The sequence below is a fragment of the Micromonospora musae genome (assembly GCF_003626635.1).
Taxonomy (GTDB): Bacteria; Actinomycetota; Actinomycetes; order Mycobacteriales; family Micromonosporaceae; genus Micromonospora; species Micromonospora musae.
On record NZ_RAZT01000006.1, the window covers coordinates 1 to 57671 of the forward strand.

General features: G+C 70.7%; 40 protein-coding genes (1 of these 40 running past the window's edge). 9 read left to right on the forward strand and 31 right to left on the reverse strand.

The genetic code is table 11. The annotated features are described in order from the left end of the window. The first annotated feature begins 470 nt into the window (after positions 1-470). Both D7044_RS12715 and D7044_RS12720 read left to right on the forward strand, forming a co-directional pair. Positions 471-4895 (forward strand): S8 family serine peptidase, encoded by a 4425-nt coding sequence (locus D7044_RS12715; protein ID WP_411710981.1) that lies wholly within the window; start codon positions 471-473, stop codon positions 4893-4895. Between the two features lie 339 nt (positions 4896-5234). Next, positions 5235-8420, forward strand: coding sequence for an RNA 2'-phosphotransferase (locus D7044_RS12720; RefSeq protein WP_158609982.1), 3186 nt, complete (start codon positions 5235-5237; stop codon positions 8418-8420). 181 nt (positions 8421-8601) lie between these two features. Here D7044_RS12720 and rox read toward each other — a convergent pair whose 3' ends face one another. The 8 genes from rox to D7044_RS12760 all read right to left on the reverse strand — a co-directional run bounded on the left by rox (position 8602) and on the right by D7044_RS12760 (position 22716). Further along, on the reverse strand, positions 8602-10032 hold the full coding sequence (gene rox / locus D7044_RS12725) for a rifampin monooxygenase (protein ID WP_120688953.1): 1431 nt from the start codon (positions 10030-10032) through the stop codon (positions 8602-8604). A gap of 471 nt (positions 10033-10503) precedes the next feature. Continuing rightward, the gene (locus tag D7044_RS12730; protein WP_120688954.1) at positions 10504-15921 is read right to left on the reverse strand and encodes a ThuA domain-containing protein; all 5418 of its coding nucleotides are present in this window, start codon (positions 15919-15921) and stop codon (positions 10504-10506) included. 93 nt (positions 15922-16014) lie between these two features. Continuing rightward, the gene (locus D7044_RS12735) at positions 16015-16866 is read right to left on the reverse strand and encodes a sugar phosphate isomerase/epimerase family protein (RefSeq protein WP_120688955.1); all 852 of its coding nucleotides are present in this window, start codon (positions 16864-16866) and stop codon (positions 16015-16017) included. Then, positions 16863-18038: a substrate-binding domain-containing protein gene (locus tag D7044_RS12740; RefSeq protein WP_120688956.1), complete on the reverse strand. Its 1176-nt coding sequence runs from the start codon at positions 18036-18038 to the stop codon at positions 16863-16865. Before D7044_RS12740 ends, D7044_RS12735 begins: the two co-directional genes overlap by 4 nt. A 31-nt stretch (positions 18039-18069) precedes the next feature. Continuing rightward, a complete protein-coding gene (locus tag D7044_RS12745; protein ID WP_120688957.1) occupies positions 18070-19074 on the reverse strand; it encodes an ABC transporter permease in 1005 nt (334 codons plus the stop codon). Continuing rightward, positions 19071-20096: an ABC transporter permease gene (locus D7044_RS12750; protein ID WP_120688958.1), complete on the reverse strand. Its 1026-nt coding sequence runs from the start codon at positions 20094-20096 to the stop codon at positions 19071-19073. The genes D7044_RS12745 and D7044_RS12750 overlap by 4 nt, the downstream gene beginning before the upstream one ends. Further along, entirely contained in the window at positions 20093-21595 is a 1503-nt protein-coding gene (locus tag D7044_RS12755; protein ID WP_120688959.1) for a sugar ABC transporter ATP-binding protein, read from the reverse strand. Before D7044_RS12755 ends, D7044_RS12750 begins: the two co-directional genes overlap by 4 nt. Then, positions 21592-22716 carry a Gfo/Idh/MocA family protein gene (locus D7044_RS12760; RefSeq protein ID WP_199716601.1) on the reverse strand — a complete coding sequence of 375 codons (1125 nt, stop codon included), beginning with the start codon at positions 22714-22716 and terminating at the stop codon, positions 21592-21594. The genes D7044_RS12755 and D7044_RS12760 overlap by 4 nt, the downstream gene beginning before the upstream one ends. A gap of 302 nt (positions 22717-23018) precedes the next feature. On the opposite strand from D7044_RS12760, the gene D7044_RS12765 reads away from it, so the two are divergent. The 3 genes from D7044_RS12765 to D7044_RS12775 all read left to right on the forward strand — a co-directional run bounded on the left by D7044_RS12765 (position 23019) and on the right by D7044_RS12775 (position 26983). After that, positions 23019-25631, forward strand: coding sequence for a tetratricopeptide repeat protein (locus D7044_RS12765; RefSeq protein WP_120688961.1), 2613 nt, complete (start codon positions 23019-23021; stop codon positions 25629-25631). Between the two features lie 81 nt (positions 25632-25712). After that, positions 25713-26510: a thymidylate synthase gene (locus D7044_RS12770; RefSeq protein ID WP_120688962.1), complete on the forward strand. Its 798-nt coding sequence runs from the start codon at positions 25713-25715 to the stop codon at positions 26508-26510. Further along, positions 26507-26983 carry a dihydrofolate reductase gene (locus tag D7044_RS12775; RefSeq protein ID WP_120688963.1) on the forward strand — a complete coding sequence of 159 codons (477 nt, stop codon included), beginning with the start codon at positions 26507-26509 and terminating at the stop codon, positions 26981-26983. The genes D7044_RS12770 and D7044_RS12775 overlap by 4 nt, the downstream gene beginning before the upstream one ends. A gap of 294 nt (positions 26984-27277) precedes the next feature. Here D7044_RS12775 and D7044_RS12780 read toward each other — a convergent pair whose 3' ends face one another. The 3 genes from D7044_RS12780 to D7044_RS12790 all read right to left on the reverse strand — a co-directional run bounded on the left by D7044_RS12780 (position 27278) and on the right by D7044_RS12790 (position 30037). Next, complete coding sequence (locus D7044_RS12780; protein WP_120688964.1) at positions 27278-28102, reverse strand: class F sortase; 825 nt, start codon at positions 28100-28102, stop codon at positions 27278-27280. Then, positions 28086-28757, reverse strand: coding sequence for a hypothetical protein (locus D7044_RS12785; protein ID WP_147434644.1), 672 nt, complete (start codon positions 28755-28757; stop codon positions 28086-28088). The genes D7044_RS12780 and D7044_RS12785 overlap by 17 nt, the downstream gene beginning before the upstream one ends. Before the next feature lie 431 nt (positions 28758-29188). Then, positions 29189-30037 (reverse strand): helix-turn-helix transcriptional regulator, encoded by an 849-nt coding sequence (locus D7044_RS12790; RefSeq protein ID WP_120688965.1) that lies wholly within the window; start codon positions 30035-30037, stop codon positions 29189-29191. 116 nt (positions 30038-30153) lie between these two features. Here D7044_RS12790 and D7044_RS12795 point away from each other — a divergent pair, with 116 nt between their 5' ends. Then, a complete protein-coding gene (locus tag D7044_RS12795) occupies positions 30154-30978 on the forward strand; it encodes an SDR family NAD(P)-dependent oxidoreductase (RefSeq protein ID WP_120688966.1) in 825 nt (274 codons plus the stop codon). A gap of 91 nt (positions 30979-31069) precedes the next feature. Here D7044_RS12795 and D7044_RS12800 read toward each other — a convergent pair whose 3' ends face one another. The 13 genes from D7044_RS12800 to eno form a co-directional block, all read right to left on the reverse strand. Then, complete coding sequence (locus D7044_RS12800; RefSeq protein ID WP_120675834.1) at positions 31070-31504, reverse strand: nucleoside deaminase; 435 nt, start codon at positions 31502-31504, stop codon at positions 31070-31072. A gap of 217 nt (positions 31505-31721) precedes the next feature. Continuing rightward, positions 31722-32669, reverse strand: a complete 948-nt coding sequence (locus D7044_RS12805; RefSeq protein WP_120675832.1) for a DUF389 domain-containing protein — start codon at positions 32667-32669, stop codon at positions 31722-31724. A 190-nt stretch (positions 32670-32859) separates the two neighbouring features. After that, complete coding sequence (locus D7044_RS12810) at positions 32860-34323, reverse strand: aminotransferase class V-fold PLP-dependent enzyme (protein WP_120688967.1); 1464 nt, start codon at positions 34321-34323, stop codon at positions 32860-32862. Continuing rightward, positions 34320-35750: an amino acid adenylation domain-containing protein gene (locus D7044_RS12815; protein ID WP_120688968.1), complete on the reverse strand. Its 1431-nt coding sequence runs from the start codon at positions 35748-35750 to the stop codon at positions 34320-34322. The genes D7044_RS12810 and D7044_RS12815 overlap by 4 nt, the downstream gene beginning before the upstream one ends. Further along, entirely contained in the window at positions 35747-36955 is a 1209-nt protein-coding gene (locus D7044_RS12820; protein WP_120688969.1) for a cytochrome P450, read from the reverse strand. Before D7044_RS12820 ends, D7044_RS12815 begins: the two co-directional genes overlap by 4 nt. Further along, positions 36952-37182 (reverse strand): phosphopantetheine-binding protein, encoded by a 231-nt coding sequence (locus D7044_RS12825; protein WP_120675824.1) that lies wholly within the window; start codon positions 37180-37182, stop codon positions 36952-36954. Before D7044_RS12825 ends, D7044_RS12820 begins: the two co-directional genes overlap by 4 nt. Beyond that, a complete protein-coding gene (locus D7044_RS12830; RefSeq protein WP_120675822.1) occupies positions 37160-38251 on the reverse strand; it encodes a condensation domain-containing protein in 1092 nt (363 codons plus the stop codon). The genes D7044_RS12825 and D7044_RS12830 overlap by 23 nt, the downstream gene beginning before the upstream one ends. After that, complete coding sequence (locus tag D7044_RS12835; RefSeq protein ID WP_120675820.1) at positions 38244-39575, reverse strand: MFS transporter; 1332 nt, start codon at positions 39573-39575, stop codon at positions 38244-38246. Before D7044_RS12835 ends, D7044_RS12830 begins: the two co-directional genes overlap by 8 nt. Next, the gene (locus tag D7044_RS12840; protein WP_120688970.1) at positions 39572-40783 is read right to left on the reverse strand and encodes a condensation domain-containing protein; all 1212 of its coding nucleotides are present in this window, start codon (positions 40781-40783) and stop codon (positions 39572-39574) included. Before D7044_RS12840 ends, D7044_RS12835 begins: the two co-directional genes overlap by 4 nt. A gap of 237 nt (positions 40784-41020) precedes the next feature. Then, positions 41021-42310, reverse strand: coding sequence for an MFS transporter (locus tag D7044_RS12845; RefSeq protein ID WP_158609983.1), 1290 nt, complete (start codon positions 42308-42310; stop codon positions 41021-41023). Between the two features lie 232 nt (positions 42311-42542). Then, positions 42543-45842 carry a ThuA domain-containing protein gene (locus D7044_RS12850; protein WP_147434645.1) on the reverse strand — a complete coding sequence of 1100 codons (3300 nt, stop codon included), beginning with the start codon at positions 45840-45842 and terminating at the stop codon, positions 42543-42545. A 77-nt stretch (positions 45843-45919) separates the two neighbouring features. After that, a complete protein-coding gene (locus D7044_RS12855; protein ID WP_120688973.1) occupies positions 45920-47029 on the reverse strand; it encodes a sugar phosphate isomerase/epimerase family protein in 1110 nt (369 codons plus the stop codon). A gap of 396 nt (positions 47030-47425) precedes the next feature. Continuing rightward, a complete protein-coding gene (gene eno / locus D7044_RS12860; RefSeq protein ID WP_120688974.1) occupies positions 47426-48724 on the reverse strand; it encodes a phosphopyruvate hydratase in 1299 nt (432 codons plus the stop codon). 165 nt (positions 48725-48889) lie between these two features. Between eno and D7044_RS12865 the strand changes: the two genes are divergently transcribed. Further along, positions 48890-49312, forward strand: coding sequence for a MarR family winged helix-turn-helix transcriptional regulator (locus D7044_RS12865; RefSeq protein ID WP_120675808.1), 423 nt, complete (start codon positions 48890-48892; stop codon positions 49310-49312). An 88-nt stretch (positions 49313-49400) separates the two neighbouring features. Here D7044_RS12865 and D7044_RS12870 read toward each other — a convergent pair whose 3' ends face one another. Further along, positions 49401-50387, reverse strand: a complete 987-nt coding sequence (locus D7044_RS12870) for an NAD-dependent epimerase/dehydratase family protein (protein ID WP_120688975.1) — start codon at positions 50385-50387, stop codon at positions 49401-49403. 253 nt (positions 50388-50640) lie between these two features. Between D7044_RS12870 and D7044_RS12875 the strand changes: the two genes are divergently transcribed. Next, complete coding sequence (locus tag D7044_RS12875) at positions 50641-51612, forward strand: zinc-binding dehydrogenase (RefSeq protein WP_120676699.1); 972 nt, start codon at positions 50641-50643, stop codon at positions 51610-51612. A gap of 74 nt (positions 51613-51686) precedes the next feature. Here the strand turns inward: D7044_RS12875 and D7044_RS12880 are convergent, their stop codons facing one another. From D7044_RS12880 to D7044_RS12905, 5 genes are all read right to left on the reverse strand, one after another. Further along, on the reverse strand, positions 51687-52478 hold the full coding sequence (locus D7044_RS12880) for an ABC transporter permease (protein WP_120688976.1): 792 nt from the start codon (positions 52476-52478) through the stop codon (positions 51687-51689). Further along, positions 52475-53455 (reverse strand): ATP-binding cassette domain-containing protein, encoded by a 981-nt coding sequence (locus D7044_RS12885; protein ID WP_120688977.1) that lies wholly within the window; start codon positions 53453-53455, stop codon positions 52475-52477. Before D7044_RS12885 ends, D7044_RS12880 begins: the two co-directional genes overlap by 4 nt. A 144-nt stretch (positions 53456-53599) precedes the next feature. Then, positions 53600-54445 carry a DUF4097 family beta strand repeat-containing protein gene (locus D7044_RS12890; protein ID WP_120688978.1) on the reverse strand — a complete coding sequence of 282 codons (846 nt, stop codon included), beginning with the start codon at positions 54443-54445 and terminating at the stop codon, positions 53600-53602. Between the two features lie 37 nt (positions 54446-54482). Beyond that, positions 54483-55022, reverse strand: a complete 540-nt coding sequence (locus tag D7044_RS12895) for a toxin-antitoxin system HicB family antitoxin (RefSeq protein WP_120675797.1) — start codon at positions 55020-55022, stop codon at positions 54483-54485. Positions 55023-55863: 841 nt separating this feature from the next. Next, positions 55864-56718: an SDR family oxidoreductase gene (locus D7044_RS12905; RefSeq protein WP_120688980.1), complete on the reverse strand. Its 855-nt coding sequence runs from the start codon at positions 56716-56718 to the stop codon at positions 55864-55866. A gap of 119 nt (positions 56719-56837) precedes the next feature. On the opposite strand from D7044_RS12905, the gene D7044_RS12910 reads away from it, so the two are divergent. Continuing rightward, the gene (locus tag D7044_RS12910; RefSeq protein WP_120688981.1) at positions 56838-57473 is read left to right on the forward strand and encodes a TetR/AcrR family transcriptional regulator; all 636 of its coding nucleotides are present in this window, start codon (positions 56838-56840) and stop codon (positions 57471-57473) included. Here the strand turns inward: D7044_RS12910 and D7044_RS12915 are convergent. Beyond that, on the reverse strand, positions 57460-57671 hold the 3' portion of the coding sequence (locus D7044_RS12915; RefSeq protein WP_233564967.1) for a ketopantoate reductase family protein. The gene runs 778 nt beyond the window's last position; only the last 212 of its 990 coding nucleotides appear in the window; the start codon falls outside the window, past its right edge — the gene reads right to left on this strand; it ends in the stop codon at positions 57460-57462. The genes D7044_RS12910 and D7044_RS12915 overlap by 14 nt on opposite strands.

Below are 57671 nucleotides of genomic sequence, written 5' to 3' on the forward strand. Positions count from 1 at the left end.
TTTTTTTTTTTCAACACAACGCGGCCAGCCGAGGTGGGTGTCTCGGGCTGGGGTCCAGGCGGTTCCCCTCCCCTCCCCCCCCCCGGGCGGGGCCGGCCGCCCCCCCCCCCCCCCGGGCCCGCCGGGGGGGGGGGGGGGGGGGGGAGTCCAAGACGCGCATCGTGGGCCGAGCGCCACTGTTCGTGGATGACCGCCGGGCCCGCCCGTGGAGCTCCTGCGGCGCGACCCGCGACCCCCCGGGCGTCGCGGCCACAGACCGCCCGTCTTGCCCACGAATTGCGTACCGACTGCTCAGGTCCTGCCCAAGTCCGTTTGTTGATCATGCTCTGTCCTCACCGGACAATGATCAAATTCGTGTCGAGGCGCCGTCAGGTGCGGCGCGTTCCGCACGGGTCGGGCGAGCTCGGGAGGACCCACGAGTCCGCTCGCCGGCACCGGAAACCGATCGGTGCCGCTGAAGTGGAGGAACGTTGTCAGAAAGACGCACACGCCGGGGCAGGATCGGGCTCACGATCCGTCCGGTGATCGCCGCAGCGGCGGCTGTCATCCTCGGCCTGACCGCACAACCGACGGTCGCCGAGGCGGCACCCGCACAGGCCGCCGTGGACGGCCAGGTGCTCAAGGAGCTGTCGGCGAAGGGCAGCACGAGCTTCCTGGTCTACCTGAAGGACCAGGCGAAGCTGGACGCGACGGCGAGGCTGCGCGGCGACGCCCGCGCCACGGAGGTGCACCAGCAGCTCACCAGCACCGCCGACCGCACCCAGGCCGGGCTGCGCGGCGTCCTCACGCAGCGCAAGGCGCGGTACACCTCGTACTGGATCGCCAACGCGCTTCAGGTCGACGGCGACAAGGCCCTGCTGGACCTGATCGCCGCCCGACCCGAGGTCGCCCGGATCGACCCGGTGCGGTCGTACCCCCTGGTCGAGCCCGAGCAGGCGAAGGTCGGCACGAAGGCCGCCGCGGCGACCGAGTGGGGCGTGGCCAGCATCGAGGCGCCGCAGGTCTGGGACGAGTTCAGCGACCGCGGCGAGGGCATCGTGGTCGCCAACATCGACGGCGGTGTCCAGTACGACCACCCGGCGCTGGTCGGGAAGTACCGGGGCAACAACGGCGACGGCACCTTCTCCCACGACTACAACTGGTACGACCCGACCAACGTCTGCCAGCAGTTCGAGCCGTGCGACACCGGCGGCCACGGCACCCACACCATGGGGACCATGGTCGGTGACGGCGGCGCCGGCAACCAGATCGGTGTCGCCCCCGGAGCCACCTGGATCGCCGCGAAGGGCTGCGAGCGCGAGTGGTGCTCGGACGCCTCGCTGCTCCTCGCCGGCCAGTGGATTCTCGCGCCGACCGACCGTAACGGGCAGAACCCCCGCCCGGACCTGCGGCCGGACATCGTCAACAACTCGTGGGGCGGCGGCCAGGGCAACCTCTGGTACAAGCAGACCGTCGACGCGTGGCGCGCCGCGGGCATCTTCCCCGTCTTCTCCGCGGGCAACTCCGGTCCGGCCTGCGACACCGCGAACACCCCGGGCGACTACCCGCAGTCGTACGCGGTCGGCGGCTACAACTCGGCCAACCAGGTCTACCAGTACTCCAGTCGGGGCAGCTCGGGGGTGGACGGCGGCATCAAGCCGAACATCTCCGCGCCCGGCGAGGACGTACGGTCGAGCTGGCCCGGCGGCGGGTACGCGACGCTCAGCGGAACGTCGATGGCCGCGCCGCACGTCTCCGGGACGGTGGCGCTGCTCTGGTCCGCCGCGCCGAACCTGCACCGTGACCTCGCCGCCACCGAGAAGCTGCTCGACGAGACCGCCGTCGACGTCGACGCGACCGAGTGCGGTGGCACCGCCGCCGACAACAACGTCTTCGGCGAGGGGCGGCTCAACGCCTACCAGGCGGTGACGAAGGCGCCGCGCGGAGCCGTCGGACGGGTGACCGGCCGGGTCACCGACTCGGCCTCGGACGAGCCGCTGAGCGGCGTCCAGATCAGCTCCGGCGACACGCGGGCGGTCACCGGCGCCGGCGGCGACTACACGCTGGTGCTGCCGGTCGGCGAGCAGACGGTGACGGCCGGCGCGTACGGCTACGGAAGCCGGAGTGTCACGGTGACCGTGCCCGCGACGGGCGCCGTCACGGCGAACTTCACGCTGGACCCGCCGTCGATGGTGACCGTCTCGGGTCGGGTGACCGACGGGTCCGGTCACGGCTGGCCGCTCTACGCAAACATCACGGTGGCCGGTCGTCCCGGCGGCCCGATCTTCACCGACCCGATCACCGGCAGGTACTCCTTCACGGTGCCAGCCGACAGCACCTACACCGTGGAGACCACCGCGCGCTACCCCGGGTACCGGAAGGACACCCGCAGCGTGCAGGTGGCCGACGCGGCGAAGACCGTCAACATCAAGGTCCCGGTCGACCACGGCTGCACCGCCGGCGGCTACTCCGACGCCTTCTCCGGCCCGCTGTTCGGGACGGAGACGTTCGACGGCGACGCCGTGCCGCAGGGCTGGTCGGTGGTCAACCGGACGCAGTTCCCGGGGTGGACCTTCAACGACCCGGGACGCCGGGGCAACCAGACCGGCGGCAGCGGCAACTTCGCGATCGTCGACAGCATCTCCCAGGGGCTCGACGCGCGGCAGGACACCGACCTGATCTCCCCCGCCTTCGACCTGCGAACCGCCCGGGCGCCGTACCTGCGCTTCAACAGTGACCTCTACGCGACGGCGGGCGATGACGTCGGCGACATCGACGTCACCACCGACGGCGGCAAGACCTGGACCAACGTCTGGCACGGGGACGACTGGCGACGCGGCCCGACCCAGGAGCTGGTCCCGCTCGAACCGGCCGCCGGCAAGGCCAACGTTCAGGTGCGGTTCCGCTACCGCGCGAACTTCGGCTGGTGGTGGGCGGTCGACAACGTCGAGCTGATCGACCGGTCCTGCACCCCGACCCCCGCCGCCCTCGTCGCCGGTTTCGTCACCGACAAGAACACCGGGGAGGGCCTCGACGGCGTCACCGTCGTCAGCCCGGACGCACCGGCGGAGCAGACGCAGACCGAGGCGACGCCGGAGGACCCGAACATCTCCGACGGGTTCTACTGGTTCCTCTCCACGCTGACCGGCACCCACCCGTTGCGGGCGAGTCAGCGGCCGTACCAGCCGCTGGCCAAGGACGTCGAGGTCACCGCGGACCGGCTGAACAAGGCGAACTTCGCCCTCACGGCGGGTCGGCTCACCGTGAGCCAGACGAACATCGAGCTGAACCAGCCATACGGTGCCACCCGCAGCACCACGGTGACGCTCAAGAACACCGGCAGCGCCCCGGTGACGGTCGAGACGCTGGCCCGAGCGGGCCAGTTCGAGGTGCTCGGCCGCAAGGGGGCGCCGCTGGCGCAACGGCAGGTCCCCACCGCCAGCAAGGCCATGAACGGGATCGCGGCCGGCCACGACGCCAAGGCCGCGGCCACCGCGTCCGCGACAGCGGCGGGTGATCTGGCCTGGAGTCGAATCGCCAGCGCTCCGGCCCAGGTCTACGACAACGCCGCCGTCACCATCGGCGGCAAGGTCTACTCCGTCGGTGGTGGTGCCGGCACCGGCACCGAGCGTTCGACCTGGGTCTACGACCCGGCGACGAACCTCTGGACCGGCCTGCCGCTGATGCCCCGGGGCCGCAGCGCGCCCTCGGCCGTGGCGGTGGACGGCAAGATCTACGTCCTCGGCGGATGGAACGCCAGCGGCGCGCCGGTGCCCACGGTGGACGTGTTCGATCCGGCGACGAACAACTGGAGCACCCTCGTCGGGGTCTCCAACCCGGCGCCCCGCGCGGCGGCCGGCACCGCACTCGTCGACGGCCGGATCGTCGTCGTGGGCGGTTGCGCGGACGGCAACTGCGCGGGCACCAGGAACGTCGTCGTCTTCGACCCACACACCCGTACGTTCACCACCGGGGCCGACTACCCGCTGCCGGTGGCGTACCTGCCGTGCGGTGGTGTCGGCGGCGGCATCTACTGCGCCGGTGGGATCGACACGATGCCGTACCGCGACACCTACGGCTACGACCTGGCGGCCGACGCGTGGACCCGCCTGCCCGACCTGCCGATCGGCCTGTGGGGTTCACCGAACACCGTCGCCGGTGGCCTGCTGATCCTCGCGGGCGGGATGTCCGAGAACTCCACGGTCACCAACCGCACGGTGGCGTACGACCCGACCACCAGAGCGTGGCGGGACCTGCCGAACACCCAGGTCGCCGTCTACCGCGGCGCGATGGCGTGCGGGGTCTACAAGATCGGAGGCGGTAGTGACCTGGTGACCGCCGAGTCCGAGCGGTTGAGCGGTCTCGGCGACTGTGGCGCGAGCGGTGTGCCGTGGCTCGACGTCACGCCCGGTGATCTCACCCTGGCTCCGGGCGCCTCGAAGAAGGTCACCGTCACGGTGACCGCGACCCCCGGCACGGGTATCGGGCAGCCCGGCACCTACCGGGCGGAGTTCGGGTTCACCACCGACACCCCGTACCCGGTGCCGGCGGTCGAGGTCGAGGCCGGGGTCGCCGCCCCCGCCGACTGGGGCAAGATCCAGGGCAGGGTGAGCGGTCGCAGCTGCGACGGAAGCGTGTCCGGCGTCGGGGCGACGGTACGCCTCGATCTCGTGGGCAGCGGCGGCAGGACGGGCTACACCGTCGTCGCCGACGCCGACGGCCGGTACGTCTACTGGCTGCCGGCCGGGAAGTACCAGGTCACCGTCGCCAAGGACGGGTGGACGCCGAAGGTGAAGCGGCAGACGGTGAGCGAAGGGGTGACGTCGACGTACGACGTCGTCCTCGATGCGGTCTCGGCCTGCCGGACGGGGTCGACGCCGGCGGGACGCCTGCACGGCGTGTTCCGGCGGATATGAGACAGCGGTGGCCGCCGGACCTCGATCCGGTCCGGCGGCCACCGGCTGTTGGCAGCGCCAGATCGCCGTTCGTACTGGCGATTCTCGGTCCACGCGGCACGGTCAACCGCCAACGGTGAGCTGCGCATCGACCGCAATCGTCTCATTACCGCGAATACCGTGACGAAACCCCGGCCGACGGACGCCCTTGATTGCGCGAGCTGAGGCTAAGAGCTGGCCAACATCACCCGGTACGAAGCGTCTGCGGCTACTTGACCACGCACCGCCCACAGTAGTCCGAGGATGAACTCCGACTTCGGGAGCCCACACAACCCAAAGTCCATCTTGTACGGTGTCGACATGGATAGTCGCGCGCAGGTCCCCTCTCCAGGCGATATCGCTAGAAGAATCCGCCAGCGTACCGCCAACTCGCCGGGCAGCTCTGCAACGACTTTCCATCATCTGCAGGACGTAGTGCGGCGCCCGGCAATCATGAATCCCGTGGAAACGGCCACGTCACTCGCCGACGAAGCTAAGGACCTGGAGTGGATCATAGATCAACTCGGGCTGAAATCGTTGTCCGAGGCCCTCATCGACTGTTTCAGGCGAGATGAGGCGAGTCCGCTGGCGGCCCTGCTCAGCGCCGACGCCTCTGCGTCCGAAGTGGTTGGCCTCTGGGAACAGCATCTGAACAGCGGCCGCATGAGCGTGCTGGAGATGCTGGCGTTCGAACGCTGGTTCTCGTTGCACCCCAGCGCGATCGCAATGGATCTGCCGGGCGGCATGCAGTTCGAGAAGACGCTCCACGTCTGCCGCCAGCACGTAGGGCTCGCTCTGTATGAACATGCTCGGGATGTGAATTGGCGGCGCCCGTTCGTATTTACGAGAACGCTCGCTCTGGCGCGAGAGTACCTTCAACGAGTGGTCGCAGAGGCTCATCTCACCAACGAGCGCACACGCAACCAGTTCCTCGGCAAGACCGCCGTGGCAACGGTTCTCATTTCACGCTTCGAAGACTGTCAAGAGGAGACGCTCCGCGAAGCGATCGAACTCCTCAAAATTTCGATAAGTTCGGGAAATCCTCCACAGGATGCGACGCCGTACCTCCTGGAGGGAGTGATTCGCCTCTACGATCTCACTGGTGATGTCAACCTACTCCTTGACGTGAAGGACACAAGCCAGGTAGATCCGGCCTACCAACCGCGCGTCGCCCACTTCCTAAATATGGCCGAGATTTGGCTGCGCCTTGCAGAAAGAGCAAGATCACATGGCGTAATACAGGTCTGCCTCGAACGAGCCGACCTAAACCTAGAGCAAGCCGGCGAGTCACATCCGACGGAATCCACGGACCGAGTCCGTCAGGCAATTCTGTCGACTTTCCTCGAAGCACTAAGGGATTCCGGTTGGCAGCGGCATCCCAGCGTGACGATTCGCTATCTGCGAACGCCGTTCGGGCTTGCCGAGCACGCTCGTGACCACCTTCTCCTCGAGGGAAACGACGCCGGGTTACACATGGTCGATCGACTGATTGCAGAGCTGACCACCCTGATGGATTCAATCCGAGGCGAGCCCATTTGCAGACGAGTGCTCGCCGATCTGCTGAGTGCCGTGTCCGTATCCTCCGCCGTTCCGTCCGACCGAAGAATATCGGCATTGCGGGAGGCGATCAGAATCAGGTACGGGAACAACTCGCCATTGACCGATGAGGCAAGCCGGATACGCCAGGGCGACGATCTGATTCGCCTGGGCGCGCTGACCGGCGACCAGAAAGTGAGAAGAGACGGCGTCCTGCAGTTGTTGAGGGAGGTATCTGCCGACACCAGTTCGTGCAATCCGCTCGTGATCCTCGGGAGGGACATCGAAACCAACGGCCCCATTCTCGAGTCCGAACTGAAAGATATCGAACGCCACCTCGAGGGGCAGCCGGGCTACCGGTTGTCGCTCCGGGCGATCGCAAGCGGCGACAGCACGTCCCTCTACCGATCGGCTGCGGCGCGCGCGATCAGAAGTCCCGATGTACGCCATCGCCATCTCGGGGGCCGCAGCAATGCTCTGACAGTCGAAGACCACCTCGGCCTGTCGACCGACACGTTTGTTTTTAAGCGGACAAGGTTTCGAAGCTGCCAACTCGAGCTACGCCGAGCAGAACTAATCGAAGAGACATTAAGGCGCGACGCCCTTGGAGATCGTTATGGCTTGGTGGACCACATTGCGGTCTTGGAAGAGGAGCTTCCCGCCCTGGAGAACGATCTGCGGTCCGTCATGACCGTACGGCGATTTGCTCGCGGCTCCTCACTCGCCAACATTGGGTCGGAGGAACCCTCACTTGCAATAGCACGGCTCACGTCTACTGCTCGATACCTCGCACATATTCATGCGATCGAGCGCAAGGTGGACGATACTCCGAGCGGCATGCGAAAGGAGCTGAAGACAAAAGAGGTGGGACGATGGCTCAAAGTCATCGTCGACAAGCCAGGCGATCGTTCGCAATTTGACCGCTGGTGGGACCTGGTCCGGGCGCTGCCGTCGTTTCCCCGACGCGACGCCCACGCGTTCAACTGGATCGTGACGGACGAAGAGCAGATTCTCGCGGTAGATTTGGAGGCGGTCGGATGGCGGCCCGTCGGATACGAATTGGCGCAACTTACCGACGACGTCCCAATTCTGCCGTGCACACGCACTGGCTGGACACAACGACTCGCGATCTTGGCCGCCTACGGCGAAACGCTCACCCAGCGCCAGATGAATGTCGGTGACGCCGACCTGCTTCAGGGCTACATCGCAGGACTTACAGCACGTGCCATCCGAGCCCTGTCGGATCCCTCCGGCAGCCACGGACTTCGACTCCACGGCCATAATCTGCTGCGGTTGATCGAGATGACGGCCGATCTGGAACCCGCACGTGACCTCGCCAGGGACATCAATCTTCTGTGGGCCCGACGACTGGGCGCACCAGCAGGGCTGACCATTCCCGATCTGGCTGATGCCCGACGAAAGCATATTAGCCGGGCCCTCGCCTTCCACCTCCGCCACAACCCTACGATCCCGAGGGACCGGGCGGGTTGGGCTCCGGTCGAGACGCTGACCAGTCAATTGCGGTCCGACGGCCTGCGGGTGTCCACCATCGACGTTTTGGCGGTTGCCGGAGCCATCGACGAGACCCGTTTTGAAAGCTCGGAGACGCATGTTCGTGCAATGTATGGCCATTCGGTGCACGTCGACATTTCTTATACGTCATCGGCGGAGAGGCCACAATTGTTCCACGCGACATCCATGCGGGCTCTCAACCAGATCTTTCAGGGCCAAGGCGGGCTGCGTCCGATGTCCAGACAGTGGGTCCACCTCTCCACCGAGTGGCGGAAGGCATTGCAAGCCGGAGGACGCAAAGGAAGCCCGATCCTCTTGGGCCTAGCCTCGGCCGAGCAGAGTGCCGCCACCTTCCACCATGCCGGGGGCTCCACATGGCTCGCGGAAGAGATCTCAGCGCCGCTGCTCACGATAATTCCGATCTTCGGAGTCTTCGAGTGGAGACTGACCAACAGATGATTTTCGTCCCCATCCGTGATTAAGCTCGACACCGCAGTCGACCTGTTGCGGACTCGCCAGTCGCTCCCTCGGCTGATGTGCGAATGGCGACTGACTCCCTCATATGTTCAAGTTTCAGGCACAGGGCCGGTGCGCGGCACGCACCGGCCCGCCCACGCCTGGTCAAACCGCAACTGTGAACTCAGTCGGCGGCCGCGCCGAACCACTTCGGCAGTTGGGTGAGCAGCTCCTGCTGGTCGTCGCCGGCCCAGGCCACATGCCCGTCCGGGCGCAGCAGCACGGCCGGCACGTCCAGCTCCTCGCTGACGTCGACGACATGGTCGACCCGGTCGGCCCAGCCCGCGACCGAGAGCCCGCCGGTCTGGTCGAGCAGCAGGCCACGGCCGCCGTGGGTCAGCTCGTAGAGCCGCCCCCGCTTCAGTCCCACGTCCCGCATCCGTCGGCCGAGCAGCTCATGCCCCTCGCCGAAGTCGTAGCGGACCGCCATCGCGGTGATCTTCTCGATGAGATAGCGGTTGACCTCCTCGAACTCCATCAGCTCCGACAGCAGCCGGCGTACCGCCTGGGGGCCGGGTTCGGTGGAGAGCAGCTGCATCTGCGCGCGGGTGTTGTCCAGCACGTCGGCGGCGACCGGGTGCCGCTCGGTGTGGTAGCTGTCCAGCAGCCCCGCCGGCGCCCAGCCGTGGACCTCGGCGGCCAGCTTCCAGCCGAGGTTGAAGGCGTCCTGGATGCCGAGGTTGAGGCCCTGACCGCCGGTCGGCGGGTGGATGTGCGCCGCGTCGCCGGCCAGCAGCACCCGGCCGCCCCGGTAGCGCTCGGCCAGCCGGGTGGCGTCGCCGAAGCGCGACAGCCAGCGCGGCGAGTGCACACCGAAGTCGGTGCCGGCCACCGCCTGCAGCTGCTGCTTGAACTCGTCGAGCGTCGGCGGGACCGCGCGCTCCCCGGTCACCCCGGCGGCGGGAACGATGACGCGGTACACCCCGTCTGCGCCGAGCGGCCCGAGACCGAACCGTTTCTGCGTCTCGCGGACCTCGGCGACCACGGCGGCCACCGTCTCCGGCGGTACGGCCACCTCCATCTCACCCAGCAGCGTCTCGACCCGGGTGGGCTCGCCGGGGAAGCCGACGCCGAGCAGCTTGCGCACCGTGCTGCGGCCGCCGTCGCAGCCGACGAGGTACCGGGCGCTCAGCTGGGTGCCGTCGGCCAGCTCGGCGGTCACCCCGTCGTCGTCCTGGCGGAGGCCGACCAGCTCGCAGCCGCGCCGGATCTCGGTACCGAGCTCGGCGGCGTGCTCCTCCAGCAGGCGATCGATGATGGTCTGCGGGATGCCGAGGACATACGGGTGTGCGGTGTCCAGCCGGCCGGGCCAGGGCTTGACGATGCCGGCGAAGAAGCCCCCCACCGCGTACTGCTTGCCGTGCGCGAGGAACCGCTGCAGCAGACCGCGCTGGTCCATCACCTCGATGCTGCGTACGTGCAGACCGAGCGCGCGGACGAACGGCGTCGGCTCCTCGTCCTTCTCCAGCACGAGCACGTGCACGCCGTGCAGCCGCAGCTCGGCGGCGAGCATCAAGCCGGTCGGTCCGCCGCCGGCGATGATCACGTCAATCACGAATGCCCCCATACTCGTCGGCCCGCCGCCGCGCGCGGTTCGCGCGAAAGCGCACCTACTCCGCGAGTACCTGATTTCCGCAGGTACCCGGCTACGGCCGACGATTCTGCGCCACCACCCGGGTCTTGCCGCAAGACCCCCTATGTGGTATATGTTTATCTTGGCAGGGAGTAGCAGACTCCTTGCCATTGTTTTTGTCTCGCTCCGGGCGGCAGATCTCCCCGTAGAGCACTCACCGGTCAGGGGTCTCCCCCACAGCGACGCGCTATCGGGCGCTCCCCATCAACGCGTCGTTCGTCCGCGAACGCACCGGGACACCTCGGCACCCGGCAGGACGTGCGCTGCCTCGGGGTGATCAGCGTGTTGGCCGGCAGATCAAGGGTCGCCCGGTGGAGGACCGGGTGCCGGAGCACGCGTGGCGTGCTCCGGCACCGGTCGGGAGCCGGCCGGCACCGGCTCGCCGTCATCACCTCACAGGTGGGCCCTCAGATAGGCGCCGGCCGCGACGAGCTGGGCCCGCGCCTGCGCGTCCGGAACGGTGTCGGCGAAGGCCGTGAACCGGTCGAGCGCGGCCCGGGCCTGGGCCTTCAGCCCGGCCTTGGCCATCGCCTCGGCGACCTTGAGCTGCGTCGTCAGGAGGATCGCGCGAGCCGGCGGGACCGACCCCTCCTTCCGGTAGCGCTCCAGCAGCGTCCGGGTGTTGGTGAACGTCGCCACCACCTCGAACGACGCCGTCGACTCGACCACGTTGCCGGCCTTGTCGGTGGCGACCGCGGTCACCCGGTGGGTGCCCGCCGTCGGCGCGACCGCCCCGCTGACCGGCTTGCCGTCCAGCGTCACGACCACCGACGCGACGCCCGACGCCGGGTCCACCGCCGACGCCGTGATCGGCAACGCCTTGCCCAGCTGGTAGGAGCCGCCATCCTTGATCCCGCCGAACTTCACGGTCGGGTCCGTGGCGTCGACCCGCAGCGACACGGCCGCCTCCGTCGAGACGTTGCCGGCCTCGTCGACGGACCGGAAGCGCAGTTCGCGGCTGCCGTCTCCGGTCACCGCCACCGGCTCGCGGTAGTCGGTCCACTCGCCGTCGCCGACCCGGTAGGAGATCCGCACCGGGCCACCGCTGTCGTCGGCCCCGGTGGCGGTCACCGTGATCGGCGAGACATACCAGCCGTTGTCGCCGTTCGGCGCCGCCGGGTCGACCGTCACCGACACGGTCGGCGGGGTCAGGTCGACCACCCGGAAGTAGTCGAACGCCACCGTCACCGGCGACACCTGCTCCGGGCCGAGCGCCATCAGACCGAACGACGTCATCGCGGCGTCGTTGGTCACCGGCTCCCCGAGCGAGGTCCAGTTGACCCCACCGTCGCTGATCTCGGCCGAGTAGGTGTTCCCGGTCCGCTTCAGCCGCAGGTCGTACCAGCCGCTCTCGGTCGTCTCCGCGACGTCGACGGACCGGTTGCCGCCGTTGCCGAACTGACCGTTGCGCTCCGACACCAGCTCGGCGCGCAGGTCGGTCGGTGAGCCGTTGGGGTTCGTGGCCACCACGTCGAACTTCACGTAGTTGTTGTCGTCGGCGTACACCAGGAACCCGGCCAGCTGCCAGCGGTGCAGCATCGTCGGTGTCAGCCGGGTCTGGATCGTCCAGTCCCCGTCCGGCAGGTCCTGGAGGATGAAGTTGCGCGGGGACGCGGGGTTGTCGCCGTTGATGTCGCCCGGTTGCGTCTCGATGCGCAGCTGCCCGCCGTTCATCGCGACCTTCGACGAGTCGTAGCGCACCACCGAGTCCCACCGGCAGCCGTCGAGCGTGTCGCCGGTGAACTCGTCGCTCGGCGCGCGCTCACCGCCGTCGGTCGGGTCGCAGCCCGGTCCCGGATCGGGATCGGGGTCCGGCCCGGGGTGGATGGCCTCGTTCACCAGGTTGAACCCGGAGAACTCCACCTCGCTCGTGGCCGACGTGCTGTGCGCGGTCACCGCGAGGCCGATGTCCTGCGGGGTCGCCGCGCCGGTGAGCGTCACCGGATCGCCGACCCGGGTGAAGGTCACGCCGTCCTTGCTCCAGTACCCGTAGTACTGGTTGCCGTCGCGCACGACCCGCACCCACGACGGGTAGCTGGTCGTGCTGGCGCCGGTGCTGGCGTCGAGCTGCCCGTTGCCGTCGGTGTCGCGCAGCCACTCGAATCCGAGGCCGGCCCGCAGCGTCATCGCCGCGTACCCGGCCGACACGCCGGGTTGGGTGATGTCGTTGCGGACGATGATTCCGGCCTTGGCGGACGAGTTGGAGTTGCCCTGCCGCTCGATCTTCACCGTGGCGGTCCACTCGTTGCCGGCGGCGGCCGGAAGGTACACCGAGCCGTACTGGTCGGTGCCCTGCCACATGTTCGCGCCGCCGGAGTTGATCACCCAGGTGTCGGTGTCCGGCCGGTCGAACGTGGCGTTGGTGTTGGTGAAGCTCTGCCAGTCGCCGTAGAGGTCACCGACCTCCACCTCGACGATGCGGGAGGTGGTGCTGGTGCCCTTGTCGTTGGTGGCGACGGCGGTCAGCTGGTAGCGCTGCTGGGTCGTGGCGTTCCACGTCACCGCGTACGGGGCCGTGGTGTCGGTGCCGATCGAGGTGTCGCCGGCGAAGAACTCCACCTTGGTGATCGTGTTCTCCGCGTCGCTCGCATCGGCGGTGACCTGGATCGGGCCCGGCTGCAGGTCGTCGTCCGGGGTCGGGGCGGTCACCGCGACCTTCGGCTTGCTCGTCGGTGAGACGCCCTTGCCGTCGGCCTCGATGAAGTTCAGCCGCCGCTCCCCGGCGCCGGGGAAGACCGCGTACAGGGTGAAGGTCTCCCCCGGGTCGGTGACGTCGACCGGTACGTCCACGTACCGGCCGGCCGGCGTCGCCGGGACCTGAGCGGTGCCCAGCAGAGCGCCGTCCGGGGCACCGCGGCGCAGCTCGACGGTGCCCGCGCTGGCGGCGCCGACCCGCAGGATCAGCCTGTCCACACCGCGCAGGTGCACCGGGTCGTACGACGCCCATCCGCCGTTCTGCCCGGTGATGGCGTTGGCGTGCCCCTCCACGTCCCGCGCCGGCACCACAGTGACGCCGTGCGAGGCGTCGAAGAACTCCGCCTCCCGCTGCTTCGGGAAGAGCAGGGTGGTGTCCGAGCCGGTGAGCGCGGGAATGCCGCCCGCGCCGCCGGAGTCGGTGTAGCGGCCGTCCAGGGCGTAGAAGACGTTCATGTCGTCGCTGTGCCCGCCGCCCAGCGACGTGGCCACCGTGCCGGTCCGCCCGTGCAGCGGGTCGGCCGGGTGGGCGTGCTCGTCGTGGCCGAGCGCCGGTTGGATCACCACGTCGGCGTCGTCGATCTGGGTGTCCTCGGCGTCGGTGACCGACAGGTTCCAGCTGATCTCGTCACCGAAGTCGAAGAACCCGCCGTTGGGTGGCAGCTCGAAGCGCACCTCGGGCCGCTTGTTGCCGACCGTGATCGGCACGGTGGTGGTGCCGGTCTTACCGTGCGGGTCGGTCACCGTGAGCCGGGCGTCGTAGACGCCGTTGTCGGTGTACGTGTGGGTCGGCGCCCGGTCGGTCGAGTCGACACTGCCGTTGCCGTCGAAGTCCCACGCGTAGCTGAGCTGCTCGCCCTCCGGGTCGGACGACGGCGCGCCGTCGAACCGCACCTCGAGGGGCGCGTGCCCGGAGTCGGGTGCGGCGGTGGCCTTCGCCTCCGGCGAGCGCGAGCCGGAGATGTAGTCGACGCGGTACAAGCCCGAGTTCGGGTTGTCCCGGCCGAAGCCGCCGCCCCAGTCGAGCACGTAGAGAGAGCCCTCCGCGCCGAACTTCGAGTCGATCGGGGCGAGGAACTGCTCCTGCGGCAGGAACGGGTTGACCTTCTCCACGTTCCCGTCGCCGTCGGGGATGATCGAGTACATCTTGTTGCGGGACCACTCGTAGAAGAACGGCTTGCCGTCGTAGTAGGCCGGGAACTTGGTGTCCGACTCCAGGTCCGCGTCGTACTGGTAGAACGGTCCGCCCATCGGCGCGAGGCCGCCGCCCTGCGGAATGACCTCCGGCACCGAGGAGCGCTTGTAGCCGTACCACATCTTCGCCGGCTTGGCCGCCGGCAGCTGGGTGAGGCCGGTGTTGCGGATCGAGTCGTTCACCGGGTTGGCGCAGTCGAAGTAGGCGCCGACGGTCACCGGGCTGGTCCGGTAGTCGACGTCCCGGAACGGTTCGTTGTCGCCCATGCAGAGCGGCCAGCCGTAGAAGCCGGGCTCGCTGATCAGATTCCACTCGGCGATGCCGGCCGGGCCGCGGTCGGGGTTGTCGTTGCCGTTGTCCGGCGAGTAGTCGGCCATGCCCAGCGCGCCGGTCTTCGGGTCGATGGAGAACCGGAACGGGTTGCGGAAGCCCATCGCGTAGATCTCCGGGCGGGTCTTGGCGGTGCCCGGCGGGAAGAGGTTCCCCTCCGGGACGGTGTACGTGCCGTCCGACTCCGGGTGGATCCGCAGGATCTTGCCGCGTAGGTCGTTCGTGTTGGCCGAGGTGGCCCGCGCGTCGTGGAAGGTGTTGTCGCGTTCCGACAGTGGTGCGTAGCCGCCGGACGGCTCGGAGTGCGGGTTCACGTCGTCGCCCACCCCGAGGTACAGGTCTCCGTTCAGGCCAAAGGCCAGCCCACCACCGGTGTGTCCCGGCTCGTCGGGCAGCCGCCGGGCGGGCACTTCCAGCAGCACCTTCTCGCTGGCCCGGTCGATCTGCGAGCCCTCGCCGACGGTCAGCCGGGAGAGCCGGTTGACGAAGTTGTCGGGGTTCGTGTCGTCACCGCTGGCCGGGGAGTAGTAGATGTAGAGGTGGCCGTTGGTGGCGAAGGCCGGGTCGAGGGCGATGCCCAGGAGGCCGTCCTCACCGCCGGAGTAGACCGGGATGCTGATCGCGGTCGACGTGGTCTGGGTGCGCGGGTCGTACACCCGGATCTCGCCGCGGACCAGCTCGGTGTAGAAGACCCGGCCGTCGGGGGCGACGTCCATCGCGTACGGCGCGCTGGTGTTCTGGTCCAGCGGCACGCGCTCGAACTTGTCCCACGTGGTCCCGCCGCAGTCACCCTGGGCCAGGCCGGCCGCCCACTTGACGCCGCCGACCATGTGCTGCACGAGCTGCGGCTCACCGGTGTAGTGGGCGCCGAAGTGGCCCATGCCGGTCATCCAGGCGCGGCCGCCGTCGTACGGCTTGCACCAGGAGATCGGGTGGTCGTAGCCCATGGCGTTGCCGCCCGGGTCGTACGTCGTCTCGTCCATGGTGGCGAGCACGTGCGCGTCGCCGCGGACGTTGAGCGCGTAGTTGTACCACTCGTCGGCCCGGTTCCACCGCTGCGGCAGGTGGCTGGTCGACGGGTGGGCGTGGTCCTCGACGCGGACGGTGCCCGGCAGGCCGGGGCTGCTGCCCGTCGCGGCGTGGCCGGGCATCAGCGAGCCGATCATGTTGTCCCACCACGCGTAGTTCCCGCGCATGTCGGTCGCGTTGTGGATGGCGACGATGCCGTGGCCGGCCTGCATGTAGCGCTCCATGGCGGCCTTCTCGTCGGCGGTCCACGGATCGCCGGAGGCCTGGAACATCACCAGGGCGTCGAAGTGGGCGAGGTCCTCGTCGTTGAAGATCGACGAGTCCTCGGTGTGTTCCGAGGTGATCCCGGCGTCGGCGAAGGCGGCCTGCAGCACGGGTACGCCCTGCTCGATCGCCTCGGCGTGCCGGTACTGGGTGGTCTTGGTGAAGATCAGCACGTGGGCGTCGCCGTGTGCGCCCGGGTGTGCGGCTGCTGGCGCCGTGCTGAGCATGGAGATCGCGAGCGCGGCGGCGACCGGCATCGCGAGCAATCGTCCCCACCGGGGACGCCAGTTCACGTTCATGGGGTGGTTCCTCCCTGGGACGTGAGGTTCTGTTGTGGTCGAGACCGTGCGGCGTGCCGGCGCCGCCGGGCTGCTGTGGAGCCGGTGGTGGGGCTAGGGCATCACCGTCCTCAGGAACGTGAGGCCGTCCACGGCGATCGCGTCCTGGCTCGCGGCCAGTGGCCGCCAGATGGAGGCGGCGGTGGCGATCGTCGCGTTCTCCGCGGTGAACGACTCGATGCAGAGCGGGCCGGGGTAGCCCGCGTCGTCGACCGCGGCGAGGATGGCCGGCCAGTCCAGGTGGTCGGCGCCGGGCGCGCCCCGGTCGTTACCGCACACCTGGACGTGCGCGACCCGGCCCGTGGCCGCGCGGATCGCCGCCGGGATGTCGGTCTCCTCGATGTTCTGGTGGTAGAGGTCGAGCGCGACACCGCAGTGCGGCAGCTCCCCGATCGCTTCGAGGGTCTGGTCGATGGTGTTGAGCAGGCTCGTCTCGTAACGGTTGAGGGGCTCGACGGCCACCCGGACACCGGACGCGCCGGCGTGGTCGAGGACGGGAGCGAGGCTCTCCCGCAGCTGCGCGTACGCCGCCGTCCGCTCGCCGGGTGAGAGCCGCCAGGTGCGCCCGACCGAGGCGTACGCGGGCCCGGCGATCACCGGCGAGCCGACCGTCGCGGCGGCGTCCACCACGTGCCGCAGGTAGTCCTGGGTGGACCGGATGGTGGCCGGGTCCGTCGCGACGAGTTCCCGGCCGGGTGGCATGACGAGGCAGACGGTGGCGGTGAGACCGTGGTCGGCGAGCACCCGCGCGGCTCGGCGCGGATCCCAGTCGTCCGGGTTCTCGACCGGGAGTTCGAGCACGTCGAAGCCCCACCCCGCGACCTTGGCCGCGAGGGCGGCCAAGGTCGCGTCGGTCAACGGTGAGGTCCACACCCACGTGTTGACGCCGAGTGGACGTTCGGTCACTTCCACGGCCCCGGGTAGCCGGGCATGGTCTCGCAGCCGCACATCGCGTAGTGCAGTGGCGGCATCTCCTGCTGGACGTACTGCCGGACGTTGTCGCTGGTGATCCGCGGCTGCGGCAGCACCCACTCCTTCGGCACCTGCTCGCCCTTGAGGATCTTCACCGCGGCGATGACCGGGGTGCGCCACTGGTAGGTGGGGTAGGTCGGGGCGACAGCGTTCAGGCCCTCGTCGACCCAGAGCCGCAGGAAGTCCTGCTGGTCCTCACCGACGAACGCGGGCACCTCGACGCCGGCGTCCTGGAACGCCTCCACGGCGGCGACGGCGGTCGCGCCGGCGTCCATCCACACGCCGTTGATCTCACCCTCGCGCTGGATGTAGTCGGCCACGATGCTCTTGGTCTTGGCCGCGTCGCCGTCGGTGAACTCCACACCGACGACGTCGAGTTCGCTGCCGGCGAAGATCTCGTTGGCGGCGGCCCACCGCTGCTCGAGCACGTCGACGCCGGGCAGGATGCGCAGGGCGAGGACCTTGCCGCCCGGCTTGACCTTCTCCTTCAGGAACTCCGCGCCGTTGGCGCCGAAGGCGAAGCCGCCGATGGGGTGGATGAAGGTGACCGGGCAGCTGGTGTTGACGCCGCGGTCGAAGACGATCACCGGGACTCCGGTCCCGCAGGCCTGCTCGACGGCGGGCGTCAGGGTGGCGGTGGTGTTCGGCGAGATGATGATCGCGGAGCAGTTCCGGCCGGTCAGCGACTGGATGTCACTGATCTGCTTGTCGTCCTTGGCCTCGGCGTCCAGCACGACGAAGTCGCCGATCTCCGGGTGCAGCTTCACCTCCTGCTGCATGGTCTTGAAGCCGACCTGCCGCCACGGGTTGTCCACGGCGGCGTTGGAGAAGCAGAGCGTGTACTTCCCGCCGGTCTTGGCGAACTTCGTGGTGTCCACCATCTCCGGTTCGAGCATCTGCTCCCACGGCTTGCCCTCGGGGCCCTGCGGGGTGGCGTCGCGGAACTTGAGCTGCCGGTCGTACTCGGCCTGGTCGAAGAACTCCGACTTGCGGGTGTCGGATCCGGACGACCCGCCGCCGGGGTTCGAGTCCTCGGGCAGGTCGCTGGAGCAGCCGGCGAGCGCGAGCACGCCCGCCGCGGCCAGCAGGGCCCATCTCTTGGTCATTATTCGTGTTCTCCTTACCAGTCGAGGGACGTCAGGAGGGTGCGGGTTGCACGGTGTTGCACTGCTTCGGCCGCAACCGCAGCCGTTGCCGCAGGCCGCCGCCGAGAGAGGCGTAGGCGACGGCGGCGATGATGATCAGGCCCTGCACGGCCGATTCGAGGGCGCCGCTGACACCGAGCAGGTTCAGCAGCGTGAACAGGGCCTCCAGGGAGAGGGCGCCGGCGGCGGCCGCGACCACCGACCCACGCCCACCGCCGAGGAGCACGCCGCCCAGCACGACGGCGGTGATCGCCCGGAACTCCAGGCCGCTGCCGACCTGCGCCGAGACGCCGGCGAAACCACCCAGCAGGATCGCGGCGACCGCGGCGAGCAGCCCGGAGAGGACGAAACCGAGCAGCCGGAGGCGGTCGACCTGACCACCGGACATCCGCACGGCGGCCTCGTTGTCACCGGCCGCGACCAGCGCCCGGCCGGTGCCGCTGCGCATGAACAGCGCCGCGGCCACCAGGATCGCCAGCAGGATGAGCACCGACCACGGGATCTCGCCGAGCAGCGGGACGTCCAGCGCGCCGCGTCCGAAGGTCCGGAACCCGGCGGAGAGCGCGCCGCGGGGCGCACCGTCGGTCCAGAGGAACGTCGCGCCGTCGAGGACGAGCAGCATGCCGAGCGTGACGATGAACGAGGGCACCAGCAGCTTCGTCGTGATCAGCCCGTTGAGCAGGCCGACCAGCACACCGAACCCGAGCACCAGCAGGATCACCGGGGTAGTCGCCGACTCGTCGCCGTCGATGAGCCGGGCGGCGATCACCACCCCGGCGGTGACCAGGGCGCCGACCGAGAGGTCGAAGCCGCCGGAGACGATGACGAAGTACTGCCCGATGGCGAGGATCATCAGCGGCGCGGCCCGCTTGAGCAGCGCCAGGTACCCGGAGGGTTCGTCGTAGGCGGGGCCGACGATCGCGAGGCCGACGAGGAGCAGGAGCAGGACGACGAGCACCGGTGCGGTGCCCTCGGCGAGGCGGGGCCGCCAGGTCACGTCAACCTCCCGCGGGTGCGATCGGCCATCATGCGACGCGCGTAGAGCGCCACCGCGGTCACCAGGACGACACCGCGCACGACGTCCTTGAAGAACGGGTCGACCTCGAGGTCGTCGAAGATCGTGTCGAGGGTGGCGAGGATGAGGACGCCGCCGATGGTGCCGATGACACCGCCGCGGCCACCGGCGAGCAGCGTTCCGCCGAGCACGACCGCGGCGATGGATTCCAGGTCGTAGCCGGCGTCGGTGCCGACGTACGGGGCGCCGGAGCCGAGCCGGCTCGCCAGGTAGATCCCGGTGAGGCCCGCGGCGAGCGAGCAGAGCACGTGCGCGGTGACGACGACCCGGCGGGTCGGCACTCCGGAGAGCCGGGCCACCTCAAGGTCACCGCCGACGGCGTACATGTGGTAGCCGGGGCGGGTCCGTGACAGGTACCACCAGGCCAGTGCGGCGACGGCGAGCATGAGCAGCGCCGCGACGGGCAGCGGGCCGATCCGGTCGTAGCCGAGGTGCTGGAAGCCGCGCGGAACGTCCCCGGCCGGGCCGGTGTAGTTGTTCTCGAGGTAGCCGCGCAGGATCAGCGCCACCCCGAGCGTGGCGATGAACGCGTTGGCTTTGAGGACGGTGATGACCAGCCCGTTGACGAGGCCGACGGCGGCGGCCACGGCGAGCGCGAGCAGGACGCCGGGGACGATCATGCCGTTCTGCCCGGCCATCGTCTCCGCCGCGATCAGCGAGGTGAGGCCGATCAGGTAGGCGACGGAGAGGTCGAGCGAGCCGGTGAGGATCACCATCGTCTGCCCGATCGCGACGAGGCCGAGCGCGGTGGAGCGGGTGAGGATGTTCAGGATGCCGGCCTGGTCGAGCAGGACCTCGCCGCGCAGCCCGACGAGCACGCTGCCGACGACGAGCAGAGTGACGAGCGCCAGGTAAACGACGACGACCGGGGTGAGCCGTAGGCGTAGCGCGGGTCGGGCAGCCGCGGGTCCGGCCGGGGCGGTGCGCTGCTGCACGGTGCTCATGCCGCCGCCCCGGCCCTGTGCCCGGTGGCGAGTGCCATCACGTCCCCCTCGCTCGCGCCGGCGGGTAGTTCGCCGGCGAGCGCGCCGGCGTGCATGACGAGGATGCGATCGCTCATGCCGATCAGCTCGGGTAGCTCCGAGGAGATCATCAGGACCGCCACCCCGCGCTTGGCGAGGTCACGCAGCAGCTCGTGCACGGCGCGCTTCGCGCCGACGTCGATGCCGCGGGTCGGTTCGTCGACGAGCAGCACCCTCGGTTCGACGGCGAGCCACTTGGCGAGGACGACCTTCTGCTGGTTGCCGCCGGAGAGGAAGCGCACCTCCTGGTGTTCGCCGCGGGCCACCACGGTGACCAGGTCGAGCAGCGACGGCACGTCGTGACGGGCGCGCGAGCGTGGGCCGCGCAGCGCCGCGCGACGCACCAGCAGCGTGTTGTCGCGTACGGACTGGCGAAGCGCGAGGCCGTCGCCCTTGCGGTCCTCGGTGACCAGCGCGATCCCGAGGCGTACGGCGGTGCGTGGCCGGGTGACCCGCTGCGCCGCCCCGTCCACCTCCATCCGGCCGGTGGTGAACGGTTCGACGCCGAACACCGCGCGGGCGAGCGCCGAGCGGCCGGAGCCCTGCAGCCCCGCCAGTCCGACGATCTCCCCGGCGCGTACCTCCAGGTTCAGGTCGCGTACCCGGGCGTTGCCGGCGTCGCGCAGCGCGAGGCGGACGCGCCCGAAGTCCTCGGGGGCGGCCCGGTCGGGGTAGTAGTCGCCGAGCTCGCGGCCGACCATGTGCCGGACGAGGTCGTCCGGGGTCAGCTCGCCGGTCGGGGCGCAGGTGACGAACCGGCCGTCCTTGAGCACGGTGATCCGGTCGGAGAGATCGAACACCTCGCGCATGCGGTGCGACACGTAGAGGATGGCGATGCCCCGCTCGCGGAGCCGGCGTACCAGGTCGTAGAGGAGCTCGACCTCGTGATCGGCGAGCGCGGCGGTCGGCTCGTCCATGCCCAGCACCCGCGCGTCGGTCGAGAGCGCCTTGACGATCTCCACGACCTGGCGTTGGGCGACCGAGAGCGAGGAGACGGCGTCGGTCGGGTCGATGCCGTCCTCACCGAGCCAGTCGAGCAGCTTGCGGGTGTCGGCCACCATGCGCCGCCGGTCGACCTGCATGCGGCGCACGGGCTCGCGACCGAGGTAGACGTTCTCGGCGACGCTGCGGTGCGGCAAGAGGGTGAACTCCTGGTGGATGATCGCGATGCCGGCCCGCTGCGCGTCGGTCGGGCCCGCGAAGGACGCCGCTTCGCCGTCGACCTCGATGGTGCCGCTGTCGGGCCGGTGCACCCCGGCGAGCACCTTGAGCAGTGTGGACTTGCCCGCACCGTTCTCACCCATCACGGCGTGCACCTCGCCGCCGCGCAGGTCCAGGTCCACTCCGTGCAGCACGGGTACGCCGAGGAAGGACTTGGTGATCGCGCTCAGTCGTACCCGGGGCGTCGCGTCGGACGTCATGTCGGCACCTCTGTCCAGGCGCCGTCGGAGGTCGCGGAGGCCAGCACCGTGTCGGTGATCCGCACGGCACGCAGGCCGTCAGTGAAGGTGGGCAGCCCGTCCGGGGCCTCGCCGCGCACCGCCCGGTAGGTGTCGGCGACGAACGCGTCGAAGCAGTCCTGGTAGCCCTGCGCGTGCCCGGCGGGCAGCCGGACGTAGCGTGCGGCGGAGGAGTGCAGGGTCGCCGGGTCACGCAGCAGTGTCTGCCCGCCGTCACGCCGGCCGACCCAGAGCCGCTCCGGGTCCTCCTGGTCGAAGCCGAAGCTCGCGTCGGCGCCGGAGAGCTCCAGCTGCAACCGGTTCTTGCGACCGGCGGCGACCTGCGACACCACCAACGTGCCGACCATTCCGGCGGCGGTGAGGAAGTGCACGGAGGCGACGTCCTCGGTCGGGCCACGGTCCCCACGGGTCCGTTCGTGCACCACGGCGGTGCGGGCGGAGAGCCGGGCGATCCGGTCGCCCGTGACGAATTCGAACAGGTCGCACCAGTGTGAGCCGATGTCGGCGAAGGCCCGTGACGGCCCACCCAGCGCGGCGTCGACCCGCCAGTCGTCGTCGGACGGGCGGGACAACCAGTCCTGCAGGTAGCTGCCGGTCACGCTGGAGACGACACCGGCCTCGCCGGCGGCCAGCCGGGCCCGCAGCTCGCGGACCATCGGATGGAAGCGGTAGACGAAGGGCACGGTCGCCACCCGATCGGCGGCGGCCGCCTCGAGAGCCGCGGCTTCCGTGGCCCCGGTCGCCAGCGGCTTCTCGCAGATGACGTGCACGCCGGCGGCGAGCGCGGCGGCGGCGACCGGGGCGTGCGACGCGTTGGGCGTGCACACGTGCAGCACGTCGATCTCGGCGTCGTCGAGCAGCGCCGTCAGGTCGGGGTAGCCGTTCGCCGCGCCGATCGCGGAAGCCGCCGCGGCGGCGCGATCGGGACGCGAGGCGACCGCCGCCACGACGCTCGCCCCGGCGCGCCGGGCGGCCTCCGCGTGCACCTGCCCCATGAATCCCGCGCCGACGATCGCCACGCGCAGCGTCCGCTGCTTGGTTTCGAGCCCATCGGATGCCGTTGCCAGATCGGCCATAGACATGCGTCGACGGTAACGACGACTTATTCCACGGTCAACCAAAAGTCATGTCGGAATCGCGGATAGTTAGAAGATCAGCGTGGAAAGTCGGTGGGTCGCTCGACGTAACATCCCGTTTCGCTGCGGAATCGGGCAATGATCCACAAGCGAGGGTCGTGCTGACGCCGCCCCCGGCGCAGCAACCTTCGTCCACTGTGGAATGGGAGGTATTCATCGCTCGCGTTGGCCTGTACCGTTTGACGCCCCTGGCAGACCGCCCGGCACTCCCCCGCTTCCGGGCGCTTACCTCTGACGTGAGGGTGCTCATGACGGCGGCCGACTTCGGCGTCGACCCGACCACCGCGACCAGCCCTGAGCAGTACGTCACGCTGCTGCGTCGCGTCCGCGACCAGTCCGGCCTCGCCTACCGCGAGATCGCCCGCCGCGCCCAACGCGACGGGGCGGTGTTGCCGGCGAGCACCCTGGCCACGATGCTCGGCCGGGCGACACTTCCCCGCCGCGATCTGGTGTCGGCCCTGCTGCGGGCGTGCGACCTACCGGAGGACCGCGTGACGGCGTGGCTCGCCGCCTGGGGCCGGTTGGCGGCAGCCCGTACGACGACGACGCCTCCGACGGCCACGCCCGCAGGCCCGCCAGGCCGGCCCGCCCCCTCCCCGACCGGCCGTTCCACCCGCCTCACCACGGCCGGGGGCTCCGTCGCGCCGCTCACCGAGGATGACCGGCCGGCACCGCAGACCGAGGGCTCCGCCGCCCTACGCCTGGTCCCCGGTGGCGCGACGACCCCGTACGCCGGTCAGCGCGGCAGGCCGACCGACGGACCGGTTGACCGGCGGGACCGGGCCACACCGCACAGGTCGCCGTGGCCGATCGCCGCCGAGACGCAGTCCGCCGACGACGCCATCGAGGCGCCTGCCCCGTATCAACTGCCCCCGGCACCGCCGCTGATGATCGGCCGATCGGCGGAGGTCGGCCGGCTGTTCGCCGCGACGGAGGCGGACGCGGCGGTCTGCCTGGTCGAAGGGGCGGGCGGCGTCGGCAAGTCCGCACTCGCCCTGCACGTCGCGCACCAGATCGCCGGACGCTACGACGGCGGCTGTCTCTACACCGATCTGCGGGGAGCCGCCGCCGGTATCGCGGCGGCCGAACCTGCGGACGTGGTGGGCCGATTCCTCCGCGCGCTGGGCGCGCCGAGCGCCCCCGCGTCGCTCGACGAGGCGTCGGCGCTGCTGCGCACCTGGACCGCCGAGCGCGGTGTGCTCGTGGTTCTCGACAACGCCGCGTCGGCGGCGCAGGTCCGGCCCCTGCTGGCCAGCGGTCCCCGGTGCACCACGATCATCACCAGCCGGTGGATGCTCCCCGACCTGGACACGACGTCGCGGATCCGCCTCGAACCGTTGCCCGACGACGCGGCGCTCGCCCTGCTGACCGGGCTGACCGGCGCGCAACGAGTGCGGGCGGAGCCAGCCGCGGCCGCGACGGTGGTACGCCGCTGCGGCGGGCTGCCGTTGGCGTTGCGGATCGTCGGCGCCCGCGCGGCGGCCCGGCCGGACGCCCCACTCACCGGGCTGGCCGAGCGGATGGACGACGAGGGACTCCGGCTGGACGTGCTGGAGGTCGGCGACCTCTCCGTGCGGGCCAGCCTGCACCTGGGCTACCAGGCGTTCGAGGACGCGCCGCAGCCGGAGCGCCGGCTGGCGGCCCGGCTCTTCCGGCTCGCCGCGCTGCCGGACTGGACGCACTTCACGTCGTACGGCTGCGCGGCGCTGGCCGACCTGCCGGTGACCGATGCGGAGCGGGCGCTGGACGCGCTTGTCGACGCGTACCTGATCGAGTCGGCCGGCGGTGGTCGATACCGGTTCCACGACATCGTCCGGCTCTACGCCCGGGAACGGGCTCACGCCGTCGACGCTCCGACCCACCGGGAGGAGGCGCTCGGCCGCCTCACCGCGTGGTTGCTCGCGGCCACCGTCCACGCCGCCCGGCTGCTCTATTCGCAGGACACCTTCGGCATCGGCAAGCCGGTCGCCGCGGCGCGTCCGGGCCCGCCGCTCGGCGACACCGCCGACGCGTGGGCGTGGTTCGAGCGGGAGCACACCAACCTGCTGCTGATAGCCCACCAGCAGACGGCGGCCGGACGAACCCTCACCGAGGTCAGCGACCTGGCTCTGGTGGCCGCCAAGTTCCTCGACTACGCCGGTCACATCGCCGAGCAGCAACAGTTCGGTCAGCTCGCCGTGACGGCGGCGAGTCGACACGGCTACCGCTCGGGCGAGGCCTCCGGGCTGAACATCGTCGCGGTGTCGATGCTGCGGCAGGGCCGGCTCGACGAGGCGATCCCGCTGCTGCAGCGGTGCCTGGGGGTCCAGCGCGAGCTCGGCGACCGCAGCGGCGAGGCCGCCATCCTGAACAACCTCGGGAACGCGCTGCGCGACCGAGGCGACCTGACCGGCGCCCTGGAGCACCTGGAGGCCGCGCTGGTCATCCGTCGCGAACTCGGTCAATGGCACAAGGAAGGCTCGGTGCTCGACAACCTGGCCCTGGTGTACCGGGCTCTCGACGACTTCCCGCGGGCCGTCGCCTGCCACGAGGCGGGACTGGCTGTCGCCGACGGTGGGACGGATCCGCTACGTGAGGCGCAGGCGCTGGTCAACTTCGCCGAGACGCTGCTGGCCGCCGGCGACCATCGGGCGGCGATTCTCCGCGCGGGCGAGTCGCTGGAGATCTGCCGACGCTACGAGCATCAGCGGGGCACGGGCTTGGCGCTGCAGATGCTGGGCAACGCCCATGCGGGTCTCGGGCACGGCGAAGTGGCGCGCCGGCACTGGCGGGAGGCGCTCGCCCGGCTCGACGGGCTGGACCCGCAGGCTTGCGTCCGGCTGCGCGCCGCCCTGGCCGCGACTGCAACACCGCCCAGGTGAGCGCTACGTGATCGACTCGTGACTTGACGCCGGGCGGAGGACGTGATCGTGGCACCGGAGGCCAGCGCTAGGCTCGCGGGTATGCCGGACACCCAGTACGAAGATCTGCTCCGCCACGTCCTTGCCACGGGCACCCGCAAGGAGGACCGCACCGGCACGGGCACCAAGTCGATCTTCGGTCACCAGCTGCGCTACCGGCTCTCCGACGGCTTCCCGCTGATCACGACGAAGAAGGTGCACTTCCGCTCGATCGCGTACGAGCTGCTGTGGTTCCTGCGCGGCGACGGGAACGCCAGGTGGCTTCAGGAGAACGGCGTCACGATCTGGGACGAGTGGGCGGCCCCGGACGGTGATCTCGGCCCGATCTACGGCGTGCAGTGGCGCTCGTGGCCGACCCCGGACGGCGGGCACATCGACCAGATCAGCGAGGTGCTGCGTACGCTGCGTGAGAATCCGGATTCCCGGCGGATCATCGTCTCCGCCTGGAACGTGGCCGACATCCCCCGAATGGCGCTGCCGCCGTGCCACGCGTTCTTCCAGTTCTACGTCGCCGACGGCAGGCTCTCCTGCCAGCTCTACCAGCGCAGCGCCGACCTCTTCCTGGGCGTGCCGTTCAACATCGCGAGCTACGCGCTGCTGACCCACATGATCGCGGAGCAGGTGGGCCTCGGGGTCGGTGACTTCGTCTGGACCGGCGGCGACTGCCACATCTACGACAACCACGAGGAGCAGGTCCGCACGCAGCTCGCACGCGAGGCGCGGCCGTTCCCCACCCTGAGCCTGAAGCCGGCCGACAGCCTCTTCGACTACACCTACGAGCACATCGCGCTCGACGGCTACGACCCGCACCCCGGCATCAAGGCACCGGTGGCGGTGTGATCGGGGTCGAGTGGGCGCAGTCGGCCAACGGCGTGATCGGCCGCGACGGCGCGCTGCCGTGGCACCTGCCGGAGGACCTGAAGCACTTCCGCGAGCTGACCTCGGGCGCCACCGTGCTGATGGGCCGGCGGACCTGGGAGTCGCTACCGCCGCGGTTCCGGCCGCTGCCGGGCCGGCGCAACCTCGTGCTGTCGCGTACGCCGCAGGAGGGGGTGGAGACCTTCCCCGACCTTCCGCGAGCGCTCGCCGCGACGTCCGGCGACGTCTGGGTGATGGGTGGCGCGGCGGTGTACCGGGCGGCGCTGCCGCTCGCGGACCGGATCGTGGTCACCGAGATCCGCGAGCACTTCGACGGGGACACGTACGCGCCCGACGTCGGGCGCTCGCCGGACTCCGTCGGGGCCTGGCAGGAGTCGTCGACCGGGCTGCACTACCGCTTCCTGACCTGGGACCGAGGTCAGCGACTGGACTGAGACTCAGGGGATGCGGGGTCGGCGTGCGACCAGCGGCTGCACTCTCGGCCGTGCCGTAGTCGTCACGCTTCAGCTCGAACTGCTGGTGCTCGTGCGCTTCGCCGGATGCGACGTCGGCAGTTGGTCGTACGCCGCCCGGTCGCCCTCCTCAGAATCAGCCGCGGATCCCCTCGCCGGGAATCACGAGGGCTGGACGGTCTGGCGACAGCCGACGAGGAGATCCGCTTCAGCGCTCGCCGCCACGCTCCTCCATCTCACTGAGGTGCTGGCAGCGCGGCACGACGGCGCAAGGCCTCATTTGGCAGGGCCGGTGGCTAGGGTAGCGAACACCACGATGTTGTCTTTGTACGACTTCGCTTTCTTGTCATAGTCGCCACCACAGGTAATCACGCGTAGCTGCGCCTTGCCGGTGTGACCGTAGACCTGGTTCAGCGGGAGCTGCTTCTTCGGGTAGCGGGCCACGCCGTCGACGATGAAACGGGCCTTCTTGCCGTCTGTGCGGAGCACTTCGATGGTGTCCTTCGGTTTCAGGGCACCCAGGCGGAAGAAGACTGCCTGGCCGGTGGCGCGTGAGTCGACGTGGCCCACCACCACCGCGGTCCCGATCTCGCCGGGACTTGGTCCCAGCTTGTACCACCCGGCCGTCTTGGGCTGGTTCAACGGCGGGACCGCGATCTGCTGATTCCGGTCCAGGCCGACCGGACTCGTCGGGGCGTCAACGCCGATCCGCGGGATCTTGATGCGGGTGGGTTGCGATCGCGGCATCCCGGCCACCGTCGGCAAGCCGTGGACACTGCGCGCCTCGCCGCGAGCCGCCCCGGTGGTCGGTGAGGCGTTGGCTTTGCTCGGCGTCGGCGTCGGCGTCGGCGTCGGCGTCGGCGTCGGTGTGGGCGTCGCGGTTGGTGTGGTGGGTTCGTCCGCCGACGGTGAGGGCAGGGACGGCGGTGCGGCGGCGAGGTCGGGCTGTGGCGGCGGGACCGGATCGGGAGTCAGGGCCGCGAGGCCGACCAATCCTGCTCCGCTGAGCGTGACAAGGACGACCAGGAAGAGGCCAGCGGCGCGCCACGGGAAACCGTGGCGGCCGCTGGCGCTCCTGGCCGCCTTAGGCGACTGTGCCATTGGCGGACCGCCGACGCAGCAGTGCGATGCCGCCGAGCGCGCCCACGCCCATCATGCTGGCACCGACCGCCGTCAGAGCACCGGTGTTGGTGTCGGAGAGGGAGCCACCGTCACCGGCCGCGACGCCGGCCGTCTTCGGCAACACCCAGGCTCCGTCCGGACCCGCGTACGCGCCGACAGGCGCCGAGGCGTTGTTGGCCACCGAGCCAGCCTCGCCGAGACCGGCCTGGACCATCGCGAGGAGGTCGCTGAGCAGATCGGTCTTCACGTCCACGTCGACGTCGATGTCGCGGATGCAGACGACGATGTTGTTGGGCTGGGTTCTGACTTCGTTCGACGCCGACTGCGCCGCGGACAGGTGGAAGCTGACGATGCTGTTCGTGATGGTGTTGTCCTTGACGATATTGGAGATGTTCTGTTCGTTGGCCTGCTCGGTGGTCGCGCAGGTGACGCCGTTGCCCTCCTTGTCCTTCAGGTTGAACGTCTTGGGCTCTTCGTGTGACTTCTTCTTCGACTCCTGCCCCTGGCTCGAGGCCTTGGGCTCCTTGGGTTCTTCGTCGGCTGCGGCGAGCGCGGTGGCGGGCGCAGCGAGCAGCAGGGCGGCGCTACCCAGCACCACCCCGCCGGCGAGCTTGGTCAAAAACCTCGACGACATGTTCCTCACTCCTTCTGGTCGGGCTCCGGAGGACGAGCCATGTCGAACGTTAGGCGGATTCATACCAAACAAGAGGAACTTCCGGATTTCGTAACATCTGTTCCACAGGACGCCATAAGTAGTTAATTCACATGCTCTGCGGCTTAAGGGGTGTTCTGTCCACCCGGCTTCGGCTCGACGGCTGGCAGGAGTCGTCGACCGGGCTGCACTACTACCGCTTCCTGACCTGGGCCGCGTCCCGTGGCGCCCGATCGGCGGCAGAAGCGGGCATCCGTCGGTGAGCGCCGGTCCGCTCCAGGAGTCGCTCTTGGCCATGGTCGATCGCCTTGCCGTTCGGAGCTGTCCCGGTTCGCCGGCGTGGCGATCCTGAGGGCGGCCGGGGACGGAACCGCCCCGGGATCAGGCGGTCGGCCGGCGCTCTTGTCGCGGCTTCATCTCGTCGTGCTGCCCAGTGGATCGTGGGCCTGGGCCAGGGCCAGTAGCGTGAGCCGCTCGGTGGTGGCGGTTCCCGGCAGCGGCGAGAAGAGGGCCAGGATGTGCGAGCGCGCCTCGTCGACGAGGAACTGGCAGTCGAATTCGAGCAGTCCGACCTCGGGGTGCCGGATCCGCTTCTCGCGCCGGCGCAGCACGGCGACGTCGTGCAGCTTCCAGAGCGCCGCGAATTCCGGACTCTCGGCCAGTAGGCGGGTGACCAGCAACTGGGCGTGCGCATCACCGCGGCGTGCCACCGCGGCACGCAGATCGGCGACCAGCGCGCGGGACTCCGCGGCGTGGTCCTCGACGGGGTAGCCGGCCCGTGCGGCGGGCTCGCGGAACCAGTGGTAGATGAAGGTCGCCTCCGGCCCGCCGCCGGTGTTCGGACCGAAGACGGCGCGTGCCAGATTGTTCTGCACGAGGGTCTCACCGAGATCGGTCATCACCTGAGCCGGGATGTCGGTCAGCGCGTTGAGGACGCTGAGCAAGGCCGGGGCGACATGTTGATCGTCCGTTTGGCGTTCGGGAACAGGGTGACCAGTGAGGCGGTAGAGGTGGTCGCGCTCGTCCCGGCTGAGCCGTAGCGCCCGGGCCAGCGACCGGAGCACGGCCTCGGACGGCACGGCGCTCGCCCGCCGCTGTTCGAGCCGGGTGTAGTAGTCGGTCGAGATCCCGGCCAGCGCGGCGACCTCTTCGCGTCGCAGCCCCGGGGTCCGTCGCCGGCCGGCCGCCGGCAGGCCGACCTCGCCGGGGCTCAGCGCGGCCCGGCGAATCCTCAGGAACTCTGCCAGCAGGGCGGCATCCACCTCTCCAGTCTGCGCGCCCGCATACGCCTAGGCAGAGTGAAACTCACTCTGCCAAGGCCGCCGGGAAGCTCGCAGGCTGGATCACGACCGATCCGACCGATCTTGGGAGCAGCACCATGTCCACCTGGTTCCTCACCGGCGCGTCCCGCGGGTTCGGCGCCCACTGGGCCGAAGCCATCCTGGAACGCGGCGACAACCTCGCCGCCACCGCGCGCGACGCCGAGACACTCAAACCGCTGACCGATCGCTACGGCGACCGGGTGCTCGCGATCCAGCTGGACGTCACCGACCGCGCCGCCGTCGACGCCGCGGTCGACGAGGTCGAGCAGCGCTTCGGTGGTATCGACGTACTGGTCAACAACGCCGGGCACATGCTCATGGGGGCGGTGGAGGAGGTCACCCCCGAGCAGGCCCGCGCGCAGATGGACGTCAACTACTTCGGCACGCTCTGGACCACCCGCGCCGTGCTGCCCGGCATGCGCCGGCGTCGCCGTGGCCACATCATGCAGGTCTCCTCCCTCGGGGGCCTGATCGCCTACCCGACGATGGGCATCTACCAGGCGACGAAGTGGGCGATCGAGGCGATGAGCCAGGCGCTGGCCGCCGAGGTCGCCGCCTACGACATCCACGTCACCCTGATCGAACCGATCATGTTCCCCACCGGCCTGGCCGCGAACTCACCACAGGCCACGTCGACCCCCACGTACACCCATGCCCGCGAAGCTCTCTACGCGGAGTCCGCGGGGTTCACCGCTGGAGACCCGGCCGCCACCGGCCAAGCGATCCTCGCGCTCGCCGACACCCCGAATCCGCCCCTGCGCGTGCTCTTCGGCACCAACGGACTCGACGTGTTGCGCACCGAGTACGCCGGCCGCCTCGCCGGACTCGAGAAGTGGGACCATATCTCCCGCCTCGCCCAAGGCAACCCGGATCAGCGGTGACCTGACCGACGGAGCGCGCCGCTCGGCCCCGCCGACTCCGGCGGGGTCGGCCGACGCGTGCGCTGGTCGGCAGGACGGGTGCCGCCCCCGCTCAGGGCCGGTAGAAGGCGTCGATCGGGACGCGCGCCTCGTCGAAGAGGGCCGGGCCGTCCTGGGCCACTGCGGGCCAGGCGCCCGAGGCCGGGTTGAGTTCGACGAGCTGATCCGTCGCCAACGCGTAGACGACCCGGCCGAGTCCGGAGCGGACGATGCCGCCCGTGCACATGCCGCACGGCTGGCAGCTCGTGTACATGGTGGTGTGGGCGGCGGTCTCCGGGTCGAGTTCGCGGGCCGCCCAGCGGGCGAGCTTCAACTCGGGGTGGGCGCTGATGTCGTTGTCGCGCTGGACCGTGTTGTGGGCTTCGACGAGGATCGCGCCGTCCGGACCGGCCAGCAGGGAGCCGTAGGGGGCGTCGCCCAGGGTGACGGCGTGCGCCGCGACGGCGATGGCACGCCGCAGGAGTTCCTCGTCGGCAGTGGTAATCACGATGGTCTCCTCCAGTGTGTGGGCAGGGCGGTCAGCGCCTGCCCCGCCGTGTCGAGCCTGCGAACGACTTCCGGATCGTGGACACCTCTGGAACAACCCGCTCACCTGGTGGCTGGGTCGGGGTCAGCGCCCATTTGCCCAGCCCCGCACCGCACCACACCGCTGATCGTCGGCGCGGCCGGGCACGACGGGGACGATCCGCCGCCGCGGGTCCTGCTCAGGCACCGGCCCGACGCCGCGAACGACGGGCCAGGTTCCACCACCAGAGCTGCTGCACGGCGAGGGTGAGCAGCCCGGCCAGCACGATAGCGCACATGTTGATGATCAGTTGGAGGGCCGAGCCGCCCGCCTCGTCCCAGACGCCGTACGCGCCGGCGACCGCGACGTTCGCGGCCGCCGGGACCGTCGTGACCGAGATCAGCACACCGACGAGGCTCCCGGACTTCTTCGAGGTGAGCGAGAGCATGCCGGCGACTCCGGCGAGCAGGCCCACCACCCAGGAGAGCGCGTCCGGGCGCCAGATGAAATCGGTCAGCGGACGATCGGCCAGCAGCATCGCCCGGTTGACCAGGCCCACGGCGGTCAGCGCCCAGGTGCTCAGCACCGTGGCCACCATGGCGGCGAGGAAACCCACCACGAGGGCCTGAAGCGACCGCCACACGGTGTCGAACCGGCGACGCAGCAGCCCCACGCAGATCGCTGCGAGCGGCCCGAACTCCGGGCCGACCACCATCGCGCCGACGATGAGGATCGGCTGGTCGAGCAGCACCCCGATTCCGGCGATCATGGTGGCCACGATGATCAGGACCAGGTAGGTGCCGCTCAGTTCGGTCTGCTCACCGGTCTTCGCCGCGATCTCGTCCCAGACCACGGCGTCGGCGCCGCTGCCGGGCGCCTCCCGCGCCGCCCGGTCGGCGGCCACAGAGATGGTCAGCTCGACGTCGTCGGCTGCGATGCCGCCCTGCGCCTCCACGCCCAGCCGTTGCAGGCCCTGCAACACGCCGTCCGCGCTTTCCCGGACCACATCGCAGGTGATGAGGTCACCCGCGGGCTGGCGGGCGGCGCCCGGAAGCACCACCAGATGCGTCACGCCACGTTCGGCGGCCAGCAGATCGGTGACCGCCGCCGACTGATCCGGCGTCGCGATCACCCTCAGGTGCAGCACGTTCTCCCCCTCGATCGGCTGGCCGGTCCTCCCCCGTCCGGCCAGCCGTCGGGACTCTACCGCCCGGTCCGAAGCGGGCGCGGACCGCGAACCGGCCTGCGCGCGCGATTCGAACGCGCACGGTCCTGGTCCTGACGCGGGCAGGGACGGAGGAGGCTCAAGATCCGTCTATGACGAGAGGTGACCGTGGTCAGCAGCGGATCCGTGGCGCCAGCCGGATGTCGGCCCGGCCGCTTCGGTCCAGGTAGGTCGACTCGGCGAAGGAGAGGAACCGCTGGGCGTCGGCGGCGGTCGAGGCCAGCCCGAAGGAGATGCGTACCGCCCCGCCGGTCGGCAGCCGCAGCGTGGCGAGGTGCTGGTCGATCGTCTCGGCGTGCGTGAGGATCGCCCGGCGCAGCAGACCCGGGTCGATCCCGAAGGCCGCCTCGGCGGAGCCCGGATTGCAGAAGCAGCCGGTACGCAGGGCGAAGCCGGCCGCCGACGACTCGACCGCGACGAGCCGCTCGTCGACGAGCGAGCCGTCGGGGTGCAGGAAGTTGAGCGCCACGGTGCCGCCTCGGGCGTCCCCGGTCGGCGGTCCGTAGACGCGCACCAGCGGCCGGCCGTTGCGGTGTCGCAGCGCGGTCAACTGCTCCAGCAGCCAACCGGTGAGCAGTCCGACCCGGGTGTGGATCAGCTCGACCCCGATCGCGTCGAGCCAGCGCAGCCCGAACTCCACGTCGGGGATGCTGAGGAAGTTGAGGGTGCCGTCCTCGAACCCCGTCTCGTCGCGCATCGGCTGGTGCCAGTCGCCCTGGATGCTGACGGCGCGGATGGTGCCACCGGCGAACCAGGGGCGGCGCAGCCGGGCCAGCGCGTCGCGCCGGGCGAGCAGCGCCCCCACGCCAGTGGGGTAGCCGAAGAGCTTGTACCAGCTCAGGCAGACGAAATCCGGGCGGACGGCGCTCAGGTCCAGCCGGTTCGTCGGGGCGAACGCGGCGGCGTCGAGCAGCACGTCGTACCCGTGCTGTCGGGCCAGCTCCACCCAGCCCAGCGGATGCTGCACGCCGGTGAAGTTGCTCTGCGCCGGGTACGCGAACAGCCCCGAACCGCTGGTCGGGCGGCTTCGGCCGGCGGTCAGCGCCGCTGCCACGTCGGATTCGGCCACCCGTAGCTGCGGTCCGCTCACCGGTACGTAGCGGACCGGCGCGTGGGCGGCGCGGGCGTACTCCCGGATGCCGTTGACGGAGTTGTGGTTGTCCCAGGTCAGTACGAGCGGGCTGGTGGGCCCGAAGGCGTAGGACTCGGCCACGAGGCGGCAGGCGCCGCTGGCGTTCGGGGTGAAGATGACCGCGTACTCGCCCGGGTCGGCGTGGAAGAAGTCGAGCACGGTACGCCGGGCCGAGTCGATGAGTGATCCGGCCGCCTCGGAGGTGGGGTTCTCCGAGTGCGGATTGCTGTACAGGCCGGTGAGCAGCCGGTCGTGGTGGGCGGTGACCTGCGCGCGGGCGGCCACCCCGGCGCCCGCGTAGTCGAGGTAGACCTGGCCGTCGCGGTCGAGGTGTCGGTACTCGGTGGCGCGCAGCTCGTCGATCCGGGCGGTGCGCCGGTATGCGGCGCTCGCCGCGACGCCGATGTCGGTAGGTGCGGCGGGGATGGGTTCCTCGGTCGTCATCTGGGGTGCGGCCAATCCGGGCGGTGGGTCGAGCCGTCGGGACGTACCTCCCGAGAATCGCATGACGTCGATGTAACCTGTCTGTCGCAATTCTGCGGATCGGCGGAACTATGGCCGGACGGCTCATCGTGGCGCTCCCCCGGTCGGCCGTTCCGGCTCAGGGCACCCCGGTCGAGCTTCCCGTTGGGCAGGCTCGGCAGCCGTGGCACCCGCTCGAACACGGTGGGCACGGCCACGGCGGGCAGCCGGTCGAGCAGATGCGCGCGCAGCGTCCGCTGGTCCACCGGTTCGGCGCAGACCACGTACGCCACACCCTGGTAGGGAACGGCGACGCCGGCCAGGAGCACCGCCGGGTGGGACATCAGGGCGTGTTCGATCTCGGCCGGTTCGATGCGCACACCGCCGACCTTGAGCTGCTCGTCGATCCGCCCGTGGTATCGGAGCAGACCGTCCGAGCCCATGCTGACCCGGTCACCGGTGCGGTACACCGCCGCTCCGGAGACCACCCCGGGCGAGGAGACGCAGAGCTCACCGTCCTCGATGGAGATCGTGGTGCCGGGGATCGCCCTGCCGATGGGCACCGGATCCTCCCCTGCCGCGCATTGGTGCACGGTGCTCCAGACGGTGCACTCGGTGGGGCCGTACTCGTTGTAGAGCGTCGCCTGCGGCATCCGCTCGTAGTGCAGGTCGACCAGGCCGGGCGGGCAGGTCTCACCGGCCACGATCACGGTGGAGAGGCTGCGCATCGGCGACCGCAGCGTCAGCCGGTACAGCGACGGGACCATCAGCGTGTGGGTGGGCCGGTGCGCGTCGCCGGCGCGGACCAGCGCCCGCACGTCGAACGGCCGGTCGGTCGCAATGATCAGTGTTCCGCCGCTGCACAGGGTCCAGTAGATGCCGGCCACGGAGCTGTCGAACGAGATGGACGAGCAGAGCAGGAACCGCTTCGGCGGGAGGTCGTAGTAGTCCAGCCGGGCGCGGGTCGAGTAGCTCAGCGCGGCCCGTGACACGGTGACCGCCTTCGGCTCGCCGGTCGACCCGCTGGTGAACATCGTGTAGGCGTCGGGCCCGTCCCGCCAGGGCGAGCAGGTCGGGGGCAGGGACGCCAGCAGCTCCTCGGTGAGGGTGACCCGGGCGCCGCTCGCCGTGGCCATCAGCTCCCGGCGGGCCGGCGGGAAGGCCGCGTCGACCGGGACGTAGCGCGCTCCCGCCCGCAGCACCCCGAGCATGGCCACGACGGCCCAGCGCGACAGCCGGGTGTGCACGATCACCGGCTCGCCGACGGCCACCCCCCGCTGGCGGAGGTGGGCGGCGACCGCGCCGCTGCGGCCGTCCAGGTCCGCGTACGTCAGGGTCTGCTCCGGATCCACCACGGCCGGCGCGTCCCGGCGGGCGCTCAGCTGGGCGGCGAGCGCGTCGGGGATCATCGTCGCCGGCCCTCGACCGGCATCCGCTTGATACCGCCCAGCCAGTTCGACCGTACGTGTTCGACGTCGCCGACGGGTTCGAAGGAGACGAAGGTGGCGAAGAGCTCCTCGAAGAAGATTCGAAGCGTCAGTCGGGCCACGGCCGCGCCCAGGCAGTAGTGCCGCCCGTCGCCGAACGCGAGGTGCCGGTTCGGGTGGCGGCCCAGGGTCAGCGTGTCGGCGTCGGCGAAGACGGCCTCGTCACGGTTCGCCGACCCGAGCCACACCACGACGGCGTCGCCGGCCGCGATCGGCACGTCCCCGACGGTGGTGTCCCGGGTCGCCAGGCGCATGAAGTGCCCGGCCGGCGAGGTGAACCGCAGGGCCTCCTCCACCGCGCGATCGATCCGCTCGGGCTGCCGGGCCCAGTGCTCGTACCGTCCGACGCGGATCAGTTCGGCCAGGGCCGCGCGGGGCACGTGCGGGATGGCGGCGCTGCCGCCGAGCAGGAGGCTGTAGCAGTTCGCCACGACCGCGCCGGGGCGCAGTGGCATCGAGCCGAGCACGTCGACCAGGTCGCCGCGCGGGCGTCGCCGATGATCGAGCACCAGGTTGAGCAGGTAGGCGAAGAGTTGCCGGTGCCCTCGGTCGAGGGTCGCCGAGGGGCCGTCGGCCAGCATGACGTCCGGGTCGTGTTCGGCCACCGACATGGACACCCACCGGGCGAGGTCGGGCCAGTCCGTGGCGGGGATGCCCATCAGCGGCCCGAGGAAGGCCAGTGGCAGGGTGGCGGTGAGCTCGGCGAAGTCCAGGACTCCGTCGGCGGGGCGGAGCATCTCGCGCACGAAGGACCGGATGGCGGGTGCGTGCCGGGCCACCGCCCGGGTGGTCATCTGGTGGTGCAGTGGCCCGCGGATGAGGCTGTGCCGCGGCGGGTCGCTCGCCGCGAACTGCTGGTTCTGGGCCGGCTCGGGGCGGCCGAGCATGTTGAGCATCACGCCGCCGGTGGAGGTGAACCGGGCGTGGTCGTTCAGGACGGTTCGGGCGTCGGGGTAGCGGGTGACCGCCCAGAAGCCAGAGCGCCCCTCGACCGGTTGCCAGCGGACCGGGTCCCGCCGACGCAGCGTCCGCCACAGCTCGTGCGGACCGCCGGCGCCGTAGAGGTCGGGGTCGGCGAGGTCGAACCGGTTCGGGGGGCGGGTGTGACCGCACGGCGGGGTTCTCATCCGGCGAGTACCTCGTCGACCAGCTCGGCGATGGTCGGCTTGAGGAAGAGCACCGCGGCGTCGACCTCGACGCCGAGCCGGTCGTAGAGGTCCATCAGCAGGTCGGCGGCGAGCAGCGAGTCGCCGCCGAGGGCGAAGAAGTTGTCCTCGACGCCGACCGGGGTGATGTTCAGCTTCTCGCTCCACAGCCGGGTCAGCATCGCCTCAAGCTCGGGTCGCGTGGGCATCGATCTCCTCCCATCGGTCGACGAACCGCCCGATCAACGCGCGCATCTCGGCCTCCCGGTAGGAACGGTGGTAGCGCAGGCAGACGGTGTAGGCGCCGCCCGCGCCCGGTTCGAGCCAGAACGTCAGCCCGTTGACGGGCAGCACCGGGCCGCCCAGTCCGAGCCCGGGCGGAATGGTGAGCGGTTCGATCCCGCCGCCGGCCGGCACCTGGATGACCTCGAACTGGGCCAGGCTCGGCCCGCCCTCGGTGAAGAGCGCCTCGGCCTGCGGCACCGCGTCCAGCAGCAGCGGAAACGGGATCTCGTTGGCGTACGCCTCGGCGAACGCGCTGTGCACCGCGCCCACCGTCGACGTGGCGAGCCGCACCGGCAGCACGTTCATGTACAGCCCCACGGTGTCCCAGTCGGATCTGCGCCGGCCGTGGGTGAGCACCGGAACGACCGCGTCACCCTGGCGCAGCTGATCGAGGGCTCGGGCGAACGCGGTGAACAGGACGACGAACGGGGTGCTGCGTACGGCCCGGGCGACCGCCCCGGCCCGCGCCTGGGTGATGCCGCTCGGCGCCCGGACCTCCGCCGTGCCGACGTCGCCGCCACCGCCCGGCGCGAGGGCCGGCACGTCGGTGAGCATCCGCTTCCAGAACGGCGCGAAGCGCGCGACCCGGTGGGGTGGGTGCGTGGAGGCGCTGTCGAGGTAGGAGGGCGCCGGACCGCAGCCCGGCTTCAGCACCTCGCGGACGAGCAGCCGCATCGACCACGGGTCGGTGACGTTGTGGTGCGCCACGAGCAGCAGTTCGGTACCGGCCAGGTACGCCCAGAGCAGGCACCGCGCGTCGGGCGGGTACCGGCCGGCCGCCGCGGCGGCCCACACGTCCTCGACGGTCCGCAGCGGAACCGGCCCCTGCCCCAGCACGGGGTGCCGGGCGACGGCCGCGTCGAGGGCGTGCCGCAGCGCGGCGGGGTCGGGTTCCGCCGGCAGCCGGATCCCGCCGAGGGCGACGAACCGGTCGGCTTCCGCCGGCCCGCCCGCCCAGGACAGGATGCGCTGCCCGAACGGCTGGTCATGCACGTCGTCCTCCTCCGGTGGCCTTCCCGGCCGGTTCGATGGACACCCGCTCGGGTGCGGCCGGCGGCTGCGGTGACACCCCGTGAACGGCTGTCGGGTTGGCCTCGTCCGTCACGTCACGCCGCAGCCGCAGCGGTGAGAAGTAGAGCCACAGGCCGGACGCCCACACTCCGGCGGCCGCGATCCACAGCGTCGGCCGTACCCCCAGCCAGTCGCCCAGCAGACCGCCGGTGAGGGCACCCACCGGCATCACCCCGAAGATCACCCACCGGACCGAGGCGGTCATCCGCCCCAGCAGCTCGGGTGGGCACGCCCCTTGCCGGTAGCTGACCGCCGCCGCGTTGTAGATGGCGAAGAGCGCGCCCAGCCCGGCCATGCCGACGGCGTAGGCCACCGGACCCCACCCCGGTCGGGCGGCCGGTACGAGCAGCACCGTCCAGCCGAGCGCCAGCGGCGCGACCCAGATGATCCGGGCGGTGCCCACCAGGCGCGCCAGCCGCGCGGAGAGCAGGCCGCCGCCGATCCCGCCCAGGGTGGTCAGCGCCAACACCAGCCCGACCATCTGCTCGCTCAGGTGCAGGTCCCGCACCAGGTACAGCACGCCCAAGGCGAAGATCATCTGGCTGAAGAGGTTGAGCGACGCCGACGCCGCCACCAACCTGGGCATGATCGGATGGCGGAACACGAAGGCCAACCCCGCGGCGAGTTCCCGGCGGAAGTCCCGCCGCCGCGTCGCGGCCGGTGGCTCCTCCGCACGCCGGACGAAGAGCAGCGAGACCGCGTTGACCAGGTAGGCGAGCGCGTCGATGCCCGCCGTACGCGCCACCCCGAGCACCGAGGCGAGCAGACCGCCCGCGCTGTAGCCGGCGATCTGCGAGACCGAGTACGTGGTGGCGAGCTTGCCGTTGGCGTCGAGCAGTTGACCGCCGGGAACGACCGCCGGCAGGAAGCTCTGGTGCGCGGTCTCGTACAGCACGGTGCAGACGCTGGAGAGCAGCGCCACGATCCAGAGGTGCGCCATCGTGACCCAGCCGGTCCAGGCGCCGACGGCGACGGTCGCCACGAGCCCGGCCCGGACGAGGTGACAGATCACCATGACCCGGCGTTTGCGCATCCGGTCCACCCACACGCCGGCGGGCAGGGAGAGGAAGAGGTAGGCGACCATCCGGGTGGCGCTGAGGATGCCGACCTCCACCGCGGAGGCGTCCAGGACGGTGACCGCGAGCAGCGGGATGACCAGCAGCGAGACGGCGTCGCCGACCTCGCTGAGGGTCCGGCCCGACCAGAGCACCATGAAGTCGCGGTTGCGCCACAGGCTCCCGCTCATCGCGCCTCCTCGACGGCGCGGTGCAGGAGGTCGGTCATGGCGGTGAGGAACCGCTCGGCGTCGGCTCGCCCGTACCCGTGGCGCATCACCCGCAGGGTGAGCTGCACCGTCGGGTACGCCTTGGCGACCAGGTAGAAGCTGGCCCCGCTGTGGGCGCGGGGCGCGAGCCACTCCAGGCGTGCGGGCGTGACCTCGGTCGGCGTGGGGTCGGCGTCGTCCGGCGCCGGGATGAAGGTGAAGTAGCTGCCGTGGTCGAAGTCCTGGGGTGTCACGGCGAACGGGTCGAACACGCCGTGCCGCATCGCCTGTACCGCCGCGACGTTCACCTGCCGGGCCGGCGGGCCCAGCGGACCGTCCGGATCGCAGGAGGCCACGGTGGGCACCCACTGGGTCATGGACGACACCAGCCGCCGTACCGAGGGGTCGAGGCGGTTCGCGGCGAGCTGCCACAGCAGCTGCTCAGCCGTGCCCGTGGTGGCGGCCAGTGCCTGCGTGTAGACCGCGAGCAGCAGGTTGGGCAGGGTCACCTGCAGGTGCTGCGCCGCGCGGCGGGCCGCGTCGTACGGGACCCCCGTGTGCAAGAGCGCCCGCAGTAGCGGGCCGCGCGACGCCGCTGCCCGCGGCGCGGCCGCCAGGGTCTGCCGGCGGTACTCACCGGCCGCGGTCAGCCTCTTCCGGAACGCGGTGCCGCGCTGTCGTTCGGCCAGCTCTCGTGGTGCGGGGGCGGCGCCGAGCGGCTCACCGCGCAGCAGGGCGTGCAGGTCGGACTCCAGGATCCGGAGCGCGGCCCCGTCGGCGGCGATGTGGTGGATCAGCAGACGCACCCGCGCCGGCCCCTCGTCGGGGGTGTGGATCCAGGCCCGCCAGGCCGGCTGGGCGGTCAGGTCGAACGGCTCCCGGAGCGACGCCGGCGTGAAGCGCACGAGCGGGTCGGCAAGGACCACCTGGCGCAGGTCACCGGGGTCGTCGGCGGGGCGGTAGACGGTGCGCAGCGACTCGTGCCGCGCCGCCAGCACTCGCAGGCTGTCGCGGACCCGCGCCTCGGTGACGCCGGCCGGGATCGGCCACGTCGCCTCCAGGTTGGACTCCCAGAGCTGCTCGGGTGGGCGCACCGCGAGGGCGCTCCACATGGACAGCTGGCCCATGGTGAGCGGGTAGACGCCCTGGATCCGCATGAAGTCCTCCAACATGTGCGCGGAGGTGGCCACCTCGCGGTGGCCACCCGTCGTGTTCCGCCGCTGTCTCAGCTGGCGCAGTCGCCCTTACGCATCGCCGCACCTCCTCTCGTCAGTGCCGCCGACCTCCTCCGGCGATGAGGGTGGGCTGGAGGAGATCGCCGAGGTGATGGAGTGTTGGGGTCAGGTCCAGCTGACGCCGCGCTTGCCGACGCTGCGCATGGCTCGCCCTCCCTCCGTCGGGGCGGCCCCCGTGTCCGCCCGGTCACTTCAGCGTCGGCCGCCGCTGCCCTCGGCGACAGGGCTGCCGGCGATCGAGGTTGTTCGAAGTCGTTCGAGCGACGCCTCGCTCGTCACCGGTCTGTCGGCTCGCCGACGGGGCCAGAGCGGGGTGATGGCGAGAACCAGCAGCGCGCCGGAGAGCCCGCTGGACCCGATGACGGTGGTGGCCGGCCAACGGTCGGCGGCCAGGCCTGCCAGCACCATCGCCATCCCCTGGAATCCGGCCAGGCCGGTGATGGCCACGCCGAACGCGCGTCCCCGGTACTGCGCCGGCACGGCCCGACCGAAGAGCGCGTTCAGCGGGATCGCGAAGGCGCTCGCCGCGCCGGCCAGCACCAGCAGGGACAGGACCAGCCAGAGCGGCGGGACGAGCCAGACCACCGTGAGCACGCCGGTGGAGAGCACGGCCAGCGGCAGGATCAGTCGCGCCCGTGCCGCCGGTGGGCAGAACCGGGTGAGGGCGACTCCGCCGAGGGCCATGCCGGTCGGCGCCGCCGCCAGCAGTAGTCCGACGGTGCCGGGACCGCCGCCGTACTGGTCGGCCAGCGGCGCCATCAGCCCCTCGGCGGCGTAGGTGAAGGAGCTGCCGATCCAGAGGACGAGCACGTAGGCGCGCAGCCGCGCGTCGGTGGAGATGACCCGCAGACCGGCGGCTCGGCCGGGGCGGGCCGGGCTCGGCGACAGGCTTGGCGCGGGGCGGCTGCGGACACCGATCACGATCAGGAGCGCGGAGAGCAGGAAGGTGGCGGCGTCCACCAGCAGCGCACCGCGCAGCGACAGCAACGCCACCAGGCTTCCGCCGACGGCGAAGCCCACCACCTGCACGATCTGGGCGCAGATGTTGTCCACGCCGTTGGCCACCGGGTAGCGGTCGCCGTCGAGCACCTCGGGCATCAACGCGGCTCGCGCGGCCACGAACGGCGGCCGGAGCAGGTTGACCGCGAAGAGCAGCACCACCAGGGCGGGCGCGGCGAGGCCCGGCAACGCCGCCAGCGGGATCAGCGCCGCGCGTGCGAGGTCGCAGACGATCAGGACCCGCCGCCGCGGGAACCGGTCGGCGAGGCCGGAGAGCAGCGGTCCGCCGGTGAGCCAGGCCAGGTAGGAGCTGGCGTACGCGGCCGCCGCCAGCGCCGCCGAGCCGGTGCCGGTGTAGACGAGGTACGCGACGGTGACCGCCGTGAGCTGGTCACCGGCGAGGGAGAGCAGGTACGCCGCGAAGAGGTAGCGGTACTCGCGTACCGCGAACACCTCTCTGTACGTCGCGGCCCGCTCGGTCATCCCGGCCCCCGTCCTGCCCGCCGCCGGCTGCCGTGACGGCAGTCGGTGCCGACGGTAGCCGCGCATTCACCGGCCGGGCGGGGTTGGCGCGTTCGGGGTCGTTCGGATCCGTTCGGGCGGGCTCGGGCGTTCGGGCGGGTGGTCGCCGCTGCTCGGTCGAGCCGCGGGTTCACGCCGCGCCGGTCGTGGTGGCGGCTCCCGGCGGGAGGGCCGGGAGCCGCCGTCACGGGGCTTACGGGGTGAACTCGACCCAGTTCAGGTTGCCCAGGCCGGTCGCCGGTCCCCCGCTCACCGACTGGAAGACGAGGTAGAGACGGTGTCCTCCGGCCGGGTAACTGACCGGCACGGTCTGGCTGGACCAGGCGTTGTTGCCGGTGGTGGCGTTCAGTACAGCCGTGGCGACCAGCGGACCGGTCGGCGAGCCGACCCGCAGCTCGACGGCGGCGCGCGGAGTGCCCGCGGTCGCTGCCGAGCCGCCCGCGTACCGGAAGGTGACGGCGGTGGCGTCGCCGACGTTGATCGGGTCGAAGGCGATGTGGTCGCCCGGATCGAGGCCGCTGAGGTGCTGGCCGCCGCCGGTGTCACCGGTGTTCGCGACGGTCACGCCCTGCTGGATCTGGGCGAACTCGGCCTGCTGCCGGGGCACCTGGATGATCGCCTGACCGACGGTGGTCAGCGCCGGTTGACCGCCGCCGCCGAGGTCGGTGTAGGAGGCGGTGATACCGCCGTAGAGGTAACCGCCGGCGTGGTCGGCGCCGTCGGCCGGTGACTGGAGCACTCCCGTGCAGCCGGTGGTGGAGCTGTCCGGGTGACCGTGGGTGTCGTGGCCGAGGACGAAGGTCACCGTGACCCGGGAGCAGTCGACCGGCCCGTCCTCCGGGTCGGTGACCTCGACGGTGTAGGGAATCTGGTCGCCCCAGTTGAAGAAGGTGCCGTTGACCGGGGCGGTGACGGTCACCGTCGGAGCGGTGTTGCCGACGGTGATCTCCCTGGTCAGTACGGCGGTCTTCCCGCTGGAGTCGGTGACCGTGAGGCGTGCCGTGTAGGTCCCGTTGCCGGTGTAGGTGTGGGAGACGGTCGGGTCCGCCGAGTCGACGGTGCCATCGCTGGTGAAGTCCCAGGCGTAGGAGATGGACTCACCCGGGTCCGGGTCGTGCGAACCGGCCGCCGAGAACTGGACGGTCAGGGGCGCCTGGCCGGAGGTGGGGGTGGCGTTGAGCACCGCGACGGGTGACCGGGTGCCCTTGACGTACCGGATCACCGAGAGCTGGGCGTCGGGGTTGGCGTTGAAGAAGCCGTCGCCGTACTCCAGGAGGTAGAGGCTGCCGTCGGGGCCGAACTCCATCTCCATCGGGTTGTCGAAAACGAACCCGGGCAGGAACTGTTCGACGCCGACCAGGTTGCCCCGGCCGTCGGTGCGCATCATGAAGAGCTTGTCCCGGGTGAACTCTCCGAAGACCACCGCGTTCTGGTAGTACTCGGGGAACTTCGTGGCCGAGGTGCTCTCCGGGTCGTAGGTGTAGATCGGTCCGCCGTGCGGGCCGACGCCACCGGTGCCGATGACCGGCCACTTGAAGTCGCAGGCGATCGGCGGGGTCTCCAGGTAGGCGCTCGCGCAGGGGGTCCGGTTCTCGTACGTGTACCAGAACTGGGGTTGCTGGACGGCCGGCAGGACGCTGCGGCCGGTGTTGCGGGGCGAGTCGTTGACCGGGGCGCCGCAGTTGAACGGCTGCCCGGAGGTGCGGGTCACGAAGTCGAAGTCGACGTAGGCCAGGCTCGGTGAGTAGCAGTACGGCCAGCCGTAGTTGCCGGCCTTGTCGGTGGCGAACCAGCGGCCGGTCCCCTCCGGTCCTCGGGTGGGGTTGGACGTACGGCTGTCCGGCGAGTAGTCGGCCACGTACACCCGGCCGGCGTCGTCCACGTCGAACCGGAACGGGTTGCGCAGCCCCATCAGGAAGATCTCGGGTCGGGTCTTGTCGTCGTGGTCCTGCGTCTCGGGGAAGAGGTTCCCGGCCGGGCTGGTGTACGTCCCGTTGGGCTTGACCTTGATCCGCAGCACCTTGCCGCGCAGGTCGTTGGTGTTGCCCGAGGAGCGCTGCGCGTCGTACCCGGGGCCCTGCGTCGGCGACTCGTTGATCGGGGCGAAACCGTCCGAGCCGCCGGCGTTCGTGTCGTCACCGGTGATCAGGTACAGGTTGCCCTTGCCGTCGAACTTCACCTTGCCGGCGACGTGGCAGCAGATGCCCCGGTCCACGTCGACGCGGAGGATCTGCTGTTCGGTCGTCATGTCCAGGTGTGGCGTCGGAGTCTCGACGAACTTCACCCGGGACAGTTGGTTGTAGCCCTTGAACTTGTCCCAGACGGTCGGGTCGGTGCTCGTGGCCGGGGCGTCACCCTCGTTGACGCCCGGCGTGGCCGGGTTGTCGACGGGGGTGTTCAACCGTGGTGAGTAGTAGACGTAGACCCACTTGTTGGTGGCGAAGTCGGGGTCGATCGAGATGGTCTGCAGACCGTCCTCGTCGTGGGTGTAGACGGGGATCGTGGTGATGACCGGGCTGGCGCCGCTCTCCGGGTCGTAGAGGCGCACCTGGCCGCCGCGGGTGTTGTGCAGGACCCGGCCGTCGGGCAGGACGGCCAGGGACATGGGTTCGCCCGGCTCGTCGTTGAGGGTGACCTTCTCGTAGTTGCCGAGCACGGTGGCGCCGCAGTCGCCCTCGACCACACCTGCTGCCCACTGGATGCCGCCGAGCAGGTGCTTCTTGAAGGCGTTGGCCCGGTACGTCTCGATGGAGTGACCGAGCCCCGTGTACCACGAGCGGCCGCCCTGGTAGTCCTTGCACCAGCTGATCGGGTGGTCGTAGCCCATCGTCCCGCCGGCGAAGCTCTTCTCGTCGGCCGTGGCGAGCACGTGCGACTGACCCCGTACGTTGGCGGTGAAGTTGTACCACTCCTCGGTCAGGGTCAACGTGCGCGGCACGGTCTCGGTCGAGGGGTGCGCCCGGTCGGCGACGTCGACGTTGCCCGGCTCGACCCCGCTGGTCGAGGCGACCTTCGCGCCGACGAGGCTCTGGTAGAACGGCCAGTCCGGCTCGGTCTCGGCGGCGGCGTGCACGCCGACGTACCCGCCGCCGGCGGTGACGTAGCTTTCGAACGCGCCCTGCTGGCCGGGGTTGAGGACGTCGCCGGTGGTGTTCAGGAACACCACCGCCCGGAACTTGGCGAGATTGGCGGCGGTGAACGCGCCGGCGTCCTGGGTCACGGTCGCCGTGAAGCCGTTGGCCTGGGCGAGGGCGCGGATGCTCGCCACACCGTCCGGGATGGAGGCCCGGCGCTGCCCGGCGGTCTTGGTGAAGACGAGCACCCGGTAGCTCTGCGGTGCGCGTACCGCGGAGCGTAGGGCCGCGGGGCCGTTCTCGACGCCGAGGTTCTCGGCGCTCGGCGCGACGGTGGGGGTGGGGTCGGGCGCGGCGGCGGGAATGGCGAGGGCGGCGGCGGCCAGGATGGCCACCCGGCGACGCAGGGGTCGTGCCATGTCTCCTCCGGGGTCGGGGGGTGGATTCCGAGTGGTGCCGGGAGGCCGGGCGCGCGCCGCCGCGCCCGACCCGGCGGTCAGCGGCGGTAGATCGTCATCTCGGACATGTTGGTGTAGCTGAGTGCCGCGAAGTCCAGCGACTGGCCGGGGTTCGTCGTGCCGCCGGGGGCGTTGTCCTGCTCCCAGTTGGCGTGGCGGAAGTCCGGGTCGCCGATGGTCTGGAAGAACTGTTGGAAGTTGATGTCGCCCTCGCCGAAGGGCACCATCTCGTGGCCGTTGGCCAGAGCGCTGTTGCGGTTGCCGTCCTTGGCGTGGAAGAGCGGGAACCGCTTGCTCTGGTTGACGACGTTGAGGATCGGGTCGAAGAGGTCGGTGCGCTCGTGGCCGTACCGGTCGACGTACTTCTGGTGCTTGAACCGGGCCACGTACGCCCAGTAGATGTCGAGCTCGAAGAAGACGTAGCGCGGGTCGGTCCTGCGGAAGAAGTACTCCAGGCGTCGGGTGCCGGAGGAGCGGGTGGGCCGGCCGTTGGCGTCCAGCGGCCCGGCGTCGAGCAGGAACGAGTACGCGGCGTCGTGGTTGTGGGTGTAGAGGCGCAGCCCGCGCTTGCGGGCCTGGCGGCCCAGGTCGTTCCAGACGTCGGCGGCGGCGTCCCAGTCGGCGGTGTAGCTGGAGTTGGTGGGGTCGCTGCCGGTGCCGAGGTTCTTCATGCCGAGCGTCTCGGCGATATCCATCTGCTCCTCGAACGTGGCCGGGTTGATGGAGACGTGGCAGCCGTTGGCGACCAACCCGTTGTCGTCGAGGATCTTGCGGATCTCGGCCGGGGTGATCTGCCGGCCGAGGATCGAGCTGTGCTGGGTGTAGCCGGCGAACTCGATCTCCTTGTAGCCGAGTTCGGCGAGTCGGGCGAGGACCCGTTCGAATCCGTACGGCACGCCGCTGTCGTCCGGGGCGGCGGTGATCCGGTCGCGGACGCTGTAGAGGATGATGCCGCGATTGCGGGTCGGGATCAGGGGCTCGGCCCGGAGCTGGCCGTGGGCGATCGCCGGTTGGTTGGTCTGGAGCACGTTCATACCGACCGCGCCGAGCGCCGCGGCGGCGCCGGCCGAGGCGGCGAGGATGCCACGACGGGTGAGCTTGCGGCGTACCGCCGGGTCCTGGGGGAGTTCGGGTTCGGTGGTGGGCATGGTCGTCCTCTCCGGCGGCCTGGCCGCCTGCTGGATCGTTTCAATCCCCGCGCTGGACCGTCACCCGGATCGTCTGGTCTTCGGGTGTCGGCCGGATCGGGGTGCGCACGGGACGCCGTACGTCGTGACCGGAGCCTCAACGTCGGTTGCTTACATCCGTAGGGGCGTTGACCTGCTCATCCATGGTCGCCGAATCATGGACTGACTCACGGTAACGGCTGCGCCACCGGAATGAAATAGACGTTGATCTCTAACTTCCGCCAGAGCATGCAGAACTTTGGTACGAGCGACGGAAAGCTGCCTGCTCGACGGCACGAACGCCGCTCGGGCGCGCAGCGACCGCAGCCGGCATCGTCGGCCGGCTGCGGTCGCTGGTCCGCCTGATCGACCGGGCGATCAGGCCTTCCGCAGTACGGACCCGCCCGCGTACCGTGCCGAGGCGCCCAACTCCTCCTCGATCCTGATGAGTTGGTTGTACTTCGCCGTGCGGTCCGAGCGCGACAGTGAGCCGGTCTTGATCTGGCCGCAGCCCGTCGCCACCGCCAGGTCCGCGATCGTGGTGTCCTCCGTCTCGCCGGAGCGGTGCGACATGACGACGGTCCAGCCCGCGCGGTGTGCGGTGGTGACCGCTGCCAAGGCCTCGGTCAGGGTGCCGATCTGATTCACCTTCACCAGGATCGAGTTGCCGACGCCCGTGCGGATTCCCTCGCGCAGCAGATTCTCGTTGGTGCAGAACACGTCGTCGCCGGTGAGCTGGCAGCGGTCGCCGACGCGGGCGGTCAGCTCGCGCCAGCCGTCCAGGTCGTTCTCAGCCATTGGGTCCTCGACGGAGACGATCGGGTACGAGTCGATCAGCTTGGCCAGGTAGTCCGCGTGCTCGCTCGGCGTGCGCCGCACCCCTTCGCCCGTGTACACGTACGTGCCGTCCTGGAAGAACTCCGACGACGCCGGGTCCATGACCAGGCCGATGTCCGCGCCGGGGCGGTATCCGGTGCGCTCGATGGCGGCCAGGACGAAGTCCAGCGCCTCTTCCGCGGTGCGCAGCGCGGGCGCGAAGCCGCCCTCGTCGCCGACACCTGTGGAGTGCCCGGCGGACAACAGGTCGCGACGTAGCGTGTGGAAGACCTCGGAGCCCATCCGAACAGCCTGAGCGAAGGTCTTCGCGCCCACCGGCGCGATCATGAGCTCCTGGAAGTCCAACGGGTTGTCGGCGTGGGCACCGCCGTTGATGATGTTCATCATCGGCAGCGGGAGCAGTCGGGCGTCGGCGCCGCCGAGGTAGCGGTAGAGCGGCTGGCGGTGGGCGGCCGCGGCGGCCTTGGCGGTGGCGAGAGAGACGGCGAGCAGGGCGTTGGCTCCGAGCCGGGACTTGTCGCTCGTGCCGTCGAGCGCGACGAGCGCTGCGTCCAGGCCCGCCTGGTCGTCGGCGTCGCGCCCCACGACCGTCTGCGCGATCTCGCCGTTGACGTGGGCGACGGCCCGGTCGACGCCTCTGCCGTGCCAACGCTCGGCGTTTCCGTCGCGCAGTTCCACGGCTTCGCGTGCGCCGGTGGAGGCGCCGGACGGAACTGCGGCGCGCCCGAGGGAGCCGTCGGCGAGGAGGACGTCGGCCTCGACCGTGGGGTTGCCGCGGCTGTCGAGGACCGATCGGGCGGTGACGGACTGGATGGCGGTTTGCGCAACTGCCTTTGACACGGGGAGTTCCTTCCCGTTGTGGCACGCCGCGGCCCTGCTGCGACAGCGCTGGCGCGTGCCACGGCGGAGCGAACTCTACAGCAATGCTGTTCAGCATTGCTGTAGAGGTGAGTTGCGCAGGTCAGGGTGCGCGGGCTCGCAGGTTGACGGGCGTTAAAGTGCCCTATGCCCGCCCCGGAATCCGCCAACGTCGCCACCGAACTGCGTACCGCGATGGGTAAGCTCACTCGGCGCGTGCGGCACGAGGACCGAATTCCGCTCGGCCAGGTCGCCGTGCTCGGCACGCTCGACCGTGATGGCGCCATGACCACCAGCGATCTCGCCGCCGACCAGCGCGTACGCCCGCAGTCCATGGCCCGCGCGGTCGGGCTCCTCATGGAGCAGGGCCTGGTCGCCCGCCGGGCGCACCCCACCGACGGCCGCAAGTCCCTGGTCGAGCTCTCCCCCGCGGGACGCGACGCACTCGACGCGGAGCGCAGCCGAAGGGCCGGCTGGCTCGCCCAGGCCATCGAGGCCGAGCTCACCGCCGAGGAGCGGGAGGTGCTGGCGCGCAGCGCCGCCCTGATGGAGCGGCTCGCCGCGCGCTAGCGGATCCGGCCCATCGGGCCGCCCATGACCGGCGGCGGACGCTCTGCCGCTGACCGGTGAGCGGACGTCACCTGACCACGAGCGGACGTCACCGCAGCGCGGTGAGCAGCGCGCGTTCACGCTCGGCGCTCAGCCCGGCCCGCCGCGTACGGTCGAGCCCCTGCTCCCGCTCCCAGGCCAGCGTGTCCGCGATCAGCTCGCTGCGCGGCCGGTGCCGTAGCCCGGCGCGGGCGGCGGCCTCGCCGCTGCGGGCGGACCAGCCCTCCCATCCCGGCTCGACCAGCCACATCGGCAGCGACTCCGGGCCCATGTACTCCGCCACGCCCTGCTCCAGCAGCCAGGCCGGATCGGCGGTGACCAGCGGTCCGCTGTGCCCCGCCGCCACCCGGCACAGCTCGACCCACTCGGCGAAGGGGACGATCGGACCGACGGCGTTGTAGGTCCCGGTGATCCCGTCCCGGGCCGAGTCGAGCAGCCAGGCGGCGAGGTCGCGGACGTCGATGACCTGCGTCGGTTGGTCGGAGGTGGCCGGGACCAGCATCGGGCTCTGCGGGTCACGGGCGGCGCGGGCCGGCCAGTAGCCGGTGCGGTCGCTGTGGTCCCCCGGCCCCCCGATCAGTCCGGCCCGGGCGATCAGCAAGCGGTCACCGAGCGCGGACACCGACGCCTGCTCGCACGCCGACTTGGCCTCGCCGTACTGCTCGCGGGTGACGACGTCCAGCTCGGTCGGCGGCATCAGCTGCGCGGACTCGTCCGCACCGGGGGTGGCCTGGGAGGCGTAGACGTTGCCGGAGGAGACGTACGTCCAGTGCCGGGCGCGCTCGGCGAGCGACCGTAGCGCGCCTCGGACGAAGCCCGGCTGCCAGGACACCTCCACGACGGCGTCCCAGTCGCGGTCGAGCAGCTCGTCGTAGGCGTCCGGCTGCCGCCGGTCGGCGCGGACGAGGGTCGTCCCGTCGGCCACCTGCCCGCTCTCACCCCGGGCGAGGCAGGTCACCGCATCGCCCCGCCGCACCGCCTGCCGGGCCACCTCGCGGCCGAGCCAGGCCGTGCCGCCGAGTACAAAGATGTTCATGCGGGCACTGAAACATGCGTAGCGGGCTCGTCACCAGGGCGGTTAGCCAGCGGCAGAAAACCTACGCTGTCGGCGAAATCCCCGCGCCTCGGCAGTGGTCGTCGATCCGGCGGGCAGCTCTCGACGGTATGCCCGACACGTCGCGTCCGGTCGGACGATCCGTGGGGTCGTCGCCGGTTGACTTCAACGCCGGTTGAGGTCGAACACTCCTTGTGTCGCGGTGCGACGAGCCACGTACAGGAGAGTGATCGGTATGCGGGTAGTGCAGGTGACCCGGTTCGGAGGTCCCGAGGTGCTGGTGCCCGGCGAGGTGCCCGATCCGGTGGCCGGAGCGGGTCAGGTCGTCGTCGACGTGTCCGTCGCGGGCATCACCTTCGTGGAGACGCAGATCCGGCGGGGTACCGACAAGTGGCACGACCGACCTGAGTTGCCGTACGTGCCGGGCGGTGTGGTGGGCGGCCGGGTGCGAACTGTCGGCGCGGGTGTTGATCCGGGCTGGTGGGGACGGCGGGTGATCGCGGGCACCGGCGGGAGCGGCGGTTTTGCCGAGCAGGCGGTGGCCACGGTCGAGGACCTCGTCGCGGTGCCGGAGGGGCTCGGCCTGCCGGAGGCCTGCGCCCTGCTCCCGGACGGAAGCACCGCGCTGGGGCTGGTGGAGGGAGCCGGGATCCGTCCCGGCGAGTGGGTGCTGGTCGAGGCGGCGGGTGGCGGTGTCGGCAGCCTCTTGGTGCAGCTGGCTCGGTCGGCCGGCGCCCGGGTCGTGGCGGCGGCCCGTGGCCGTCGGAAGCTGGATCTGGCCCGGGAGTTGGGCGGGGAGGCGACGGTCGACTACTCCGAGCCGGGGTGGGCTAAGCAGGTGGTCGAGGCGACCGGGGGCGCTGGTCCCGACGTGGTCTTCGACGGGGTGGGTGGGGAGGTCGGCCGGGCCGCGTTCGAGGTGACGGCGGAGGGCGGCCGCTTCTCGGTGCATGGCGCGGCCAGTGGCCGGGCGACGGCGATCGACCCGGCCGAGGCCCGGCGGCGCGGAGTGCGGGTGCTCGGCATCGAGCAGCTCTTCGGCTTCGTGCCGCACAAGCAGCGGTGGGCCGAGCAGGTGCTCTCCGAGGCGGCGGCGGGCCGGGTGCGGCCGGTCATCGGGCAGACCTTCGCGCTGGAGCGCGCGGCCGAGGCGCACGCCATGATCGAGGCCCGGCGCGCTCTAGGTAAGACCCTGCTCCTCGTCTGACGGCGCTCGCAGATGTCCGTGGCGGCGCGGGGCGGAACGCCGTCGGCGTTCCGCCCCGCACTCGCGCGCTCGACCTACCGTGCGGCCCGGCGGCGGAACGCGCGCTTGGCCCAGAGGTACGAGAGGAGCGAGATCACCGCGCACCACGCCAGCGAGATGAGCGCGCTGGCGCCGATTCCCGAGCCGAGCAGCAGCCCGCGCAGCGTCTCGGTGACCGGGGTGAAGGGCTGGTAGTCGGCGAACCAGCGCAGGACGGTCGGCATGGTGTCGGTGGGTACGAAGCCGCTGCCCAGGAAGGGCAGCAGGATCAGGAACATGGGCGTGTTGCTGGCGGTCTCGACGCTGTCGCTGATGAGGCCGAGCGCGACCGAGAGCCAGGTCAGCGCGAATCCGGCGGCGAGGAGCACACCGGCGGCGGCGAGCCACTCGAGCGGGGTGGCGGTGGGCCGGAATCCGATGGCCAGCGCGACGCCGAGCAGGACGGCCATGCAAAGCGCCGTCTGCAGCAGGCTGCCGAGCACGTGTCCGGTCAGGACGGACGCGCGGGAGATGGCCATGGTGCGGAAGCGATCGATGATCCCCTCCGTCATGTCCATCGCCATGGAGATGGCCGTTCCCTGGGCGGCCCCGGACGCCGCGAAGAGCAGGAGGCCGGGGACCAGGTAGTTGACGTACGCGCTGCGGTCGCCGCCTCCGCCGGGCAGTCCGGCGCCCAGCGTCTCGCCGAAGACGTAGACGAAGAGCAGCAGCAGGACGACGGGCATTCCGATCAGCATCCCGGTCAGCGAGGGGTATCGCTGGATGTGGCGTAGCTGCCGGCGGAACATGGTCGCCGAGTCGGTCAGGGTGTAGGCGAGGCTGGTCATCGGTTTCCCCCAGTGGTCGCGTCGGCGGTGGCGGCGGTTACGGGTGTGCCGGTGAAGGCGAAGAAGACGTCGTCCAGGTCGGGTGTGTGGATGGAGAGCCGGTCGACCTCGATCTGCGCGTCATCGAGTCGGTCGAGCACGGCGCGCAGCGAACGCACGTCGCCGTCGCTGGGAACCTGCAGGGTCAGGGCGTCGTCGTCGATCTGCGCGGCGGCGAGCACTCGGGCGGCGGTGTGCAGCGCGGTCGGGTCACCGAAGCGCAGCAGGATGTGCCCGCCCGGGATGCGGCTCTTGAGCTCGTCGGGAGTGCCCTCGACGACGATGCGGCCGTGGTCGAGGACGGCGATCCGGTCGGCGAGTTGGTCGGCCTCGTCGAGGTACTGGGTGGTGAGGAAAATCGTGACGCCGTCGGCGACGAGTCCGCGGATGATCTGCCACATCGCGTGCCGGCTGCGGGGGTCGAGGCCGGTGGTGGGCTCGTCGAGGAAGATCAGCCGCGGCTCGCCGACGAGGGTCATCGCCAGGTCGAGGCGGCGCCGCATGCCGCCGGAGTAGACGGAGGCGGGCTTGCGGGCCATCTCGCCGAGGTCGAAGCGTTCGACGAGCTGGGCGATGCGGCGTCTGCCGTCGACGCGTCCGAGGTGGTGCAGGTCGGCCATCAGCTTGAGGTTCTCCTCGCCGGTGAGGAGGTTGTCGACGGCGGAGAACTGGCCGGTGACGCCGATCGCCGCGCGTACCGCGTCGGGCTCCTTGGCGAGGTCGTGCCCGGCCACCCGGATCGATCCGCCGCCGGCGGGCACCAGGGTGGACAGGATGCGGACCATGGTGGTCTTGCCCGCGCCGTTGGGCCCGAGCAGCGAGAAGACCGTTCCTTCGGTGACCACGAGGTCGATGCCGTCGAGGACGACCTTGTCGCCGAACGACTTGCGGAGGCCGGAGACTGAGATAGCCGGCCGCGTGGCGGTGGTGACCGTCATTGCTCCTCCAATGTTCAAGAGTTTCGGGATTCGGGCGCGTGCCATCGCCGGTCGGGCCGGAGGGGCTGGACCGGGGTACGAGGGCGCGTGTCATCGCCGGTCCGGGCGCCAGCCCGCGACCGGATCAAACGGTGGTGGGGTCGCTCAGGCGCGGTGGATCATGATGTCGCCGAATGCGGTACGGGCACGTACCTCGGCCTTCTCGTCCGTGTCGGCGGGGCCGGGGGTGGACTCCAGTTCGTTGCGAACCTTGCCGTAGTGCGTGTGCAGGTCGAGTCGGGCCGCGGTGCCGCGCCGGATGCCGACCTCGATCCGTCCGGCCGCGGTTCGCAGCGTCGCCGATCCGCGGACCAGCTCACCGATGCGGATGTCACCGTTGGCGGTGTTGGCCGTGACGGGGCCGGCGGTGTGTTCGGCGGCGACCTGGCCGTTGGCGGAATTGATGCGAAGCTCGCCGCCCGCCTCGCCGATCCACGTGTCGCCGTTGCCGTTCTTCAGTACGGCCCGCCCGGCGACGGCGCGGACGCTGAGCTTGCCGGAGGCGGTGGTGACCTCCGCGTCGCCTGCCACGTTCTCGGCGATGGCCGCACCGAAGCCGGTGTGCAGGCGCAGTGCGCTGGTGTCCTCGACCTGGAGGTCACCGGCGCCGCTCTTGAGCCGGCAGTCGGCCAGTGGGCCGGAGCAGTTGACGGCGCCGACGCCCAGCTTCCCGTCGAGGCCCGAGCCGGCTGGCAGGTCGATGGTCACCTCGATGGAGCCGATCTTGTTGAAGATGCCGAAGCCGGACTGCTTGGGGCCGCGTACCACGAGGCGGCCGGAGGCGTACTCCACTCGGGTCTGTGCGGCCGCGCGCACGTCGCGGTCGTCGGACTCGTCGGCCGGCCGCACCTGTACGACGGTGTCGGAGCGCTGGCCGGCGTTGATCCGGACGTCGCCGGCGACGAGTTCGACGGATGTCGAGATGGGGCCGGGGGTGTCGAAGGAAGGCATGGTGCTCCCCTTTCGGGTAGTCGGTGGGCCCGGTGCGTCAGCGCACCCAGCCGGTGAAGCGCTGCCCTCCGGTGACGGGGGCGGAGCGCCGGGGGTTGTCGGGCTCGGGCCGCTGGTGGGGGGCGTCGACCGCGGCGGCCGCGGCTCGGATCAGCCAGGTGTTGATCGAGACGCCGGCGCTGGCGGCTGCGTGCTCGACGCGGGCCTTGAGGTTCTCCGGCAGGCGGAGGCTGATCCGTACGGTCGCCTCGTCCTCGCCGTCGGTGGGGGGCTGCGGCAGCGGGTTGGGCGGGGGTGCCGCAGCCCCCTCGGTCTCGTCGGCCCACTGCTCGGCGGCCGGTGGCGTCACGACGAAGCTCGGTTCCCGGTTACGCAGACGCAGGTCCACCGAGCCGGGCGCGAGATCGCGGGTGATCTCGGTGGCCGCCTCGGAGAGCGCATCCAGCAGGGCGAGCCGGATCGCCGACTCCAGTGGCGCGACGAGCCGCTCGCCGAGTTCCTGGGCCTCTTCACCGCCGGCCGCCGCCGCGACCGCGAGATCACGCCGGACCGCATCCACATACACACCAAGCTCCATGACGCCAGTATGGCATCACGGTGATGCCACTGGCAAGAGTGGTGATGCCAGGTGATGCCACCGTGGTGCGATCAATCGCTGTGGAGCTGATGTCGCGGAGGTGTCAGCGTGCGTGCGGGCCTCGGGGCTACCTGGCGGCGTGCCAGAGCACGGGGCGCTTGGGGCTGATGTGGCGGGTGAGTCGCACGGCCTTGGGGGGCTGGTGGTGCCGGGTGAGGCGCACGGCCTTTTGGGCCTGATGGTGCCGGGTGAGTCGCACGGCTTGGGGCTGATGGTGGCGGGCGAGTCGCGCGGACTAGGGCTGATGGTGGCGCGTGAGTCGCACGGCCTTGGGGCTGATGGTGGCGCGTTAGCCAGGTGCGCGCGGAGCCTTTGGAGCTGATGTCGCAGGCGAGTCGGCGAGCCCGCGGTTCGGCGTTGACGCTCCGCCGTGCCCGTCGTCGCCTCACAGGGGGCCGGGGGCCGGGGCCCACGAAGCCGGCCCGGCTGGCGACACCGAACGCCGCGCCCACGCGAGCCGATGTCGTAGGCGATTCAGCTCCAAAGGCGGCGGGCACCATATCCCGTCGATGCCGGTAGCCCTCGCGCGTTCACCTCGGCGGCCGTCCAGGCGCCCACATCGCGCGCCACGGCCGCGTCTCCCGGCGCGCCGTTCGGCCGTCGGGGCAGGTACGCAGCGCGGCGGCCAGCGCCACGACCACGAACAGCCGAGAGTCGGAGAACCGGAGCGCGCACGTCAACGCGTCGCCGGCCGCCGACCCGGCCGCCCGCCACGAGCTCGGGCGGGCAGCCGGGTCGGTGGTGGTGTTGTGATGCCGTGGCCTGGCCGGACGTCGTGAGGTCAGTGTGTCGCATCGGCGGCGGGGACGGCATGCTCGGCGGCCCGGCTGACCTGCTCCCAGCCCGCCCAGGTCTCCATCCGCCGCCGGGAGATGTCGAACGCCAGGTCGTACACCATGCTGCCGAGCAGGAGTCGCAGCGGCGGCTCGTCGCTGTCGACCAGTTTCAGCAGCGCCTCGGCGGCCAGGCGGGGTTCGCTGTCGATGGAGCCTTCGGCCCACTGCCGCTCCAGCTCGGCACGGAGTGGACCGTAGGCCTCGGCGGGGGTCGTGGCGGTCATGCTGGTGTAGAGGTCGGTCCAGTAGCCGCCGGGCTGCACGATGCTGACGGTGACACCGAAGGCCGCCGCCTCCATCGCGAGGGCCTCGCTCATGCCCTCCAGCGCGAACTTGCTCGCGCTGTACATTCCGGTGCTCGGGAAGCCACCGAGTGCGGCGATGCTGGAGACCTGCACGATGTGGCCGGCCCGCTGGGCCCGCAGGTGCGGCAGCACGGCCTGGCCGACCCAGAGCGCGCCGAAGAAGTTGACCTCGAACTGCGCCCGCGCCTCAGCCTCGGTGAACTCTTCGACCATGCCCATGGACATGGTGCCGGCGTTGTTGACGACGATGTCGAGCCGCCCGAAGTGTTCGACTGCGGTTTCCACGGCGGCGAAGACCGCCGCCCGGTCGGTCACGTCGAGCGTCAAGGCGAGGAGCCTGTCACCATGGCGCTCGTCGAAGTCGTGCCGGCTGATGGTCCGGGCGGCGGCGGCCACCCGGTCACCGCGTTCGAGCGCGGCGATGGCGAACGCGCGGCCCAGGCCGCGGCTGGCGCCGGTGATGAACCAGGTACGCGGGGCGGGTGAGGTGCGCACAGTCGATCTCCATCCTGCATGAGACGAGACGGTCCGTCTCGCTGATGGGATGAGAGTAGGCGTGGTCGATCCACTCGTCAAGACGATACGGTCCGTCTCGGCTTTGCTAGGTTGTACGCATGACGACGCAGCAGAGAGCCACGCCCAACGCGGCCCGCCGGAGAGAGACCTCGCGGCGCGCCATCCTCACCGCCGCGTTCGACCTGCTGCAGGAGGTCGGCTACGCCAAAGTCAGCATCGAGGGCATCGCCACGCGCGCCGGCGTCGGCAAGCAGACCATCTACCGCTGGTGGCCGTCGAAGGGCGCGGTCATCTTCGATGCCTTCCTCATGCTCAGTGAGGGCAGCGACGGGGAGGCTCCGGTACTGCCCGACACCGGGGACCTGGAAGCGGACCTGACCGCGGTACTACGCGCCACGATCGAGGAGTTGAACGATCGCCGCTACGACCAGCCGATGCGCGCGCTGGCGACCGAGATCGCGCACGATCCCGAGCTGGCCGCCGCGTACGCCGAACGACTGGACGGGCCTTTGAAGGAGGCCAAGCGACGACGGCTGCGCAGTGCTCAGCAGGCCGGCCAGCTCGCCGAGGACCTCGACCTCGACGTGGCAGTGGAGCTGATCTGGGGACCGGTGCTCAACCGGTGGCTACAACGCACCGGGCCCCTCACCACCCAGTACGTCGACAGCGTCGTGACCACCGCCCTCAACGGACTCCGCCCCCGCCCGACCGACGGGACCCCTACCCGCGGGTGAGGCTCTGCTCGTGTACGCGTAGGGCAACCGTCGTGGCATCCAACAACGGGGTGGATACGCCGAGCGCGCGGGCCCGCGCCGTCAGGTCGCCGAAGATCTGCTCGGCCTCGGTCGGCTGCCGGGCGATCAGGTCGCGGTAGAGCGAGGCCGTGTCGACCGAGCCGGGCCGGGTGACGAACGCCCGCACGTTGTCGAGGG

Excerpts from the sequence above, each read along its gene's own strand:
- D7044_RS12720 (WP_158609982.1), top strand. The coding sequence starts at position 5,235 with ATGGATAGTCGCGCGCAGGTCCCCTCTCCAGGCGATATCGCTAGAAGA.
- D7044_RS12825 (WP_120675824.1), bottom strand. The coding sequence starts at position 37,182 with ATGCCCACGCGACCCGAGCTTGAGGCGATGCTGACCCGGCTGTGGAGC.
- D7044_RS12885 (WP_120688977.1), bottom strand. The coding sequence starts at position 53,455 with ATGACGGTCACCACCGCCACGCGGCCGGCTATCTCAGTCTCCGGCCTC.
- D7044_RS12845 (WP_158609983.1), bottom strand. The coding sequence starts at position 42,310 with ATGACCGAGCGGGCCGCGACGTACAGAGAGGTGTTCGCGGTACGCGAG.
- D7044_RS12750 (WP_120688958.1), bottom strand. The coding sequence starts at position 20,096 with ATGAGCACCGTGCAGCAGCGCACCGCCCCGGCCGGACCCGCGGCTGCC.
- D7044_RS12755 (WP_120688959.1), bottom strand. The coding sequence starts at position 21,595 with ATGACGTCCGACGCGACGCCCCGGGTACGACTGAGCGCGATCACCAAG.
- D7044_RS12910 (WP_120688981.1), top strand. The coding sequence starts at position 56,838 with ATGACGACGCAGCAGAGAGCCACGCCCAACGCGGCCCGCCGGAGAGAG.
- D7044_RS12770 (WP_120688962.1), top strand. The coding sequence starts at position 25,713 with ATGCCGGACACCCAGTACGAAGATCTGCTCCGCCACGTCCTTGCCACG.
- D7044_RS12870 (WP_120688975.1), bottom strand. The coding sequence starts at position 50,387 with ATGAACATCTTTGTACTCGGCGGCACGGCCTGGCTCGGCCGCGAGGTG.
- D7044_RS12810 (WP_120688967.1), bottom strand. The coding sequence starts at position 34,323 with ATGACGACCGAGGAACCCATCCCCGCCGCACCTACCGACATCGGCGTC.
- D7044_RS12765 (WP_120688961.1), top strand. The coding sequence starts at position 23,019 with ATGACGGCGGCCGACTTCGGCGTCGACCCGACCACCGCGACCAGCCCT.
- D7044_RS12835 (WP_120675820.1), bottom strand. The coding sequence starts at position 39,575 with ATGAGCGGGAGCCTGTGGCGCAACCGCGACTTCATGGTGCTCTGGTCG.
- D7044_RS12780 (WP_120688964.1), bottom strand. The coding sequence starts at position 28,102 with ATGGCACAGTCGCCTAAGGCGGCCAGGAGCGCCAGCGGCCGCCACGGT.
- D7044_RS12855 (WP_120688973.1), bottom strand. The coding sequence starts at position 47,029 with ATGCCCACCACCGAACCCGAACTCCCCCAGGACCCGGCGGTACGCCGC.
- D7044_RS12895 (WP_120675797.1), bottom strand. The coding sequence starts at position 55,022 with ATGGAGCTTGGTGTGTATGTGGATGCGGTCCGGCGTGATCTCGCGGTC.
- D7044_RS12850 (WP_147434645.1), bottom strand. The coding sequence starts at position 45,842 with ATGGCACGACCCCTGCGTCGCCGGGTGGCCATCCTGGCCGCCGCCGCC.
- D7044_RS12815 (WP_120688968.1), bottom strand. The coding sequence starts at position 35,750 with ATGATCCCCGACGCGCTCGCCGCCCAGCTGAGCGCCCGCCGGGACGCG.
- D7044_RS12740 (WP_120688956.1), bottom strand. The coding sequence starts at position 18,038 with ATGACCAAGAGATGGGCCCTGCTGGCCGCGGCGGGCGTGCTCGCGCTC.
- D7044_RS12795 (WP_120688966.1), top strand. The coding sequence starts at position 30,154 with ATGTCCACCTGGTTCCTCACCGGCGCGTCCCGCGGGTTCGGCGCCCAC.
- D7044_RS12875 (WP_120676699.1), top strand. The coding sequence starts at position 50,641 with ATGCGGGTAGTGCAGGTGACCCGGTTCGGAGGTCCCGAGGTGCTGGTG.
- D7044_RS12820 (WP_120688969.1), bottom strand. The coding sequence starts at position 36,955 with ATGAGAACCCCGCCGTGCGGTCACACCCGCCCCCCGAACCGGTTCGAC.
- D7044_RS12760 (WP_199716601.1), bottom strand. The coding sequence starts at position 22,716 with ATGTCTATGGCCGATCTGGCAACGGCATCCGATGGGCTCGAAACCAAG.
- D7044_RS12730 (WP_120688954.1), bottom strand. The coding sequence starts at position 15,921 with ATGAACGTGAACTGGCGTCCCCGGTGGGGACGATTGCTCGCGATGCCG.
- D7044_RS12890 (WP_120688978.1), bottom strand. The coding sequence starts at position 54,445 with ATGCCTTCCTTCGACACCCCCGGCCCCATCTCGACATCCGTCGAACTC.
- D7044_RS12880 (WP_120688976.1), bottom strand. The coding sequence starts at position 52,478 with ATGACCAGCCTCGCCTACACCCTGACCGACTCGGCGACCATGTTCCGC.
- D7044_RS12785 (WP_147434644.1), bottom strand. The coding sequence starts at position 28,757 with ATGTCGTCGAGGTTTTTGACCAAGCTCGCCGGCGGGGTGGTGCTGGGT.
- D7044_RS12865 (WP_120675808.1), top strand. The coding sequence starts at position 48,890 with ATGCCCGCCCCGGAATCCGCCAACGTCGCCACCGAACTGCGTACCGCG.